This window comes from Burkholderia sp. Ap-955, assembly GCF_011753045.1.
Lineage (GTDB): Bacteria > Pseudomonadota > Gammaproteobacteria > Burkholderiales > Burkholderiaceae > Burkholderia > Burkholderia lata_D.
In genome coordinates, this window is record NZ_VWWH01000016.1 from 1 (window position 1) to 55,640 (window position 55,640).

At 66.0% G+C, this 55,640-nt stretch carries 52 protein-coding genes and 3 pseudogenes (1 of these 55 running past the window's edge); 22 read left to right on the forward strand and 33 right to left on the reverse strand.

Going from position 1 to position 55,640, the window contains the following annotated elements; all coding sequences use genetic code 11:
• Positions 1-949, forward strand: a pseudogene (locus tag F3J15_RS11865) (RND transporter); the annotation flags it as partial.
• Complete coding sequence (locus F3J15_RS11870) at positions 942-1,916, forward strand: VacJ family lipoprotein (protein ID WP_166891076.1); 975 nt, start codon at positions 942-944, stop codon at positions 1,914-1,916. The pseudogene F3J15_RS11865 and the gene F3J15_RS11870, both read left to right, overlap by 8 nt.
• Before the next feature lie 114 nt (positions 1,917-2,030).
• Here the strand turns inward: F3J15_RS11870 and F3J15_RS11875 are convergent, their stop codons facing one another.
• From F3J15_RS11875 to F3J15_RS11895, 5 genes are all read right to left on the reverse strand, one after another.
• Positions 2,031-2,687 carry a phosphorylase gene (locus tag F3J15_RS11875; protein WP_205190787.1) on the reverse strand — a complete coding sequence of 219 codons (657 nt, stop codon included), beginning with the start codon at positions 2,685-2,687 and terminating at the stop codon, positions 2,031-2,033.
• A gap of 51 nt (positions 2,688-2,738) precedes the next feature.
• A complete protein-coding gene (gene shc, locus F3J15_RS11880; RefSeq protein ID WP_069252799.1) occupies positions 2,739-4,712 on the reverse strand; it encodes a squalene--hopene cyclase in 1,974 nt (657 codons plus the stop codon).
• 15 nt (positions 4,713-4,727) lie between these two features.
• Complete coding sequence (hpnE, locus tag F3J15_RS11885; protein ID WP_166891079.1) at positions 4,728-5,981, reverse strand: hydroxysqualene dehydroxylase HpnE; 1,254 nt, start codon at positions 5,979-5,981, stop codon at positions 4,728-4,730.
• Positions 5,982-5,994: 13 nt separating this feature from the next.
• The gene (hpnD, locus tag F3J15_RS11890) at positions 5,995-6,843 is read right to left on the reverse strand and encodes a presqualene diphosphate synthase HpnD (RefSeq protein WP_166891082.1); all 849 of its coding nucleotides are present in this window, start codon (positions 6,841-6,843) and stop codon (positions 5,995-5,997) included.
• Between the two features lie 246 nt (positions 6,844-7,089).
• On the reverse strand, positions 7,090-7,422 hold the full coding sequence (locus F3J15_RS11895; RefSeq protein ID WP_166891085.1) for a hypothetical protein: 333 nt from the start codon (positions 7,420-7,422) through the stop codon (positions 7,090-7,092).
• A 175-nt stretch (positions 7,423-7,597) separates the two neighbouring features.
• On the opposite strand from F3J15_RS11895, the gene F3J15_RS11900 reads away from it, so the two are divergent.
• Positions 7,598-8,482, forward strand: a complete 885-nt coding sequence (locus F3J15_RS11900) for an alpha/beta fold hydrolase (RefSeq protein ID WP_166891088.1) — start codon at positions 7,598-7,600, stop codon at positions 8,480-8,482.
• 54 nt (positions 8,483-8,536) lie between these two features.
• Here the strand turns inward: F3J15_RS11900 and F3J15_RS11905 are convergent, their stop codons facing one another.
• The 3 genes from F3J15_RS11905 to F3J15_RS11915 are packed head-to-tail and all read right to left on the reverse strand — an operon-like array spanning position 8,537 to position 10,459.
• A complete protein-coding gene (locus F3J15_RS11905; protein WP_166891091.1) occupies positions 8,537-9,475 on the reverse strand; it encodes a diguanylate cyclase in 939 nt (312 codons plus the stop codon).
• Positions 9,472-10,098 carry a chemotaxis protein CheC gene (locus F3J15_RS11910; protein WP_069252804.1) on the reverse strand — a complete coding sequence of 209 codons (627 nt, stop codon included), beginning with the start codon at positions 10,096-10,098 and terminating at the stop codon, positions 9,472-9,474. The genes F3J15_RS11905 and F3J15_RS11910 overlap by 4 nt, the downstream gene beginning before the upstream one ends.
• A complete protein-coding gene (locus F3J15_RS11915) occupies positions 10,091-10,459 on the reverse strand; it encodes a response regulator (protein ID WP_039344648.1) in 369 nt (122 codons plus the stop codon). Before F3J15_RS11915 ends, F3J15_RS11910 begins: the two co-directional genes overlap by 8 nt.
• Positions 10,460-10,479: 20 nt before the next feature.
• On the opposite strand from F3J15_RS11915, the gene F3J15_RS11920 reads away from it, so the two are divergent.
• Positions 10,480-10,821, forward strand: a complete 342-nt coding sequence (locus tag F3J15_RS11920) for a hypothetical protein (protein ID WP_083266192.1) — start codon at positions 10,480-10,482, stop codon at positions 10,819-10,821.
• 107 nt (positions 10,822-10,928) lie between these two features.
• Complete coding sequence (locus tag F3J15_RS11925; protein WP_166891094.1) at positions 10,929-13,187, forward strand: hybrid sensor histidine kinase/response regulator; 2,259 nt, start codon at positions 10,929-10,931, stop codon at positions 13,185-13,187.
• 52 nt (positions 13,188-13,239) lie between these two features.
• On the opposite strand, the gene F3J15_RS11930 is transcribed toward F3J15_RS11925, so the two are convergent.
• Positions 13,240-13,794 (reverse strand): NAD(P)H-dependent oxidoreductase, encoded by a 555-nt coding sequence (locus tag F3J15_RS11930; protein WP_069252806.1) that lies wholly within the window; start codon positions 13,792-13,794, stop codon positions 13,240-13,242.
• A gap of 368 nt (positions 13,795-14,162) precedes the next feature.
• On the opposite strand from F3J15_RS11930, the gene F3J15_RS11935 reads away from it, so the two are divergent.
• Together F3J15_RS11935 and F3J15_RS11940 are read left to right on the forward strand one after the other, a co-directional pair.
• Complete coding sequence (locus tag F3J15_RS11935) at positions 14,163-14,762, forward strand: RNA polymerase factor sigma-70 (RefSeq protein WP_069252807.1); 600 nt, start codon at positions 14,163-14,165, stop codon at positions 14,760-14,762.
• Positions 14,740-14,961: a zf-HC2 domain-containing protein gene (locus tag F3J15_RS11940; RefSeq protein WP_166891097.1), complete on the forward strand. Its 222-nt coding sequence runs from the start codon at positions 14,740-14,742 to the stop codon at positions 14,959-14,961. Before F3J15_RS11935 ends, F3J15_RS11940 begins: the two co-directional genes overlap by 23 nt.
• A 138-nt stretch (positions 14,962-15,099) precedes the next feature.
• Here F3J15_RS11940 and arsC read toward each other — a convergent pair whose 3' ends face one another.
• Positions 15,100-15,459 (reverse strand): arsenate reductase (glutaredoxin), encoded by a 360-nt coding sequence (gene arsC / locus F3J15_RS11945; protein WP_166891101.1) that lies wholly within the window; start codon positions 15,457-15,459, stop codon positions 15,100-15,102.
• 391 nt (positions 15,460-15,850) lie between these two features.
• On the opposite strand from arsC, the gene F3J15_RS11950 reads away from it, so the two are divergent.
• From F3J15_RS11950 to F3J15_RS11960, 3 genes are all read left to right on the forward strand, one after another.
• A complete protein-coding gene (locus F3J15_RS11950) occupies positions 15,851-16,585 on the forward strand; it encodes a hypothetical protein (protein WP_166891104.1) in 735 nt (244 codons plus the stop codon).
• 101 nt (positions 16,586-16,686) lie between these two features.
• Positions 16,687-17,349 (forward strand): ParA family partition ATPase, encoded by a 663-nt coding sequence (parA, locus tag F3J15_RS11955; RefSeq protein ID WP_011353621.1) that lies wholly within the window; start codon positions 16,687-16,689, stop codon positions 17,347-17,349.
• A gap of 23 nt (positions 17,350-17,372) precedes the next feature.
• A complete protein-coding gene (locus tag F3J15_RS11960; RefSeq protein WP_166891106.1) occupies positions 17,373-18,434 on the forward strand; it encodes a ParB/RepB/Spo0J family partition protein in 1,062 nt (353 codons plus the stop codon).
• Positions 18,435-18,524: 90 nt separating this feature from the next.
• On the opposite strand, the gene F3J15_RS11965 is transcribed toward F3J15_RS11960, so the two are convergent.
• Positions 18,525-19,892 (reverse strand): replication initiation protein, encoded by a 1,368-nt coding sequence (locus F3J15_RS11965; protein ID WP_011353619.1) that lies wholly within the window; start codon positions 19,890-19,892, stop codon positions 18,525-18,527.
• Positions 19,893-21,713: 1,821 nt separating this feature from the next.
• On the opposite strand from F3J15_RS11965, the gene F3J15_RS11970 reads away from it, so the two are divergent.
• Positions 21,714-22,895, forward strand: a complete 1,182-nt coding sequence (locus tag F3J15_RS11970; RefSeq protein ID WP_166891109.1) for a DNA-binding protein — start codon at positions 21,714-21,716, stop codon at positions 22,893-22,895.
• 136 nt (positions 22,896-23,031) lie between these two features.
• On the opposite strand, the gene F3J15_RS11975 is transcribed toward F3J15_RS11970, so the two are convergent.
• The 3 genes from F3J15_RS11975 to F3J15_RS11985 form a co-directional block, all read right to left on the reverse strand.
• Positions 23,032-24,051, reverse strand: a complete 1,020-nt coding sequence (locus F3J15_RS11975; protein WP_166891112.1) for a tyrosine-type recombinase/integrase — start codon at positions 24,049-24,051, stop codon at positions 23,032-23,034.
• 102 nt (positions 24,052-24,153) lie between these two features.
• A complete protein-coding gene (locus F3J15_RS11980) occupies positions 24,154-24,534 on the reverse strand; it encodes a DUF2471 family protein (protein WP_166891115.1) in 381 nt (126 codons plus the stop codon).
• Positions 24,535-24,674: 140 nt separating this feature from the next.
• Entirely contained in the window at positions 24,675-25,286 is a 612-nt protein-coding gene (locus F3J15_RS11985; protein ID WP_069250357.1) for an XRE family transcriptional regulator, read from the reverse strand.
• A 161-nt stretch (positions 25,287-25,447) separates the two neighbouring features.
• Between F3J15_RS11985 and F3J15_RS11990 the strand changes: the two genes are divergently transcribed.
• Positions 25,448-26,647: a glycine C-acetyltransferase gene (locus F3J15_RS11990; RefSeq protein WP_166891118.1), complete on the forward strand. Its 1,200-nt coding sequence runs from the start codon at positions 25,448-25,450 to the stop codon at positions 26,645-26,647.
• 13 nt (positions 26,648-26,660) lie between these two features.
• Positions 26,661-27,689 carry an L-threonine 3-dehydrogenase gene (gene tdh / locus F3J15_RS11995; RefSeq protein WP_063550911.1) on the forward strand — a complete coding sequence of 343 codons (1,029 nt, stop codon included), beginning with the start codon at positions 26,661-26,663 and terminating at the stop codon, positions 27,687-27,689.
• A 395-nt stretch (positions 27,690-28,084) separates the two neighbouring features.
• Here the strand turns inward: tdh and F3J15_RS12000 are convergent, their stop codons facing one another.
• Together F3J15_RS12000 and F3J15_RS12005 are read right to left on the reverse strand one after the other, a co-directional pair.
• Positions 28,085-28,501 carry a hypothetical protein gene (locus F3J15_RS12000; RefSeq protein ID WP_166891121.1) on the reverse strand — a complete coding sequence of 139 codons (417 nt, stop codon included), beginning with the start codon at positions 28,499-28,501 and terminating at the stop codon, positions 28,085-28,087.
• Positions 28,498-29,136, reverse strand: a complete 639-nt coding sequence (locus tag F3J15_RS12005) for a GNAT family N-acetyltransferase (protein WP_166891124.1) — start codon at positions 29,134-29,136, stop codon at positions 28,498-28,500. The genes F3J15_RS12000 and F3J15_RS12005 overlap by 4 nt, the downstream gene beginning before the upstream one ends.
• A 182-nt stretch (positions 29,137-29,318) precedes the next feature.
• On the opposite strand from F3J15_RS12005, the gene F3J15_RS12010 reads away from it, so the two are divergent.
• The gene (locus F3J15_RS12010) at positions 29,319-29,924 is read left to right on the forward strand and encodes a TetR/AcrR family transcriptional regulator (RefSeq protein WP_166891127.1); all 606 of its coding nucleotides are present in this window, start codon (positions 29,319-29,321) and stop codon (positions 29,922-29,924) included.
• Positions 29,925-29,987: 63 nt separating this feature from the next.
• Positions 29,988-30,467 carry a nuclear transport factor 2 family protein gene (locus F3J15_RS12015; protein WP_069250362.1) on the forward strand — a complete coding sequence of 160 codons (480 nt, stop codon included), beginning with the start codon at positions 29,988-29,990 and terminating at the stop codon, positions 30,465-30,467.
• 511 nt (positions 30,468-30,978) lie between these two features.
• Here F3J15_RS12015 and F3J15_RS12020 read toward each other — a convergent pair.
• Positions 30,979-32,064 (reverse strand): tartrate dehydrogenase, encoded by a 1,086-nt coding sequence (locus F3J15_RS12020; protein ID WP_166891128.1) that lies wholly within the window; start codon positions 32,062-32,064, stop codon positions 30,979-30,981.
• Between the two features lie 117 nt (positions 32,065-32,181).
• Between F3J15_RS12020 and F3J15_RS12025 the strand changes: the two genes are divergently transcribed.
• Positions 32,182-33,105 carry a LysR substrate-binding domain-containing protein gene (locus F3J15_RS12025; protein WP_046548825.1) on the forward strand — a complete coding sequence of 308 codons (924 nt, stop codon included), beginning with the start codon at positions 32,182-32,184 and terminating at the stop codon, positions 33,103-33,105.
• Between the two features lie 159 nt (positions 33,106-33,264).
• Here the strand turns inward: F3J15_RS12025 and argC are convergent, their stop codons facing one another.
• Positions 33,265-34,212: an N-acetyl-gamma-glutamyl-phosphate reductase gene (gene argC / locus F3J15_RS12030; protein WP_166891131.1), complete on the reverse strand. Its 948-nt coding sequence runs from the start codon at positions 34,210-34,212 to the stop codon at positions 33,265-33,267.
• Between the two features lie 120 nt (positions 34,213-34,332).
• On the opposite strand from argC, the gene F3J15_RS12035 reads away from it, so the two are divergent.
• The gene (locus F3J15_RS12035) at positions 34,333-35,217 is read left to right on the forward strand and encodes a LysR family transcriptional regulator (protein WP_089443708.1); all 885 of its coding nucleotides are present in this window, start codon (positions 34,333-34,335) and stop codon (positions 35,215-35,217) included.
• 70 nt (positions 35,218-35,287) lie between these two features.
• On the opposite strand, the gene F3J15_RS12040 is transcribed toward F3J15_RS12035, so the two are convergent.
• The 4 genes from F3J15_RS12040 to F3J15_RS12055 are packed head-to-tail and all read right to left on the reverse strand — an operon-like array spanning position 35,288 to position 38,605.
• Positions 35,288-35,752, reverse strand: coding sequence for a hypothetical protein (locus F3J15_RS12040; protein WP_166891133.1), 465 nt, complete (start codon positions 35,750-35,752; stop codon positions 35,288-35,290).
• Positions 35,753-35,812: 60 nt separating this feature from the next.
• Positions 35,813-37,030, reverse strand: a complete 1,218-nt coding sequence (locus F3J15_RS12045) for a patatin-like phospholipase family protein (protein ID WP_166891136.1) — start codon at positions 37,028-37,030, stop codon at positions 35,813-35,815.
• Positions 37,027-37,812, reverse strand: a complete 786-nt coding sequence (locus tag F3J15_RS12050) for a 3-hydroxybutyrate dehydrogenase (RefSeq protein ID WP_166891139.1) — start codon at positions 37,810-37,812, stop codon at positions 37,027-37,029. The genes F3J15_RS12045 and F3J15_RS12050 overlap by 4 nt, the downstream gene beginning before the upstream one ends.
• A 52-nt stretch (positions 37,813-37,864) precedes the next feature.
• A complete protein-coding gene (locus F3J15_RS12055; RefSeq protein WP_059238261.1) occupies positions 37,865-38,605 on the reverse strand; it encodes an acetoacetate decarboxylase in 741 nt (246 codons plus the stop codon).
• 443 nt (positions 38,606-39,048) lie between these two features.
• On the opposite strand from F3J15_RS12055, the gene F3J15_RS12060 reads away from it, so the two are divergent.
• A complete protein-coding gene (locus F3J15_RS12060; RefSeq protein ID WP_166891142.1) occupies positions 39,049-39,630 on the forward strand; it encodes an undecaprenyl-diphosphatase in 582 nt (193 codons plus the stop codon).
• Positions 39,631-39,656: 26 nt separating this feature from the next.
• Here the strand turns inward: F3J15_RS12060 and F3J15_RS12065 are convergent, their stop codons facing one another.
• From F3J15_RS12065 to F3J15_RS12075, 3 genes are all read right to left on the reverse strand, one after another.
• Positions 39,657-39,881: a hypothetical protein gene (locus F3J15_RS12065; protein WP_166891145.1), complete on the reverse strand. Its 225-nt coding sequence runs from the start codon at positions 39,879-39,881 to the stop codon at positions 39,657-39,659.
• 173 nt (positions 39,882-40,054) lie between these two features.
• A complete protein-coding gene (locus tag F3J15_RS12070; protein ID WP_166891148.1) occupies positions 40,055-40,876 on the reverse strand; it encodes a siderophore-interacting protein in 822 nt (273 codons plus the stop codon).
• A gap of 38 nt (positions 40,877-40,914) precedes the next feature.
• Positions 40,915-41,625, reverse strand: coding sequence for a PadR family transcriptional regulator (locus tag F3J15_RS12075; RefSeq protein WP_166891151.1), 711 nt, complete (start codon positions 41,623-41,625; stop codon positions 40,915-40,917).
• 807 nt (positions 41,626-42,432) lie between these two features.
• Here F3J15_RS12075 and F3J15_RS12080 point away from each other — a divergent pair.
• The gene (locus tag F3J15_RS12080; protein WP_166891154.1) at positions 42,433-43,434 is read left to right on the forward strand and encodes an FHA domain-containing protein; all 1,002 of its coding nucleotides are present in this window, start codon (positions 42,433-42,435) and stop codon (positions 43,432-43,434) included.
• A pseudogene (locus F3J15_RS12085) lies at positions 43,431-46,292 on the forward strand (TOMM system kinase/cyclase fusion protein); the annotation flags it as partial. The gene F3J15_RS12080 and the pseudogene F3J15_RS12085, both read left to right, overlap by 4 nt.
• A gap of 307 nt (positions 46,293-46,599) precedes the next feature.
• Here the strand turns inward: F3J15_RS12085 and F3J15_RS12090 are convergent.
• The 5 genes from F3J15_RS12090 to F3J15_RS12110 all read right to left on the reverse strand — a co-directional run bounded on the left by F3J15_RS12090 (position 46,600) and on the right by F3J15_RS12110 (position 51,556).
• The gene (locus tag F3J15_RS12090) at positions 46,600-47,691 is read right to left on the reverse strand and encodes a porin (RefSeq protein ID WP_166891157.1); all 1,092 of its coding nucleotides are present in this window, start codon (positions 47,689-47,691) and stop codon (positions 46,600-46,602) included.
• A 185-nt stretch (positions 47,692-47,876) separates the two neighbouring features.
• Positions 47,877-48,599: an SDR family oxidoreductase gene (locus F3J15_RS12095; protein WP_166891160.1), complete on the reverse strand. Its 723-nt coding sequence runs from the start codon at positions 48,597-48,599 to the stop codon at positions 47,877-47,879.
• Positions 48,577-49,698, reverse strand: a complete 1,122-nt coding sequence (locus tag F3J15_RS12100; protein ID WP_166891163.1) for a 2,3-butanediol dehydrogenase — start codon at positions 49,696-49,698, stop codon at positions 48,577-48,579. Before F3J15_RS12100 ends, F3J15_RS12095 begins: the two co-directional genes overlap by 23 nt.
• Before the next feature lies 1 nt (position 49,699).
• The gene (locus tag F3J15_RS12105; RefSeq protein WP_166891166.1) at positions 49,700-51,004 is read right to left on the reverse strand and encodes an MFS transporter; all 1,305 of its coding nucleotides are present in this window, start codon (positions 51,002-51,004) and stop codon (positions 49,700-49,702) included.
• An 18-nt stretch (positions 51,005-51,022) separates the two neighbouring features.
• Complete coding sequence (locus F3J15_RS12110; RefSeq protein WP_166891169.1) at positions 51,023-51,556, reverse strand: 2,4'-dihydroxyacetophenone dioxygenase family protein; 534 nt, start codon at positions 51,554-51,556, stop codon at positions 51,023-51,025.
• Positions 51,557-51,734: 178 nt separating this feature from the next.
• On the opposite strand from F3J15_RS12110, the gene F3J15_RS12115 reads away from it, so the two are divergent.
• Positions 51,735-52,715: a helix-turn-helix domain-containing protein gene (locus tag F3J15_RS12115; protein ID WP_166891172.1), complete on the forward strand. Its 981-nt coding sequence runs from the start codon at positions 51,735-51,737 to the stop codon at positions 52,713-52,715.
• An 82-nt stretch (positions 52,716-52,797) separates the two neighbouring features.
• Here F3J15_RS12115 and F3J15_RS12120 read toward each other — a convergent pair.
• From F3J15_RS12120 to F3J15_RS12130, 3 genes and pseudogenes are all read right to left on the reverse strand, one after another.
• Positions 52,798-52,914: pseudogene (locus tag F3J15_RS12120) on the reverse strand (GMC oxidoreductase); the annotation flags it as partial.
• A gap of 94 nt (positions 52,915-53,008) precedes the next feature.
• Positions 53,009-53,956, reverse strand: a complete 948-nt coding sequence (locus F3J15_RS12125) for an aldo/keto reductase (RefSeq protein WP_166891174.1) — start codon at positions 53,954-53,956, stop codon at positions 53,009-53,011.
• A 384-nt stretch (positions 53,957-54,340) separates the two neighbouring features.
• Positions 54,341-54,961, reverse strand: a complete 621-nt coding sequence (locus F3J15_RS12130) for a LysE/ArgO family amino acid transporter (protein WP_089428680.1) — start codon at positions 54,959-54,961, stop codon at positions 54,341-54,343.
• A 110-nt stretch (positions 54,962-55,071) separates the two neighbouring features.
• Between F3J15_RS12130 and F3J15_RS12135 the strand changes: the two genes are divergently transcribed.
• Positions 55,072-55,640: the 5' portion of a LysR family transcriptional regulator ArgP gene (locus F3J15_RS12135; protein WP_069250391.1), read on the forward strand. The gene runs 325 nt beyond the window's last position; 569 of the gene's 894 nt are visible here — the first part of the coding sequence; its start codon is at positions 55,072-55,074; the stop codon falls past the right edge of the window.

Here is a 55,640-nt window from a genome sequence, read left to right on the forward strand (position 1 = left end):
TGCGCTGACGCAGCCGCCCGCGCCGCCCGCGACCGATGTGCAGCGCGTCGCCGCGCTCAAGCGCGTGTCGGACCTGCTGAGCTACGCGGCCGAAGATCACCCGGGCCCGGGCGCGGCCGCCGCGCAGCACCTGTCGGCGTCGCTCGCGAAACTCGCCGCCGCGGATGCCGCGACGCGCGACCGCGCCGAACGCGCGTTCTCCGATACGCTGCGCATCGCGCTCAACCAGCTCGCGTCGCTGCTGCAGCCGCAGGACGTCACGCGCGAATCGCTGCCGCCGCAGCTCGTGCGCGACTGGGTCGCGCCGGACGGCCATGCGCTCGTGCAGATCTCGCCGAAGGTGCCGAAGGGCGTCGACCCGGGCGACGACACGATGCTGCGCCGCTTCGCGAAGGCCGTGAAAGCCGCGGAACCGGGCACGACCGGCGGGCCGATCTCGATCCTGCATTCGGCCGACACGATCATCAACGCGTTCCTGCATGCGGCGCTGTGGTCGATTATCTCGATCACGGTCCTGCTGTGGGTCACGCTGCGCCGCTTCGGCGACGTGCTGCGCACGCTGGTGCCGCTGCTCGTGTCGGGTATCGTGACGCTCGAGCTGTGCGTCGTGCTCGGCATGTCGCTCAACTTCGCGAACATCATCGCGCTGCCGCTGATGCTCGGCGTCGGCGTCGCGTTCAAGGTGTATTTCGTGATGGCGTGGCGCGCGGGGCAAACCGGGTTGCTGCACTCGAGCCTCACGCATGCCGTCCTGTTCAGCGCCGCGACGACGGCGACCGCATTCGGCAGCCTGTGGCTGTCGCACCACCCGGGCACGTCGAGCATGGGCAAGCTGCTCGCGCTGGCCCTGACCTGCACGCTGATCGGCGCCGTGGTGTTCCAGCCCGTCCTGATGGGCAAACCGCGCGTCAAACGCGCCAAGAACCAATCGCAAGGAATCAATGAATAAGGTGCGAATCATTGCGGCGACCGTTGCCGCCAGCGCAGCGCTGACCGGCTGCGCGACGGGACCGAACCGCAACCCCAACGACCCGCTCGAGCCGATGAACCGGGCGATGTACAAGTTCAACGACACCGTCGACACGAACATCGCCCAGCCGATCGCGAAGGGGTACCAGAAGGTCACGCCGACGCCCGTGCGCACCGCGATCAGCAACTTCTTCTCGAACCTCGGCGATCTCGGCAACATCGCGAACAATCTGCTGCAGCTCCGCATCACCGATGCCACCGAGGATCTGATGCGCGTGGCGATGAACTCGGTGTTCGGCGTCGCCGGCCTGATCGACATCGCGACGCCGGCCGGGCTGCCGAAGCATCACCAGGACTTCGGCCTGACGATGGCGCGCTGGGGCGTGCCGTCGGGCCCGTATCTCGTGCTGCCCGTGTTCGGGCCGAGCACGATCCGCGACGGCGTCGGCCGTGCGGTGGACGTGCGCTTCAACCTGCTGAACTACATCGAGCCGGCCGCGCGCAACCCGATGTACATCGCGCAGTTCATCAGCGCGCGTTCAGACCTGCTCGGCGCGACCGACCTGCTGAAGCAGGCCGCGCTCGATCCGTATTCGTTCGTGCGCGACGCGTACCTGCAGCAGCGCAAGTCGCTGACGTATCGCAGCCAGTCGTCGTCGGCCACGGTGCCGACCTACAACGAACCGGGTGAATCGGGCGCCGTGCCGGCCGGGACGCCGGCCGTGCCGGGGTTGCCGAACTATGAGGATCCGGGCGATGCGGGCGGCGCATCGGGCGCTACGCCGAACAACGCGCCGGCCGCGCCGGGATTACCGCAGTACGACGATCCGGGTGCGGACAATGCGATGCCGGCGAGTGCGCCTGCCGCTGCACCGGCGGCGGCACCGGCTGCGGCATCGGCGGTCGCACCGGCGACGCCTGCGAGCGCTCCGGCCGCGCAGCAGTAACGCTGCAACGGCCGTCGCCGCAAAGACAAAGAGCGCTGCAGATGCAGCGCTCTTTTTTTGTCCGCGAGAAACGGAAAACCGGGGGAGAAGGGCGAGACAGGCGGCGCGTGCCGCTCAGACGATCCGCATCGCGCCCGCACGCTCGAACGCGTGCCGCGCCTGGATCAGCGTCGTACGCGCCGCGCGCGCATCGCTCGCGACCTGCAGCAGCGGGCCGAGCTGCGACGGCTGCTTCAGCAGTTCGCGCAGGATCGGCAGGATTGCCGTGCTGCCGTCGTCGCGCAGGCCGGCCGTCGCCGCGCTCGGCAACGTGCGCCACGCCGGATCGACGATCGCGCGGCACACCGCGAACGGTACGCCGCGCGCCGCCGCGAAGGCCGCCGCGATATGCGACTCCATGTCGACGGCAAGCGCGTCCTTCGCGCGATACAGCGACGTCTTTTCCTGCTCGCTGATGACCGGTGCGCCGACGGCCGCGATCGTGCCGCGCGTGACGCGCGCCCAGACCGGCGTGTCGTGCAGCGCGGCGACGAGCCGTGCGCTCCAGCCCGCGTCGGTCTCGACGCGGCCGAACGGCCCGTCGATCGCGCTCGCGACCACGAGCGCGCCGGGTGCCAGGTCGGGCGCGAGCCCACCTGCCGTGCCGAAGCTCACGATGCCCGCGCAACCGCGTGCGGTCGCCTCGGTCAGCGCGCGTTCGAGCCGGTCGGCCCGTGCGGCAAAGACAGCTTCGACGCCGTCGCCGCGCGCGATGCGCGCCTCGAACGCCATCCCCGTCACGGCGATGACGGGCAACGAGCCGGTGGATTGCGTCGCCACGCGTTACAGCCCGACCGTCACGCGCGTCGTGTTGTCGCGCTTCAGGTTGCGATAGCGGGCAAGCGCCCACAGCGGGAAGAACTTGCGATAGCCGTGGTAGCGCAGATAGAACACGCGCGGGAAGCCCGTCGCCGTGAAGCGCGTCTCGTCCCACAAGCCTTCTTCATTCTGCTCGGCGATCAGATAGTCGATACCGCGCGCCACCGCCGGATTGTTCACCTCGCCGGCCGCCATCAGGCCGAGCAGCGCCCACGCGGTTTGCGACGCGGTGCTCGGCGCCTGCTCGAAACCGCGATAGTTGAGCTTGTAGCTGTCGCCGTCCTCGCCCCAGCCGCCGTCCTTGTTCTGGATCGACAGCAGCCACTGCGCGCCGCGCTTCATGCGCGGATCGTCTGGCGTCAGGCCGGCCGCGTTCAGCGAGCACAGTGCCGTCCACGTGCCGTACACGTAGTTCATCCCCCAGCGGCCATACCAGCTGCCGTCCGGTTCCTGCTCCTTGAGCATGTAGTCGAGTGCGCGACGCGCCGGCTCGCTGTTCAGCGGCGTCTCGCCGAGCTGCGACAGCATCGACAGGCAGCGGCCCGACACGTCGGCCGTCGGCGGATCGAGCAGCGCGCCGTGATCCGAGAACGGGATGTTGTTCAGGTAGTACTGCGTGTTTTCCGGTTCGAACGCGCCCCAGCCGCCGTCGCTGCTCTGCATCCCCACGACCCACTCGCGCGCCCGCGCGATCGAATCGCGATACGCGTCGTTCTGCTTGAGTTGCTGCGCGCGCTCCATCGCCACCGCGACCACCGCCGTATCGTCGACATCCGGGTAGTGCGCGTTCGCGTACTGGAACGCCCAGCCGCCGGGCCGCACGTGCGGTCGGCGCGAGATCCAGTCGCCGCGCACGTCGAGGATCTGCAGCGGGCGCAGCCATTCGAGGCCGCGGATCGCGGCATCCTCGGCGCGCGCGTCGCGCGTTTCGAGCAGCGCATGCGCGGCGAGCGACGTGTCCCACACCGGCGACAGGCACGGCTGGCAATACGCTTCGTCATCGTGCACGACGAGCAGCTTCTCGATCGACTTGCGCGCGATCGCGCGGTTCGGGTGATCTTCCGCGTAGCCGAGCGCGTCGTACATCATCACCGAGTTGGCCATCGCCGGATAGATCGCGCCGAGGCCGTCCTCGCCGTTCAGGCGCTCGTCGACGAACGACACGGCCTGGCGAATCGCGCGTTCGCGCGTGTAGTTCGGGAACAACCCGTCGACCGCGCGCAACGCATGGTCGACCACGCGGAAGAACGCGAACCAGCCGGCGCTCTGGTGGCCCTGGCGCGGCAGCAGCCCGGCGTTGACGGGCGGATCGATGAACAGCTCGTCGATGCGCACGCCGCGCGGGTTCTTCGCGAGCGGGCGCTTCGCGTTCAGCACGAGCAGCGGCACGATCACGGTGCGCGCCCAGTACGACACCTTCGACAGATGGAACGGGAACCACTGCGGCAGCAGCATGATCTCGACCGGCATCATCGGCACCGCGCGCCACGGAATCGCGCCGTACAGCGCGAGCTGGATGCGCGTGAATACGTTCGACATCTCGGCGCCGCCCATCGCGTGGATGGCGCGGCGCGCACGCTGCATGTGCTCGGCGTTCTCGTCGTCGCCGATCACCTTCAGCGCGAAATACGCCTTCACGCTCGCGCTGATGTTCGGCGCGCCGTCGGTGAACAGCGGCCAGCCGCCGTCGGCCTGCTGGATGCGGCGCAGATACTTGCCGATCTTCTGTTCGAGCTCGAGGTTCGGCGTCTCGCCGAGATAGTGGACGAGCAGCACGTATTCGGCGGGAATCGTCGAATCGGCTTCGAGTTCGTAGACCCAGTGGCCATCCGCGTTCTGCGCGGCCAGCAGCGCGTCGGTCGCACGCGCGACGGCCGTATCGACGCCGGCCGGCACGGCGCCGGCGGACAGGGTTGCCATTTCGGTGAGATCGTTCATCGGTCCCTCTTTTACTTACTGTGTCTGGAGCACGTCCGCGGCCAGCTGGCCGGAGCGGATCGCACCCTCGATCGTGGCGGGCAAGCCGGTGGCAATCCAGTCGCCCGCCAGCACAAGATTCGTCCAGCGCGTACGCACGGCCGGACGTTTCATTTCCTGCGACGGCACCGCCGCAAAGCCCGCGCGCGGCTCGACGACGAGCTGCCACGCGGGGATGGTTTCCGGGTTCGCGCCGGTCACGCGCGCGACGTCTTCCCAGATGCGTCGCGCGAGCGTGTCGCGCGGCGTGTCGAGCCAGCGGCCCGCGTCGCGGATCGTCGCCGCGAGCTGGCCGCCGCCGGTGCGCACCGTATCAACCACACCGTTGACCACGGACGTCTGCAACGGGTGACCGGCCAGCGCTTCAGCCGCGAAATACGCGGTCACGACCGCGCTGAACGTATCGGGCGCGGTGAGTTCGGGCACGAGCGGCTGCGCGACCTCGGGCGGCACGGCCAGCACGACGGCGTCGCCCGGCGCGAGATCGATCCGCTCGCCGCCGACCGAAACCGCATCGACCGCGTTGCCGTGCGCGCCGAATTCGAACGCGTCGAGCCGCGAGTTCAGCCGGATCTGCGCGCCGCCGTGCTGCAGCATCCGCAGCGCCGGTTCGACGAATGCGCTGCCGAGGCCGTGGCGCGCGACGAGCGGACGGCAGCCGGGGCCGCCCGCGTGAAACGTGCCGCACAGCGCCGCACGCGCGAGCTCGGCGCTCGCGTGACGCGGCTCGACGTTCAGCACACCGAGGAAATACGGCCGCAGCCAACGTTCCCACAACATGCCGTCGCATCGCATCGTCTGTGCGAGTGAGCGGCCCATGCGCGCGAACGCGAGCGGGGCGAGCGCGAGGTAGTCGAGCGGCGTCGTGTCCGGCGCGCGCGACGCGGCATCGAACAGCCACGACGGCCAGCGCCCGTTGCCGAAGCGCAGCGTCCAGCGCTGCTGCGACGCGACGTCGACGACCGGGAATTCAGGCAGTGCGGGCCCCACGAGCTGGTCGGCCGCGCCGATCGCACGCAGGTAGCGCTGTGTCGCCGGCTGTCCCGCGAATACCGTGTGCAGCCCGCTGTCGAGCGTCGTGTTCAGCGTCCCGTCGAACCATGAGCGGCAGCGGCCGCCCGCATGCGCGTGCGCGTCGTGCAGCACGATGCGTCGCCCGCGGCGTTGCAGCTCGACCGCGGCCGACAGGCCGGCAACGCCGGCGCCGATCACGTGGACGGTCCTGGGCATCGACTCGGTCGGCTCAGAACAGCGCGTAGCGCGCGGCGATCATCAGCATGCGCGCCTTCGGCTTGCGCAGCGGTGCGCGCGGGAAGGCAAAGCCGCGTGCGATCGCGGCTTCGAGAATGCAGCGATACGCGCCCGACATGATGCGCGGCGCCTTCACCTGCGCACGCGCGCAGGTGTCCATCACCGCGTCGGCCTGGCGGAAGTGCTCGAGCGCGCGCTCGACGAGCGTCGCGCACACGCGCGGCAGCGCCGGATCGCGCACGATCGTCGCCGGGTCGGTGATCGCGATGCCTTCGCGCGCGAGCAGCTCGCGCGGCAGGTAGCAACGGTTGATCGCCGCATCGTCGTCGATATCGCGCAGGATGTTCGTCAGTTGCAGCGCGCGGCCGAGGTGATGCGACAGCTTGATCCCTTCGGCTTCCGGCATCCCGAAAATCCTCACCGACAGCCGGCCGGCCGCGCTCGCCACGCGATCGCAGAAGAGGTCGAGCGTCGGTTCGTCGGGTGCGCAGATGTCTTCGACCGCATCCATCGCCATCCCGTCGATCATCGCGTGGAAGTCGTCGCGCTGCAGGTTGAATGCGCGGATCTCGCGGTCGAGCGCGGCCAGGTGGCGCGGCGGGCGGCCGGCGAAGCACGCGTCGATGTCCGCGCGCCAGCGGTCGAGGCCCGCGTTGCGCTCGGCGCGCGGCAGGTCGCTGTCGGCGATGTCGTCGACCGCGCGGCAAAACGCGTAGACCTGGAACATCGCATCGCGCTGCACGGCCGGCAGGATGCGCATCGCAAGATAGAAAGAACTGCCCGATGTGACGGCAGCGGCGTCGGTTTCTTGTTCGTCCACGACGGAATTGGAAACGGCCAAGACAAGCTCCACGGAGACACCCACGCGGGGCGATTGAAGAAGCCATGCCCGGCTGGGATGGTCAGGGTGTCAAATGCGTGCGAGATATGCGAACGATCGACGCAGACAGGCACAAATTACCGGCCGGAAGCCGGAATTGGGCGAAAGTATAGCAATCTTTGAAGTTCGATGGCGGACACGCGCCGCGTGCGGCGGCATGCCGGAAGCCGTTGGCCGGCCCGGGCAGGACCCGGCGCGGGCCGCGCGTCAGCCGTAAACGATGTCGCGTTGCAGGTCGAGCGCAATCAGCCCCATTTCGCGGGTGAGCTGCAGCATCGAGCGGCGTTCGAGGCGAGAGCCCATGAAGCTCGTCACGCGGCCGTCGGGCTCCGCGGTGAACTGGAATGTCGCGCCGCCCGTGCCGAACCACGCGCCCGGCACATCGGGCGATTCCTGCCAGTCGATCTGCGCGAACACGCGTGCGATGCCCGCACGCACCAGGTCGCCGGGACCGATCGGCGGCGCGATGTCGCCGAGGTCGTCGAGCGAATAGGGGCCGGGCTTGTCCGGCTTCCGGTAGAAGAGATAGTCGACGTTCATGGGGCGCAATCGCAGGCAAAGCAACAAAGTAGCGTGCTTCGCGATAAATTCAAATCAGATACGAACGAAATGTGGCCTGTACGAGACAAGAGGAACAGATCGAATCCGGCCCGTCTGGGCGCATACAGGTTCGTCTAAGATGACACCTTTCTCAAGATCTGAAGACCCGGACACCATGGAGACGAACGCAAGCGCCACCCCGCAGTCCGATCATCCCGTTTTCGTGCTCGTGCACGGCGCCTGGCACGGCGCGTGGTGCTACGCGCACGTCGCGGCCGCGCTGGCCGCGCGCGGCCACCTGTCGATCGCGCGTGACCTGCCCGCGCACGGCATCCATGCCCGCTTTCCCGCTTCCTACTTCGCACGCCCGCTCGACAAGGACGCGTTCGGCGCCGAGCCGTCGCCGGTCGCGAACACGACGCTCGACGATTACGCCACGCAGGTGATGCAGGCGGTCGACGACGCGTACGCGCTCGGCCACGGCAAGGTCGTGCTCGTCGGGCACAGCATGGGCGGCCTCGCGATCACGGCGGCCGCTGAACGCGCGCCGGACAAGATCGCGAAGATCGTCTATCTCGCGGCCTTCATGCCCGCGTCGGGCGTGCCGGGCCTCGATTACGTGCGCGCACCTGAAAACAAGGGTGAAATGCTCGGCCCGCTGATGCTGGCGAGCCCGCGCGTCGCCGGCGCGCTGCGCATCGATCCGCGCAGCGGCGACGCTGCGTATCGCGAACTCGCGAAGCGCGCGCTGTACGACGACGTGCCGCAGGCCGACTTCGAGGCCGTCGCGAACCTGATGAGCTGCGACGTGCCGGCCGCGCCGTTCGCGACCGCGATCCCGACGACGGCCGCACGCTGGGGCGCGCTCGACCGTCACTACATCAAGTGCCTGCAGGATCGCGTGATCCTGCCCGCGCTGCAGCAGCGCTTCATCGACGAAGCCGACGCGTTCGCGCCCGGCAACCCGACCCACGTGCACCAGCTCGACAGCAGCCATTCGCCGTTCATGTCGCAGCCGGCCGTGCTCGCCGGCGTACTGGCCGCCATCGCGAAAAGCTGAGCGCGGCACGCGCCCAGGGCATCCGCGCCACGCACCGCGGGGCGGATGCGCTACCTATGCGTACGCGACCGACCGATCGCGCCCGAGCCGCTTCGCGCGATAGAGCGCGGCGTCGGCCTCGTTGACGAGCACATCGCTGGTCAGCGCGCCCGCCTTCGCACACGCGCCGCCGACGCTCGCCGTCACCGGCACGCTGACCCCCTCGGCATCGACCGGCACGCTGCCGATCGCATCGCGCACCTTGTCGGCCACCAGCATCGCCTCGTCGAGATTCGTGCACGGCAGCAGCAGCGCGAATTCCTCGCCGCCGAAGCGGCCGAACGTATCCTGCGCGCGCACGATCGACGCGACGCGACGCGCGGTCTCGCGCAGCACGGCATCGCCGGCCGCATGCCCGAAACGGTCGTTGATCGTCTTGAAGTGGTCGAGATCGAACAGCAGCACCGACATGTCGCCGCCGTAGCGCTGCCAGCGCGCGAATTCGTCGCCGAGCCGCGCCTCGAAGAAGCGCCGGTTCGCGATGCCGGTCAGGCCATCGCGATTCGCGTGCTCGCGCAGCTTCGCGACCGCTTCCTCGCGCTCGCGCTGCATCACGCTCACATGCGTGACGTCCGAGATCGTCACGCACACGGCTTCGACGTCGCGGCCGCGCGTGAGCGGCATGAACGTGCAGTCCTGCTGCATGTAGTCGACGCCGCCCGTGATCGGCCGGTCGTGCTCGAAGCGGAACAGGTAGGGCCGCTGCTCCCACGAGCTGAACGCGAAGCTGCCGAGCTGGAACACGCTCTCGAGCTTGCGCGACAGCCACGCGCGCGGCAGGTCGGGAAAACAGTCGAACAGGTTGCGGCCGATCACGTCCGCGGCGGGGATGCCGCTGTGGTCCTGCATGAAGCGATTCCACATCAGCACGGTCATCGTGCGGTCGAGCACGAACAGGCCGAAGCCCACCCGCTCGATCACGAGGTCGCTCAGCGACGAGGTGGCGGCCGTCATAGCGCGGACAGCAACGCGTCGAGCGCGTCGCCCATCAGCCGGATCGAATCCTCGGCCATCAGCATCACGAAGTGGGCCCGGAACGCGTGGTCCTCGAGCCCGAAGTTCACTTCCAGCAGCAATGCCACGCTCCATGCCAGCTCGGTCGGCTGGAATACGTCGTCGAACGACACGTTTGCGCCGAGCAGCCCCGGCGGAAAGAACACGGGCTTGCGGCCGAGTTCGTCGAGGATCGACGCGACGCACGCGCCCATCAGCACGTTCGCGACGTCGAACACGACTTCGTCGGGTGTCGCCATCCCGCCGTACACGCCATCGCCGAACGTGCGGTCGACGACCGACATGAGCCGCGCGATGCTCGCGGTGCGGCACAACACGATCGCTTCGCCCTTGATGTCGGAACGAAAACCCTGACGCACGGCGGTCACGTTGTCGTGAATGCCCGTCATCTCGCGCAGCGCGTCACCCGCGTCGGTCGCTTTCACGACCCGCACGCGCGGCACCGACAGCTCGATGAAGTGCTCGAGCAACAACGCGAGCCGCGCGGCGGCGCGGCCCATTGCGAGGTTGGCGATCTCCTGCAACGCGTCGCGTTGCTCCGCCGTGAACACCGAGTCAGGCATACAACCCATACTCCTTGAGAATGGGCAGCAATGCCTCCGACGTCACGGGCTTGGCTACGAATGCGATCGCGCCCAATTCGCGCACGCGTGCTTGCGCCTGCGGCTGAATATCGGCGGATACCACGATCACGAACGTGTTCAGATCTTCGTGGCGCAGTGTCTCGAGAACCTGATATCCGCTCATGTCGGGCATCGTCAGGTCCAGAAACATCACGGAAGCTTTGCCGTCACGATAGAGCGCCAGAGCCTCTCGACCATTCGCGGCGTACGCGACTTCGACGTCCCAGCCTCCCGGCAGCGCCTTTGTCAGAAGTTTGCGAGCGAGCAGCGAATCGTCGGCAATTACAATCGGCAAAGGCATGGGGCGATGCGGTATACGGAATGGTCTCTCTCGCGTTAACGACCGCGCGGCGCACTTCTTTAGGCGCCATGCGTTCGGGTGCGGGCAACCGTCTGGCGGCCGCGCGCGGGCGCCGCGGCGCGGGTGCGCGCGACGCACCGCGCGGCGAACACCGGCGGGCGCATATATCTGTCATAGGGAAAGCAAGGCGCGATTCTCTGAGTAAACCGGAGGCGATGCAACTCGCCATTTTCACCATTTCGAACAGAATTGGTCCGAACACGCGCCATTCCGAAAACAGCCACGACCATTTTCGAGATAAGTACGCAAAATTTTTCCTTGTGTACGTTTGCGCTGCCGGATTCGTCGCGTTTTCAATCTGACAATTTCCCCTGTCGAAATCGACAGGATGGCTGACGTCCGGGGCCGTGCGGCGGGCCGTCGCAACTCGTTTATGATGGCAGACACTTCCGCTTCACCCGCTTCCTCGATGACGTCCGACCGGCCCGCCGATTCCCACGCTCCCGCCTCTCCGCCCGCCGACGACTGGCAGGACGACGGCACCTATGCGTCCGGTGCGCCCGAGCACGATTTCGCGGTGCGTCGCGTGACGCTGATCGTGCTGCTCGTCGCGGCGATCGTGCTGCCGTGCATCTACGTCGTGGTGATGGCGTACAACGACCTGAAGACGCGCGAGGCCGCTGCAAGCGACGTGACGATGCGCACGGTGCGGGTGGCCGAGGAGCACGCGCTCAAGGTGTTCGACCTGAGCGAGACGCTCGATGCGCGCATCGTCGATCTCGTGCAGGACATGGACGACGCGACCGTGCGCAACCGGGAGTCCGACATCCACGAAGCGCTGAACACGATCGGCGGCGGCTATCCGCAGGTGGCCGCCGTGTCGATCTTCGGCGCGAGCGGGATGCTGCTCGCGAACAGCCTCTACTATCCGGCGCCCTATGCGTCGATCGCGAACCGCGACGACTTCGCCGGCATCCGCGATGGCAAGGTCATCGAACACATCTCGCGGCTGATGATGGGGCCGCTCAAGCTCGAGAACATTCCCGTGTTCAACACGGGCGTCGCGCGGCGCCATAGCGACGGTTCGTTCGCCGGGATGGTGTCGATCGCGCTGAAGTCGTCGTATTTCAACGCGTTCTACCGCGACCTGCTCGGCGGAGCGAGCACGCCGATGACAATGGCGCTCGCGCGCTCGGACGGCGCGGTGATCGCGTCGTATCCGCCGCCGCCGGCACTCGCGCACACCGATCGCGCCATCACGTTCGGCGACGCGCGCAACGATCCGCGCGCCGGCGTCGTGCGCGTGCGCCACGACGGCGCGAGCAGCGAGATCGTCGCGTATCGCCAGGTCGGCAGCTATCCCGTCTACGTGACGTGCTCGTACCGCACATCGGCGATCTGGCATGAATGGTACGAACACCTGAGCGTGCTGTTCCTCTCGATGTTCGCGCCGTCGGTCGCGCTGTGGTCCGTGATCTGGCTGTCGCTCAAGCGACTGAAGGCGGAAGAGGAGGCGTGGGACCGCTGGCAGGCCGAAGCGTCGATGCGGCGCTCGATCGAATCGGCGTACCGGCAGTCGCGCAAGATGCAGGCGCTCGGCAACCTCGTCGGCAGCGTCGCGCACGACTTCAACAACCTGCTGATGATCATCTCGAGCAACGTGCAGATCGCGCGGCGGCGCGGGGTCCAGCATCTCGACAAGGAACTCGGCGCGATCGAACGCGCGCTGAAGAACGGGCAGTCGCTCACGCGCCAGCTCCTCGGTGTCGCGCGCAAGCAGCCGCTGCACAACGAAACGATCGACGTCGGACAATGGGTCGACACGTGCCGCGAATTGCTGAAGACATCGCTCGGTTCGAAATCGTCGCTGGTCGTCGCGATCGAGCCCGGTGTCTGGCCGATCCGCGTCGACGTCGCGGAGCTCGAGCTCGCGGTGATCAACCTCGCGGTCAACGCGCGCGACGCGATGACGACCGGCGGCCGCTTCACGGTCGGCGCGCGCAACGTGACGCTGCGTCGCGAGGACGGTTTTCCGCTCACCGGCGATTTCGTGCAGATCTCGCTCGACGATACGGGTTCGGGCATGGCGCCCGACGTGCTCGCGCGCGCGTTCGAGCCGCTGTTCACGACGAAGGTGCAGGGGATGGGGACGGGGCTCGGCCTGCCGCAGGTGTTCGCGTTCTGCGAACGCTCGGGCGGCCTCGCGACGATCGACAGCGCGGTCGGCGCCGGCACGTCGGTGCGACTCTACCTGCCGCGCGCACGCGTCGAGGATGTCGTCGCGCGGCCGCCGGCGGTCGTGCACGAAACGGGGGCGGGGGCGATCGCCGGGCTGCACGTGCTGCTCGTCGAGGACAACGGCGAAGTCGCGGCCGGCACCGAAGCGCTGCTGTCGCTGCTCGGGCACCGCGTGACCTACGCGCCCACCGCCGACGACGCGTTGCGCCTGATCGAAGGCGCGGCCGCGAACGACGCGTTCGATCTCGTGATTTCGGATATCCACATGCCGGGCCGCCTGAACGGCATCGACCTCGCCGAAGCGGTCGAACAGCGGCCGGAGAAACTGCCCGTGATACTCGTCACGGGTTACGCGGAGGAGCTCGACCGCACGCGCACCGTCAACGTCCGCGTGCTGTCGAAGCCGTTCGACATCGCGCTGCTCGACGAGATCCTGCTGGGCATCCGTGAAGCGCGCGATGCACGACACGCGCGGCACGCCAGCACGTGACCCGCTGCGTGCGGGCCAGCGCCGGTGCCGGCGGCATGATCGGGTGTGGCGCTCAGGCCGACTTCAGCAACCGCACCCAGCCCGTGTAGCGATCGACGAAGCCCTGCAGGAACTTGCGGGTGTCTTCGCTGACGATCTGCCCCTGGTCGTCGATGCGTGCCGGATCGTGCTTGATGAACATCTCGGGCTGCCCGAGCGTCTTCACGTCGAGATACGCGAGCACGTTGCGCAGGTGCTGCTGCGCGAGCGCGGTGCCCGTCGCACCCGGCGACGTGCCGAGCACGGCACCCGGCTTGCCCGACCACGAGTTGGAACCCCACGGGCGCGAGCCCCAGTCCAGCGCATTCTTCAGCACGCCCGGAATCGAGCGGTTGTACTCGGGCGTGACGAACAGCAGCGCGTCGGCGGCCTCGATCGACTGCTTGAAGCGCTTCGCGACTTCCGGGAAATCCGCGTCGTAGTCCTGGCTGTACAGCGGCAGCTCGCCGATCTCGACGAACTCGAACGAGAAATCGGCGGGGGCGAGCGAGATCACGGCGTGTGCGAGCGCGCGGTTCCACGAAGCGCGACGCAGGCTGCCGACGACCACAGCAATGCGATAGGACATGGCATTCTCCTTCCGGTGAGTGAGGAATCGGATCGATTGCTTCCGAACGGGCGACAAAGGTCTGTTTATAGGCAAGCCAGCCCGCGAACCGCCCCACGGGGCCGTCCGGCCGACTTTCCACAAGGTTTTCCACAGAAATTGTGGATAAGTCGGCCGTGATGTTCTGACGTTACAGATTGCCTACCGCGGGTCGTTGCCGACACGCGACACAGGGTTCGGCAAGCATAGCGCAGCGCGCCGGCCGGTTTCATGAATTCGTGTCGGAACATGCATTGCAGGCCGGCACCGCGCCCAGTAAGCTGCTCGCACTGCGATGCGCCTGCCCTGTGACGCACGCGCGATCGCCTCGAGACACTTGCAACCCACCCATGCCGTCCGCCTACGACGATCCCGTTTATCTCGCCCAACTGCGGCGCGACCTGCTGCGCTTCGCGCGGCTCCAGCTCCGTGATGCCGATGCGGCCGAAGACGCCGTGCAGGAAGCGCTCGCCGCCGCGTGGTCGCATGCGGGCGATTTCGCGGGGCTGTCGGCGCACAAGACCTGGGTGTTCGGCATCCTGCGCAACAAGCTGATCGACGTGCTGCGCGCGCGGCAGCGGACGGTGAGCTTGTCCGCGCTCGATGCCGAGCTGGACGGCGAGTCGGTGCTCGATCGCGAGCTGTTCAAGGAAAACGGGCACTGGGCCGCGCACGCGAAGCCGCGACCGTGGCCACGCCCCGAAACGCTGTTGCAGCAGCAGCAGTTCTGGACGCTGTTCGAGGCCTGCCTCGATCATCTGCCGGAGCAGATCGGGCGCGTGTTCATGATGCGCGAATTCCTCGACTTCGAAATGACGGACATCTGCAGCGAATTGACGCTGACGACGAATCATTGCAGCGTGCTGCTTTACCGGGCGCGCACGCGCCTGCGAACCTGCCTGAGCGAACAAGGACTGACGACCGAAGATGCTGCCGGGGAAATGTACTGACGTGACGCGATTGCTGTCGGATGCGCTCGATCGGCATCTGACCCTGCATGAGCGCCTGCAGGTGCGCATACACCTGCCGACCTGTAGTGGCTGCAGAGCCTATCGCGGGCAGATCGCGCTGCTGCGGACGGCCGCGAAAGCGGCGGCGGGGCGGGGGCCTGCCCCGGGTGATGACGGAGTGTCGTCCGGGGAAGGCTAGGCCCGGATCGCGTGACCGCGATCGTCAGGGCCGTGGTCGTGTATTGCCCGGTGATCGAGCGAGCGGGCTTCGATTGCCGATGCTCGCGCTAGTGCTTGCACCGGGCTGACGCAATCAGAAAAATACGACGGGCAAGAATTATTCGAACAGCGCCTGCACCGATTCGGGCGGCCGGCCGATGGCGGCCTTGCCGCGATAAACGACGATGGGTCGCTGCAGCAAAATCGGATGAGCGGCAATTGCCGCATAGGCTTCCGCATCGGTCAGATCGGCGCGGGCCAGATTCAGCGCCTTGTACGGCTCCTCACCGTCGCGAAGCATGTCGCGAACCGGGCGGCCAAGCTGCCGATGCAGCGCTTCCAGTTCCTCGACCGTCGGCGGCGTCTTCAGGTACTCGACGACATTCAACGGCGCACCGGTGGTATTCAGCGACTCGACCAACGCAAGCGTCTCGCGCGACTTCGAGCATCGGGGGTTGTGGTAGATCGTGGTCATCATTCAGGCCTGGAAGGTAGAGCCCTGTATTGTAGCCAGTCTGTATTGGGGGCTTGGTGGGGCAGGCGACGAGGAATCGGGAGATCGGGCGCGGATTCGCTGCTTCGTAACGCCACGTGGATGAGTCGGTGCGATGGATCGCGAGAGGGGAGTGTTGATCGGAATGCGCTTCAATGAATTGGTGAGTTTATGCGCATAAAGGCGAGCAGGACAGGACGCTATCGCGGGATGATGAATAAAGGTCTGCATGTGTGGCCAATACGGTGGGGTTCGGTCTGTAAAGGGCGTAGCCGGTGGCGCCGTAGGACGGCTGGTTTATGCGCATAAAGCGGGCGACTGCCGAGCACGGGGACCTCGCAATTCGCGGAGCGGTGAATGCAGGGGCGTCGGTGGGATGCTGCTCGGTGGGATGCTGCTCGGTGGGATGCTGCTCGGTGGGATGCTGCTCGGTGGGATGCTGCTCGGTGGGATGCTGCTCGGTGGGATGCTGCTCGGTGGGATGCTGCTCGGTGGGATCCTGCTCGGTGTGATCCTGCTCGGTGTGATCCTGCTCGGTGTGATCCTGCTCGGTGTGATCCTGCTCGGTGTGATCCTGCTCGGTGGGATCCTGCTCGGTGGGATCCTGCTCGGTGTGATCCTGCTCGGTGGGATCCTGCTCGGTGGGATTGCTGCGTCGGTATGCTGCCTCGCAAGTCGGTCGCCCGGCACTGGATTCCGGTGCGGTCGGGAGGCGACCTTCGTTACTCGCCGTCTATCGCTCGCGGTTTATGCGCATAAACGTAGCGCCTGGATAGCGCGTCGGGTCGACGTACGCAGGTCGAGTGGTATATCTCGATGCTGCATACCCAGCCAGGGTGTACCACTCACAAACTACGATCAGAAGCACCTGCCCTCCCGGCACGATCGCGCGCCACGGTTTCCGCGGAGAGTTTATGCGCACAAACTCTCCAGCTCTCAGCCGACGCGACTCCATCGAGCGATAGGGCAGTGCACGCGGCACGCGCGGCAACTCGCTACTCACACCGACGACACCACTTGGAACCCCACCGAGTCGCTCACCGACCTCTCAGGCATACGCTACACCATGCGATCGAGTCATCAGCCATCGTCGGTTCGTTTATGCGCATAAACCGATAGCCCAAATGGCCAATACGTAGTTGTTGAACGACAATTTCATTGAAATCCAAATATCGTCCTGTAGAATTCCAACGACCAAAATAGGAGTGAAAATTGGCCGCGGAAATCATTGCAGTCACTCAACAAAAAGGTGGCGTCGGCAAAAGCACGATTGCCATGCACCTCGGTGCCGCGTTCCATGAAAAAGGGAAGCGCGTCCTCGTCATCGACGCAGACCGTCAAAACACACTGGTTCACTGGTCGAGCGCATCCGGCGACAGCGACACCGGCATTCCGTTTCCGGTCGTCAACCTGGCCGAAGCCGATGGCCAGATCCATCGCGAGATCAAGAAGTTCATCAACGACTACGACATCATCGTCGTGGACTGCCCGCCGTCGATCACCGAGAAGGTATCGGGCGTGGTCCTGTTGGCCGCATCGATTGCCGTGATCCCGACGTCGTCGTCGCCGGCGGATTACTGGTCGAGCGTCGGGCTGGTCAAACTGATCCAGCAGGCGCAGGTCATGAACGAAGACCTCCGCGCCGTCTTCCTGCTGAACAAGACCGAAGAGAAGCGCATGCTGACCCGCGAGCTCAAGCGTGCGCTCGAGGAACTCGGCTTCCCGTTGCTGAAAACGCAGATCCCGACCCGGGAGGCGTACAAGCAGGCGATGGCGCTCGGTCAGACCGTGCTGCAGATGAACGATCGTGGCGGCAAGCTGGCCGCCGCAGAAATTCGCGCATGCGCCGACGAAATCGTCGCCATGCTGCCCTGACTTTATGCGCACAAAGGAGTCACATGAAACCCTCCCAATTTGCCAAAGGATTCCAAGCGCGCCCGGATATCACGACGAGCGAGAAGCGTACGGCGCTCGATCGACTCAATGCGATCGACGGCATCGTCAAGTCCGACACGCCCACTCCGGCACCGACCAAATCGGCGAAGAAAGACATCGCGCCGCCGCCCGCTCCTGAACTCACGCTCGATCCGTCGATCGATGAATCGGCGCAATATCGCGCGTGGCGTCTCGAGAACCGCTATGCGCCGGGACAGGTGATCGAGCTGCCGCTGAAGGCGATCAAGCATAGCCCGTTCAATCCGCGGCACTTCTATCTGAAGTCGTCGATCGCCGAACTCGCGGTCAACCTCGCAAAGCAAGGGCAGCAGCAGGCGATCCACGTGATTCCGGACTATGAGAACCCGGGCACGTATTTCGTCAGCGACGGCGGCCGCCGCGTGCGGGCACTGAAGGAAGCGAACAAGGAATCGGTCAAGGCGATCGTGATCGACGTGCCGATCGGCATCCAGAGCTACAAGCTCGGCTACGATCTCAACGTCCAGCGCGATTCACAAACGGTGTTCGACAACGCCGTCGTGTGGCGCCGCTTCCTCGACGACAAGCATTTCCAGAGCCAGAAGGAGCTCTCCGAGCACCTCGGCCTCGACGAATCGACGGTGGCCGTCGCACTGTCGATCGGCAAGCTGCCGGAAGCGATCATGCAGGAAATGGTCGCGCGCCCTGATCGCTTCGGTTCGAACATGGCGTATCAGGTCGGCCGATATCACAATGCGCGCGGCACCGAGGCGACGCTGCGGCTGATCAACAAGATCGTGTCCGACGATCTCAGCACGCGCCAGGTGTCGGACATCGTCAAGGGCCGCGTCGCGGCGCAGGAAACGCCGAAGGCCACGGGCCGTCAGCGCTATGCGCAGCGTCTCGAGATCAAGCTCGGCGGCAAGTCGGTCGGCGACCTGAAGTCGTATGGCGAAGATCGCATCGAATTGCGCCTGCGCGGTCTCCCGAAGGACAAGCGCGACGCGATCCTCGAGCAGCTCGAGCGGATGCTGTTGTCGGAGTGATGGAAACGGCCCGCAGGGCCTGGTGAGGACGCCGGGCCCGCCAATCGAGGGCGGGGCCGGCGGCGGCCCGTCAGCGGGCCTGAGGGGGCCTCAGGCGGCCCGCGACTGATTCAGCGTGAACGACAGCAGGTCGCCGTCCGTCGGCTCGCCCCAGGTCCTCTGGGCCAGCCAATCGAAAAAGGCCGTCTCCGCCAGCTTGGAATCGAGGCCGCGCTTGCGCCAGTCATCGCGCAGATGCGTGCCCATCGTCGGCAGCGCCTCCGATTCGAACGACTCGCGTGCCACTTCGCGCTCCGCGTCGCCCTGCTCTTCGTACAGCACCTTCGCTTCCTTGCGGCGGAACGCCGCGAACTCGCTCAGCAGGCGCGCCTTCAGATCGTCCGGCTGGGCCGCTGCAATCTTCGGGGACGGCGTGCCGGCAGGCAGCGCGTCGACCGACTCGACCGGCGGCGCATAACCCTTCTTCAGTGCATCCTTGAACAACGCCGGCGCGCTGCGCACCGGCGGCAGCGTGGTGCTGCGCATCCGCTGCTCGGTCATCTGCAGTGCGGCACGAATGCGGTTCTCCTCGCTGTCCGCATAGAGCGTCTGCGCTTCCTTCAACGGAATCCCGAGCTTCACCATCCGGTCGACCAGCGTGCTGTCGAACACATTCGGGTGTTCGTCGAGCGCGAGCATCGGCTGCTTGCGTTCGGTCACGCGGAACTGGATCTCCGCAACCCGGCGCCCTTCACGGTGCTCGATCAGTTCGACGAAGATGTTGGTGACCGCGTTGACTTCCGCGATCGCGGGACGCAGATAGTCGCGCTTGAAGTACTTGTACTCGCGCTTCGCCTCGTCGCCGGCTTCCGTGTCGGGCGTGCCCGACAGGATCGGCCGCCACCATTCCCACGGCTCGCGCATCGTCAGGTGGCTCGGGTTCGTCAGGTAGCGCACGCAGATTTCGTACAGCGCGAGACCGGCGCTGCTGCGCAGCTGGCTCTGGAACTGCAGGCTCAGACGCGCATACTGGACCGGGTCGAGCAGCTTCTTCTTGATCTTCGGCGCAAACGAGAATTCGACCCACACGCGACGGGTCGCCGGATCCTCGAGAATTTCCGCATCGGCGATCAGCGTCGAGATCCCCCACTTGCGGCCCGGCTTCTGGCTCGACGTCCCCGTGCTCCATTCGACCTGCACCGACACCATACGGCGCAGGTGTTCCTTCACCAGCGCGGTGTCGTTCGAATCAAAGGCGGAGTTGGCAACGATGTCCGACAGCAGCGCGCGATACGTATCGCCCGAGTCGTCGGCCTGCTGCGCCACGGCCAGCAGGACATTGAACAGCTTGCGAGTGAGGAGCGTGATCTTGCCGCTCTTCGGCTGAATTGCGATCGCCTCGACGGCCTTCCGCAATTCGGCTGAACTGGCACTCACCACATCCACATCGGTTTTCTTGGCGCGCTTCGTCGTGGCCATACGTCGGGTCGGAGGAGAAGTTTCCCGGAAGGATAGCGCCTGCGGTGAAGTGCGTCCAGAACGACATGCTCACCATAGCGGGTGAAGTGCGCGTGCAAAACGGCACTCACCCCAGGCGCTCCCGAAAACCCTCACCGCTCCGGATTTGCAGCGTTCCGGACTCGTCCAGACGTGCTGCGGGATGCGCCGATTCACAGAATTTCACCTGTGCTCGACACGTGCGGAATGAGCTCCCGTATCGGCTCACCTTACGATTTGTCGTAATTTTACGACTGCGCAGCTGTGCGTTCGGCACAGCGTTGCGATCCCACGTCGGCGCGCCTCCCGATCGCCCTCCATCGGCCTGTATGCATGTACAGGCGTGACTTACCGGGTGATCGGAATCGGATCCGACATCCCGAAAGACGCCTGCGAAACCGGCCCGCGCGACCCGATCAGGCGTCCTTTGCCGGCCCGGGCGCGCATTGTACAGCGCACAAACCGTATCGGGTCCCGAAAATACTCACCTCAAGCACAGTGCCTTCATTCGTCCGGATGTAGGCGAATGCCCGACACGCGCGGGATTCACTACCAGGGCCTCCCGAAAACGCTCACCTTACCTAAAAATCGCTGTGCCGCCCCAGACACGGGAATGACTCCCGAAAAACCTCACCGTAACCGCCTCGGTATCAAAAATCCCAATGCCTTCCGATACTTATGCACAGAAGGCATTTGGCTGTGCGTCGCCGGCATCCCCCGAAAAGCCTCACCTTTCGACCGAATTCCTTCATACGACAACCTCATGTCAGGCCCCGAAAAATCTCACCTGTGCCAAAAAGTGGCACAGCAAAAATGAGATTTCTTCCAGTCCTGGCGGGCTTTTCGACGAATCCAGCCGTTCACAGGTCCCGAAAAACCTCACCTTTGACCATTTTTCGGGCAAATTCCATTCCCGAAAAGCCTCACCTGTGACCGGAATCACAGCCTGTGATCGGGGTCCCGAAAAATCTCACCTCAAGGGGATCCGGGCAGGAAAACCCGGATTTCCCTCCCGAAAAGCCTCACCTTTAGGGCTTCACCGGCCCCCTCGAGCGCTTTTGCGGTGCAAAATGGCGGTCGTTTCCCGGAAATCCTCACACCAAACACCCGTGGAGTCCCGTGAAACCTCACCTTTCGGAAAAACTGCCTAAAAGATGGGCAGAATCGGGGCGCGAAGAAGGTCCCGCAAATTCTCACCTATGTCTGCACAGGCAGAAAACTGTGCAGTCAGGCACCGCGCGGGTTCTGTGGCTGTGAGGCCCCGAAAAACCTCACCTTTGGCAAATCTCGTGTTTCACTGTGATCCCGAATCCGCTCACGACCTTTCCCGCAACGGCTCACGCAGCTCCCTGAACCCAATCACGTCAGCTCCCGCAGAAGATCACCTTGGCTCCCGTAAAACTTCACCTTGTCGGCCGGAAAGCCTTGCAGCATAAGGCTGTGCCGTGGCGTTAACGTTTTTAACTAAGGATTCAAGGGTGTTTACTTCTAATACTCTCAAGACATCGGCTGACGAGTTTTCCACAGACACCCCAACCCCTGAACACCGACAGGCAATCGGATCCGCTGTCATGTGAAACAAATGCCGAAATTCGGGGTCTGCAGGAAAATGCTTGCGAGACAAGGACTTGGCTGACTTTCTTCGCTTTGTTTCACGGAATCCTGGACCACAGTCGTCCGGATTGGCTCACAGACCTGATTTCTGTGCAAAGCGACGTAAATTCACAACGGCAAGCCGAAAAAGGTATCGATAGATACGTATTTCGTTATGATTGCCACATTTCAATGTCTGTGAGCACAGCGATGACCCTGGACGACATACGCCAAGCCATTCGGGACGAACTGGAATCGCTGCGTGCGAACGGTGCACGACGGCAGGAACTGTCGCTGCACGCATGCAAGCGGTTGTTCTTCGATCTTGGCATCAGGCCGTCGGCTGCCAACGTCCGCGATCTCACCCAGACCGGCAGCGCCAGCGATATCCCGAAAGACATCGACCATTTCTGGGAGCGCATCCGTTCCGCCTCCAAAATCAGGCTCGATGGTGCTGCCATCCCGAAAGCCGTCGAGGAAAAGGCGGGGGCATTGCTCGGCGCACTCTATGAAGAAGCGTTGAAAGCCGCGCGGGACAGTCTCGATGGAGATCGCGAGCAGGTTCGCGCTGGCATTGCCGACGCCGAACAGCGGCTGCGCGACGCAACCGTCCGCCAGGAGACGCTCGAAGGCGCGCTCGCGCGTGGCGAAGCGAAAAACGAGCAGTTGCAGGCTCGTGTGACCGAACTCGAGATCCAGCTCGCGTCGCAAACGACACACGGTTCGGCCAGCGAAGCGACGCTGCTCGCCACAGTCGCCCGACTGGAGAAGGAACTGGCCGCGGCCGCCGGTCGCCTCGAAGCCGAGCAGACGCAAAATGCGACGCTGCGCGATCGCATCGATGCGCTGCAGGCAGAACTGCAGCAGCGCACCGAGCACTACGCGCAGCAAATCAAGGACGCAGTGGCCGAAGCCGAACGCCGCGTCAAGCCGATGCTGGTCGAGCTGGATTCGTTGCGCAGCATGGCGTCGACCTACCAGAGCGGTTTGCGCGACGTTCAACGCAAGGAATTCGATTTCCTGCAGCAACTGAGTTCGGCCAAGGCACGCGCCGACCGGCTCGAAGAACAGTTGCGCAGCCAGGGTGATGAACTGGAACGTGCGACGCGCGAAGTGAGTTCGTTGCGCGCGAGCCGCGGCATGAATCCGGAAATCGCCGCGCTGATCCGCCGCCTGGCCGATGCCGGGCAACTGGATGCGGAAGCGTTTGCCGCGATCGGCACCTCGCTGGATCAGGAGATTCCGGTGCCGGCCCATTGTCCGCATTGCGACGGTGAGCCGGAGCTGTCACACGGCGAAGAAGGTTTCGAAGTGGCCTGCCCCGAGTGCGAACATGCTTCGGGCGCATGGCCGTCCCGATTCGAAGCGGTCGCGCGATTCGCGCACACATGACGACAGCATAGGCCGCGCCACACAGGTGAGACGATCCGGGAAGCTTGAGGTGAGGTTTTTCGGGAGCTGTGAAACGGTGAGGCTGCGCCACACAAGGCTGCTCACGGATCGCTTCGCGTGAGCAGCCAATTAGTGATCAGTGAGTTTCGTCGCTATCGGACGCGTCACCATTGCCGTCGGCCAGCCCGTCACGCCAGTTCTTCCATGCACGATGCAAGCGGTTCGACGAGATTGGCCGCATGAAGCCCAGCCACTTGCCGACCCGTTCGGGCGGCACGTCGTGTTCGAACAGTTCAGCCGCATAGGTATTGCGCAGTGTTTGCGGGCTCGCGCGCGCGGTGCGCGACGACGTTAGCCCGGCGGATTCGACGATTGAGTCGATCGCGCGCAGCATCGTCGCCTTGTGCATCGGCCGCCCGGCATGGGATGCCGGGAACACGAGCTCCCCCGGAATGTCCTGGCGCTTGCGCTCGGTGAGCCAGGCTTCCAGCAGGGCGATAGCGAACGATGCCAGGTGGGTTTCGCGTGCGAAATCCGGATGTGTCGACTCGATCTGCAGTGACGTTCCACTCGTATTGATGCAACTAATCGTGAGCGCACGCGCTTCGCCGGTTTTGATGCCGGCGCCGAGAAAGGCCGCAACGAGCGCGCGGTCGCGCCGCTCTTTCCAGTACGCGGAACCGGATACGCCGATCGGCGAAAACAGGTACGCGAGCAACGTCGCGCGCTCGGCCGGCGTGAGGAAACCGGTCGGTTCGTTGTCGCGCGCCTTGCGCCAGTTCGCTTCGCCATCCTGAGCAATGAATCGGGCCGGGTTGGTCGACGCGTATTCGGCGCGCCGGATGTGGTCGAGCACGCGCTCGATCAGCCGCAAATAGCGCATTCGCTGGGTTTTCCGGATCGGAAGTTCGCCGACGAAATTTGCGATGGTTGCGGTATCGACCGTGGCCAGATTCTTCTGGTGTGCGCGCATCCATGTGAGAAACGCGCCCCATTGCGCGCGATAGACGTCGGCTGACGAGCGGCGATAGTCCTGCATCGCGAGCCAGGCATCGAATGCGGCTTCTGGCGAGACGATCCAGTCGGAAGCGCCGCGGTCGAACAGATCTGTTTCTTCCGGGCGTGCCGGGGTGTCGGGAGAGGCGGGAAGAGACATGTGGTTTATTCCGTTAGTTGCGTATATGGTAGCCCTTTCCGCAACGTCTCGGGCAGCAAGAGGCTGGACAAGGCCGCCATACGCAGCGGCCCGGGCTGGGAGTCAGTCACCCCACGCCTTGGACGAGCGATGAACGCGCGCGTGCGGCGCCGTGTCGTTCGACGCAGTTGACGCTGCTTCATAGGCGAGAACCGCGAACGAAAATACGGCGGGCAGCGCATTCGAGCGCCCGAAGTCGATCGGATCGTCCGTTTCGGGAAACGTCATGTCCAACTGGCGTTCGAACAATTGACGCATGCCGGGCTCGTGCCGGCTGGCAAAGCCGAGATCGGCAAGTGCCTCGGCCTCGATGGCGTGCAGCAGCCGCCACGTCAGCGGGACGCGCTGGTGGATGTAGCGCCCGGCGATATGCCGGACGATCAGCTCGAGGTCGTGCGCGGCAGCCTTGAAGCTGAGCGCGGCCAAATCTTGTTCTTCTGTCATTGCAGGCTCCTGTCGACCGGGCAGGCGCCTCGGTGCGCCGGCTCCGGCCCATGCATGGCGGAATGTCCGTATACTGTACAAACATACAGTACTTTCCGCAACTGGCCTGCAATTGGCCGTTTGGCCAGCTATTCGCGCCGTCAGCGATGGATCACGATCAGCAATGCCCGCGCCTCGGTCTTGCCGGGATTGCGGATTGCGTGCGGCTCATCGGCCGGGTAGCGCGCGGTGTCGCCTACCTTCAGGCGCCGGCTGGCTGCCGCCGCTTCGATTTCCATCGCGCCCTGCAGCACGGTGAGGTGCTCGCGCGTGCCGGGCTCGTGGGCGTTCGATATCAGTGCGCCGCCGCCCGGCAGCGTCAGCTCGTACCACTCGAACTTGCCGGCGAGGTCGATCGGGCCCCATACGCGCAACTGGTAGCGGCCGTCATGGCCGGCGAGCGTCGGGATGTCGTGCGGGCCGTCTACGCGGATCGTCTCGGCTGCCTTCGGCTGCGAGAACAGTTCGTCGAGCGTGATGCCGAGCGCGTTCGTCAACCGCCACGCAACGGCGATCGTCGGGTTGGCCTTGTCGCGTTCGATCTCGGAGAGCATCGATTTCGATACGCCGGCCGCGCGCGACAGGTCGTCGAGCGTCAGCTTGCGTTCGTTGCGCAGCCGCTGGATCTGCTCGCCGACACGCGGCGGCGTTGCGGCCGGCGGTTGCGGTGCGGCGCTGGCAGGCGTGCGCCGCGAACCGGAGGAACTTGCCATTTGGATTCCGTTCGCTTAGAGTTGTTCGATATTTCGAATTCTAGTTCGGAATATCGGATAAATGCGGTCAACCGAACGACCGACTATAACAGTAGCAGGCCGTTGCGCCGCCGCCACGAGTGGCGCGTTGCGGAATGCGAAACCCTGTCAGGAGCTTTGCGATGCGTGATGCCTTTCTCGCCCAGGTGCGCGGGACGCTGGACCAGATCCGCGCGGACGGTTTTTACAAGACCGAGCGCGAGATCGCGAGTCCCCAAGCGGCGGACGTGCGGCTCGCCGGCGGTGCCGGTGTGCTCAATTTCTGCGCGAACAACTATCTGGGTCTGGCGAACGATTCGCGCCTGATCGATGCGGCGAAGGCCGGCCTCGACCAGGACGGCTTCGGCATGGCATCGGTACGCTTCATCTGCGGCACGCAAACCGTGCACAAGCAACTGGAAAGCGCGCTGGCCGCGTTTCTCGGCACCGAGGACACCATCCTCTATTCGAGCTGCTTCGACGCGAACGGCGGGCTGTTCGAGACGCTGCTCGACGAGAACGACGCGGTGATCAGCGACGAGCTGAACCACGCGAGCATCATCGACGGCGTTCGCCTCTGCAAGGCGAAGCGCTTCCGCTACAAGAACAACGACCTGGCCGACCTCGAGGCAAAGCTCAAGGAAGCCGACGCGGCGGGCGCGCGCCACAAGCTGATCGCGACCGACGGCGTATTCTCGATGGACGGCATCATCGCCGATCTCAAAGGCATCTGCGATCTCGCCGATCGTTACGGCGCGATCGTGATGGTCGACGATTCGCACGCGGTCGGCTTCATCGGCACGCACGGCCGCGGCACGCCCGAGCACTGCGGCGTCGAAGGCCGCGTCGACATCATCACGGGCACGCTCGGCAAGGCGCTCGGCGGTGCATCGGGCGGCTATGTCGCCGCGCGTCGCGAGGTCATCGAACTCCTGCGCCAGCGCTCGCGCCCGTACCTGTTCTCGAACACGCTCACGCCGAGCATCGCCGCGGCATCGCTGAAGGTGCTGGAGCTGCTTGGCAGCGACGAAGGCACGAAGCTGCGCGAGCGCGTGCGCGAAAACGGCGCGCGGTTCCGCAAGCAGATGACCGAAGCCGGCTTCACGCTCGTGCCGGGTGCGCATCCGATCATCCCGGTGATGCTCGGCGACGCGCAGCTGGCGACGAACATGGCCGACAAGCTGCTCGACGAAGGGGTCTACGTGATCGGCTTCTCGTTCCCCGTCGTGCCGCGCGGCCGCGCGCGCATCCGGACGCAGATGAGCGCCGCGCATACGCCCGAGCAGATCGACCAGACGGTCGCCGCGTTCGTGCGCGTCGGCAAGTCGCTCGGCATCATCTGACGGAGGCGCGATCATGAAAGCACTGGCAAAGCTCGAGCGCGGCCCCGGCCTTACGCTCACGCGCGTGAAGCGCCCCGAAGTCGGCCACAACGACGTGCTGATCAAGATCCGCCGCACGGCGATCTGCGGCACCGACATCCATATCTGGAAGTGGGACGACTGGGCGCAGAAGACGATTCCCGTGCCGATGCATGTCGGTCACGAGTATGTCGGCGAGATCGTCGAGATGGGGCAGGAGGTGCGCGGCTTCGCGATCGGCGATCGCGTGTCCGGCGAAGGCCACATTACGTGCGGTTTCTGCCGCAACTGTCGCGCGGGGCGCCGGCATCTGTGCCGCAACACGGTCGGCGTCGGCGTGAACCGCGAAGGCGCGTTCGCCGAGTATCTGGCGATTCCTGCGTTCAACGCCTTCAAGATTCCGCCGGAGATCTCCGACGATCTCGCATCGATCTTCGATCCGTTCGGCAACGCGACGCACACGGCCCTGTCGTTCAACCTCGTCGGCGAAGACGTGCTGATCACCGGCGCGGGTCCGATCGGCATCATGGCCGTCGCGATCGCGAAGCACGTCGGCGCGCGCAACGTCGTCATCACCGACATCAACGACTACCGGCTCGAACTCGCGCGCAAGATGGGCGCGACGCGTGCGGTCAACGTCGCGCGCGAGTCGCTGCGCGACGTGATGTCCGACCTGCACATGACCGAAGGCTTCGACGTCGGCCTCGAAATGTCGGGCGTGCCGAGCGCGTTCACGAGCATGCTCGAGGCGATGAACCACGGCGGCAAGGTCGCGCTGCTCGGCATTCCGCCCGCGCAGACGGCGATCGACTGGAACCAGGTGATCTTCAAGGGGCTCGAGATCAAGGGCATCTACGGTCGCGAGATGTTCGAGACCTGGTACAAGATGGTAGCGATGCTGCAGAGCGGCCTCGACCTGTCGCCGATCATCACGCACCGCTTTGCAGCCGACGATTACGAGAAAGGCTTCGCCGCGATGTTGTCTGGCGAAAGCGGCAAGGTGATTCTCGACTGGACGGTCTGAGTGTCGAAGGGGCGGTGCGGCGTGTTTGCCGCCTGCCCCGTCTTTGTTTTACGTCTGCGTTTTCGAGTCGAAACACGCGAAGCCGCGCTCAAGGTGAGATTATTCGGGAGCTGTGTTTGCGCGCCGAATCGCGGCACGATCGCACATCGGTGACCTGCAATCGCACGTTCACTTCACCTGTCGGCAGTCGTCCCGCTTCCCGCCATCACGCCGTTCGGCACTTGCTCCCCCTCTTCCGGGCACTTCCCTCGTGACTTGCCGCGTGATCGTTCGCTACGCACGCCATGCGGTGCCATGCCGAACCGCACCATCAACCGTGAGCCTTCACGTGTCGTTGCGACTCACTTATGCGCGAAGCGATCGACATCAATCGACATCGACCGGTGCGCAGGCCGCTACTTGATCCGTTCACCATTCAACCCTCGCGGGTCGAGCTGAAGACTCAACATGACGAGCCAGCGTTTCGGGCACTGCGGCGCGATGTCGGCCGGATCGCCGTGCGCGCCGGGAACGGTGACGAACCCGTGTTGTGCCGCGTATTGATAGGCGCGCAACGCGTCCGCCTGCAGCCAGAAGCTGACGAGCGCGCACGTGACGAAGCGGAACAGCAGCACCGTCGCGGCATCCGGCGCGAAGCCGGCCATCACCAGCAGGCTTTCGAACGCGAACGCCAGCGCTTGGGCGACCGCGATCGTGAGAATCGTCAGCTTCAACACACCGCGCAGCCGCCGCGCCGCACGCACCCGTGCCTGCCGGACGTCGAGCCGGGTGTGATCGTCGTCGCCCTCGCGCTTCGGCATATCTTGTTTCATGAAGCGGCTCCGACGTGCCGCGTGACGTCGAACTGCGCCGTATCGCCGGCAACGATGCGACCGCTCCCGACGCTGACGGATTTGCACAGGATCGTGCTGTCGTAGTTGTGTCCCGGAAAGCGCATCACGTCGACCGGTTGAAATCCTTCGCGGCGATAGAAATCGATGAGCCGGACTGCCGCGTACGGCGCGTCGAGTGCGAGGTGCGTCGCGCCGCGCGCGGCGGCCCGCCGTTGCGCGAACGCGAGCAGCGAACGGCCGATGCCGCGATCCTGCCAGACGGGATCGACGGCCAGTTGGCCGAGTGTCGCGACGTGCCGGCTGCGGTACGGATCGCAGCGGGAATCGGGATCGTGCGAACGCATCGTCATCGTCGCGACCAGGTGGGCATTGCCGAGCGCGACGAAGCACTCGCCGGTGAGCACGCGGTCGCGGGTCGCCGAGGCCGGCTGATCGACGCCCGGGCAGTTGAAGCCCAGTGCGCCGAGCGGTGCGAACGCGCGATGCAGCAGCGCGGTCAACGTGTCGTACGAATCGTTGCGCGGGTCGAAGCGCCGCACGACGACGCGGCCGTCGAGCCGCTTCGCATAAGCCGCATAGGCGCGCACGGGGCGCGCGGATTCCGGTCGCTGCATGATGTCCTTTCGCCCAGACAGGGTGACCGAAGTGTAGTGAGCGTCGCGCGTCCGCTTCAAGAAAAAATGTCGTAAACGAAGCGGCCCACGTCGCCCGTCCAGGCCGCGGTTCAGCCCTCTCGCCGACAGGGCTTTTGCATCCGGGTGTTGACGACGGAGAACGATCGTTCTACCGTAAACCCATGAACACACCTCACGACTCCTCCGCCGAACCGGGCGTTCGCGACCGGCTGCTCGATGCAGCCGAAGCGTTGATCTATTCGGGCGGTATCCATGCAACCGGCGTCGATGCGATCGTCAAGCGATCCGGCGCGGCCCGAAAGAGCTTTTATTCGCATTTCGAATCGAAAGAGGCGCTGGTCGTGGCCGCGCTCGAACGTCGCGACGAGCGCTGGATGCGCTGGTTCGTCGATGCAACGCTGGCGCGCGGCAAGGCGCCACGCATGCAGTTGCTCGGCATGTTCGACGTGCTGCGCGACTGGTTCGGGCAGCCCGACTTTCACGGCTGCGCGTTCCTGAACGCGTCGGGCGAGATTCCCGACGCGGATGACCCCGTGCGCGTCGTCGCACGCGAGCACAAGGCACGCCTGTTGGCATTCGTACGCGAGCGGTTCGATGCGTATGCCGACGAAACGGGCATCGAGCGCCGCGGGCTCGCGCGACTGGCGCGCCAATGGCTCGTGCTGATCGACGGTGCAATCGGCGTGGCACTCGTAACCGGCGATGCAAACGCTGCGCGCGACGCGCGCGCAACGGCCGAACTGCTGCTCGACGCGGTGTCCCGCTAGTCGAAGCAGCGAATCCGAACCGGCCGCGATTGTCCGCGGCCAGAACCTGAACAGGAGCAATCCATGTCCGCTTCCCCCGAAGTCCGTCCGCCCGTTCCGCCCTTCACGCTCGAAACGGCGCGCCAGAAGGTGCGCGCCGCCGAGGACGGGTGGAACACGCGCGACCCGCAGCGCGTGTCACTCGCCTATACGCCGCAAAGCCGATGGCGCAACCGTGCGGAATTCGTGACCGGCCGCGACGAGATCGTCGGGCTGCTGCAGCGCAAGTGGACGCGCGAGCTCGACTACCGGTTGATCAAGGAGCTGTGGGCGTTCGACGGCAATCGCATCGCGGTGCGCTTTGCCTACGAATGGCATGACGACGCCGGCAACTGGTTCCGTTCGTACGGCAACGAAAACTGGGAGTTCGACGAGAACGGCCTGATGGCGCATCGTCACGCGAGCATCAACGACTTGCCGATCCGCGAGCAGGATCGTCTCTATCACTGGCCGCTTGGTCGCCGTCCGGACGATCATCCGGGGCTGTCCGACCTCGGGCTGTGACGCGCACGTCGGCTCGACTCGACGGATCGACGAACGCATCACCGGGATGCAACGGTGAGGAAATCCGGGAGTCGGCGCGTCTAAGGTGAGATTTTTCGGGAGGAGGTGAAATGTCGCGTCGGACTGTGTGCAGCGAGCCGTTCGACGCGGCATCGCATCGGGCAAAGCGGATGTGCCGCACACGTTGGCATCGCGTGACGCACGTGTTTGCACGCAACGGTGTGCTTTACCTCGTGATGCATCTCACCGATCGCACAGAGCCGGCAGTGGATTGACGATCGGTGTGCACGCGCGCGATGTGCAACTCACCGATCGTGTCGACGTCGTCGGGTGGATAGCGAGAGCCGTGCGCGTTGCGGTGCGGCCTTGCTCACCACTCGACTTCACCGTGCAGGCGACGGAATTCGCACGAGTGCGCAAATGTGTTGCGTGTTGCTCACCGCACTTCGCTCACCGCTCACCGATTCACGCAGTTACTCCCCGGCGCGTGCGAACGCGCCGGGCATGATCGTCAGCCCGCGATCCGTGCGGCGATCGCCTCACCCACTTCCTGCGTCCCCGCGTTGCCGCCGAGATCGCGCGAATGCGGCCCCGTGCGCAGCACGTCCTCGATCGCGGCGACGATCGCGTCGTGCGCTTCGCGTTCGCGGCCCGCGCCGTTGCCGAGGAAGTCGAGCATCAACGCTGCCGACCAGATCATCGCGACCGGGTTCGCGACGTATTGCCCCGCGATGTCGGGCGCGGAGCCGTGAACGGGTTCGAACAGCGACGGAAACTTGCGGTCGGGATTCAGGTTCGCCGACGGCGCGATGCCGATCGTGCCCGTACAGGCCGGCCCGAGATCCGACAGGATGTCGCCGAACAGGTTCGACGCGACGACGACGTCGAAGCGGTCAGGCTGCAGTACGAAGCGCGCGCACAGGATGTCGATGTGCTGCTTGTCGACGGCGATGTCGGGATAGCGTTCGGCCATCTCGGCCGTGCGCGCGTCCCACCACGGCATGCTGATCGCGATGCCGTTGCTCTTCGTCGCGACGGTAAGGCGCTTCGCGCGCCGCTGTGCGAGGTCGAACGCGAATTTCAGCACGCGCTCGGTGCCGTGACGCGTGAAGATCGACTGCTGCATCACGATCTCGCGTTCGGTGCCTTCGAACATCGTGCCGCCGACCGACGAATATTCGCCCTCGGTGTTCTCGCGCACGATCATGAAGTCGATGTCGCCCGCGCGGCGGCCGGCGAGCGGTGACGGCACGCCGTCGAACAGGCGTGCGGGCCTCAGGTTGATGTACTGGTCGAACTCGCGGCGGAATTTCAGCAGCGAGCCCCACAGCGAAATATGATCGGGCACCGTCGCCGGCCAGCCGACCGCGCCGAACAGGATCGCGTCCATGTCCGACAGTTGCGCCTTCCAGTCGTCCGGCATCATCTTGCCGTGCTGCGCGTAGTAGTCGCAGCTCGCCCAGTCGATCTGGACGAAGTCGAAGCGGACGCCGAAGCGCGCGGTCACGGCGTCGAGTGCGCGCAGGCCCTCGGGCATCACTTCGCGGCCGATACCGTCACCGGGAATCACGGCAATCTTGTAAGTCCTGTCGGTCATGCAAATCTCCTTGGCTGGGCGGCCGGCTGCCTGGGACGGTAGCGGCGCGTTACACCATTCTATTTATTTCCATTCAGATTAAAATCGTGCGAAAGGTTAATCGACTTTCCACGAATCGTGAACAAATCGCCGAATCTGGACGACCTGCGCGTGTTCAGCCTGGTCGTCCGCCTGACCAGCTTCAGCGCGGCCGCCGAGCAGCTCGCGGTATCGCCCGCCTACGTCAGCAAGCGCATCGCGTTGCTCGAGGCGCAGCTCGGCACGCGTCTGCTGCATCGCTCGACGCGGCGCGTGACGGTCACGGAAGCCGGCGAACGCGTGTACGCGCGCGCCGAGAAGATCCTCGACGACGTCGATCATCTCGTCGAGGACGTGTCGACCACGCGCACGGTGCCGCGCGGCACGCTGCGCATTTCGAGCAGCTTCGGCTTCGGCCGGCACATCGTCGCGCCGGCGCTGCTCGACTTCACCGTGCGCTTTCCGCAGCTGAACGTGCGGCTCGATCTGTTCGACCGGCTCGTCGATGTCGCGGGCGAAGGCTACGACCTCGACGTGCGCATCGGCGACGAGATCGCCGATCACCTGATCGCGCGCCGCCTCGCCGCGAACTACCGCGTGCTGTGTGCATCGCCCGACTATCTCGCACGGCGCGGCACGCCCCGCTCGCTCGCGGATCTCGCGTCGCACGACTGTCTGGCCATCAAGGAGCGCGATCATCCGTTCGGCGTGTGGCGGCTGAACGTGCGCGGCGAAACGGCAACGGTGAAGGTCGGCGGCGCGCTGTCGACGAACCATGGCGAAGTGGCGGTGCAGTGGGCACTGGCCGGACGCGGAATCGTGTTGCGTTCGATCTGGGAAGCCGCGCCGCTGATCGAACGCGGCGCACTGTGTCGCGTGCTGCCGGACGCGATCCAGCCCGCGAACATCTGGGCCGTGTATCCGGAGCGCGTTGCGGCGTCGGCGAAAGTGCGCGTGTGCGTGGATTTTCTGGTGGAGACGCTGGCCGGCTTGAATGCCGCCGCGGGTGACGAGACGGCCTGAAACCGGCTAAAGGTGAGCTTTTACGGGGGCATGTGCGGAGCATCGACAGGCCCCCGTTTCCGGCTCGCAACCGCGTCGCGAGCCGGTAGCGTCCAACGGGCACTCACGCATCGCGGCCACGATGTACCGGGCCGGCTGACGATGGTGCCCGCACGCGACTCACGCCGCTTTCGCCACGTCTGCCGCACCGAGCATCAGGTCGAGATTCTGCACGGCCGCGCCGGATGCCCCTTTGCCGAGATTGTCGAACACGGCGGACAGCAGCACCTGGCCGTGATCGGCATTGACGAACACGCCGAGCCGCAGGTCATTGGTGCCGTTCAGCGCTTGCGGATCGAGATGCGTGATTGCTTGCGTTTCCGCGAGCGGCGTGACGTCGACGTGACGCGCGCCGGCGTAATGGTGCGCAAGACACGCATGCAGCTGCTCACCGGTCACGCCGGCAGGAAGCAGGCGCAGCTCGATCGGTACGGTGAGCACGATGCCTTGCCGATAGGCACCGTAGGCCGGCACGAACATCGGGCGATTCGTCAGACCGGCATGCAGCTGGATCTCCGGCACATGCTTGTGCGCGAGTGCGAGGCCGTAGACCTGTAGCGGTTTCGCTTGCGAAGCATCGCTCGACTCGAATGCGTCGACGGCAGCCCGTCCGCCGCCCGAGTACCCGGAGACGGCATGGATGCTCACCGGGTAGTCGCGCGGCAGCAGGCCGGCCTGTTGCAGGGGCCGCAGCAGCGCGATCGCGCCGGTCGGGTAGCAGCCCGGATTGGTCACACGTCGTGCGTACGCGATCGTCCGCGCGTGCCCGCTCGCCATCTCGGGAAAGCCGTAGACCCAATCCGGCTGCGTGCGATGGGCCGAACTCGCGTCGATCACGCGCACCGCCGGATTCCGGATGAAGCCGACCGCTTCGCGCGCGGCCGCGTCGGGCAGGCACAGGATCGCGATGTCGGCTGCGTTGATCGCTTCGGCGCGCCGCACGGGATCCTTGCGCTCGGCGTCCGGCAGCGTGACGAGCTGCAGGTCGGTACGCCCGCGCAGGCGTTCGTGGATCAGCAATCCGGTCGTGCCTTGATCGCCGTCGATGTAGACAATGGGCTGGCTCATGATGGTCGCGTTCCTTCGATTCGGTCGTCGGGAAAGCCGTATCGTCCGCCGAACACCTAGAATAGGAAAAGTTGAATTTGCTGACTGCGAAATTCAGTTTTCTTGAACGAGAGGTGAAGGATGCGAGAGATCAGCCTGGACCGCCTGCGCACGCTGGTCGCCATCGCGGACCACGGGTCCTTTGTCGCGGCGGCGCAATGGCTTCATCTCGCGCCACCGACCGTCAGCCTTCACATTGCCGAACTGGAAAGCCGGATCGGCGCGCCGTTGCTGTCCCGTACGCGTGGAAACGTGCGGCCTTCGCCCATCGGCGAAGTGCTGGTGGAACGGGCACGCCGCCTGCTGGCCGAAGTCGAATCCACGCTGGACGATGTGCAGCGGCAGGTGCAGGGGCTGTCCGGGCGCGTACGCCTCGGCGCATCGACCGGGGCGATCGCGCATTTGTTGCCGCAGGCGGTGGCCCGGTTGCGCGACGCGCATCCGGACATCGATGTCCAGATCGCGGTGCTCACGTCGCACGACACGCTGGCGCGCATTGCGCAGGGCACGCTCGATGTCGGACTGGTGGCGCTGCCGCAGACGGCGGTCGCGGGGCTGTCGATCCGCGCGTGGCGGCGCGATCCGGTGATGGCGTTTCTGCCGGCGGACTGGCCGCTTCCGGCGCGCGTCACGCCCGGCTATCTGGCTGCCCGCCCGCTGATACTCAACGATGCGACCACGCGCCTGTCGCGGCTCACGACGGAATGGTTCGCGCTCGGCGGCCACCGGCCGGAGCCGCGGATCGAACTCAACTACAACGATGCGATCAAGAGCCTGGTCGCGGCCGGTTACGGCGCGACGCTGCTGCCGCACGAGGCGGGTGCGCCGCTACCCGACGCACGCATCGTCATGCGGGCGTTGCGCCCGGCGTTGTGGCGGGAACTGGGTATCGCGCATCGGGCGGGGCCGGTCGAGCGGGCGACGCAGCACGTGCTCGATGCGTTGTGGGCGCTGAAGGCGCGCTAGCGCGTGGAATGCGCGACAGCCGGCGCGCCGGTTCGTGCCGGGCGCACGTGCGCATCGGCCGCGCGCCGTGTCAGAGCCGGTTGTCCTTCGTGAGCGTCAGCACGCGCGCCCAGCGTTGCGCATCGCGCTTGTCCATCATCGGCAGCTTCCATTCGCTGCGTACGGCGTCGCGCACGCGCACGACGAGATGCCAGCGGCCGCCGATCGGTGCGGCCTGGCAGCCGTCGAGCTGCGACAGCGTGTAGCGGCCGTCTGCGCCGTCGTGCGACAGCCACAGCAACCCCTGCGTCGCGGACACACGCAGCTCGCCCCACGCGCGGTGCACGACGTGGGTCCAGCCTTCTTCCTTCGTATTCGGTGCGATGTCGCGGCGGCGCTTGATCCACCAGGCGATCAGCGCGATCAGGATCGCGGCGGCGAGCACGGCGGCCGCGATCGCGACCGGCTGGCCGAACTGCGCGGCGATGACGTGAAACAGATGAACCGCGCCCCATCCGGCAGCGATGAGCGCGAACAGTGCAATGAAAATCGGCATGTCTGGTCGGAGAAGAGGACGGACCGGCGCATGCATCGCGCCGATCCGTCGCGCACGGCATTACCGCTTGCGGTGAATGTCGTGCGTCACGAAGCCCGCGTCGTTGTTGGGCAGCGCGAGGCCGTCCTTGACTGCGAGCGTCTTGCGGATGTCGTCGAGACCCGCGGACCAGTGGTCGCGCATCGTCGACAGACCGAACTGATAGTCCTTGTAGTGATGCTCGTACGCCTTCTGCTGGTAGATCAGGTGCTGGATGTTGTACTTCTTGCTGCACGACATCGCATCGGCCTCGACGCACCATGGATCCGCCTTGCGCTGCTCGTCCGGCACCTGGTCGAGCACGTGGCGCAGCACGTTGCGGTAGCGCTGTTCGCGCTGCAGCGTGTCGGTGACGAAACGCGTGCGGCTCGAATACTGCACGTCCTTCGTGCGCTCGGCGACGTCGGCCATCGTGCGCGGCAGCGGCCCGCGCGCGCTCCACAGATCGACCTGGAACGCGAGCGTGTCGCGGCGCGGCCGTGCGCGGAGCACTTCCATCAGCGGCGTATTCGACACCACCCCGCCGTCCCAGTAGTACTCGCCGTCGATCTCGACCGGCGGGAACGCGGGCGGCAGCGCGCCGGACGCCATGAAGTGCTCGGGCGCGAGACGGATGCGCGAGTTGTCGAAGTACACGAAGTTGCCGGTGCCGACGTTGACCGCGCCGACCGACACGCGCGTTTCGCCCGAATTGATCCGGTCGAAATCGCACAGCTTCAGCAGCGTCGCGCGCAGTTGCGACGTGTCGTACCAGCTGATCTTCTCCGGATGATCCGACACGCCCGGCAGCGGCGGCGGGAAGCGCGGCACGAAGAAGCCCTGCTGGCCCTGCATCATCGCGCTCGCGGCCTGCGACGCGGTGAAGAACGTGCGGACCTGGTCGATGCTGTTGAACAGCGCGAACTCGAATGCGGCCGGAATCGTCGGGAAGAACGCCGGCTTGCAGATCGTTTCCCAGAACTCGCGCAGCCGCTCGACTCGATGCTCGGGCGCATTGCCCGCGATCAGCGCCGTGTTGAGCGCGCCGATCGAGATGCCCGCGATCCAGTCGAGCGGGATGCCCGCCTCGTGCAGCCCTTCGAACACGCCGGCCTGGTACGCGCCGAGCGCGCCGCCGCCTTGCAGCACGAGCGCGATCGTCTCGTACGGCAGCGTGCGCGCGGCGGCCGGTGCGCCGGCCTCGTGATGCAGGTCCGCCGCATCGACGGCCTGCTTTTCGGTGCGGGCGTGCGGCTTCATTGCATGAACCAGCCGTGGCTGACGATGAACGACTGGCCCGTGAGCGCGGCGCTCGGGAAGGCCGACAGGAACAGCACCGTCTGCGCGACGTCCTGAACGGTCGTGAACACGCCGTCGACCGTATTGCCGAGCATCACCTTCTTCACCACTTCCTCTTCGCTGATCCCGAGCTCCTTCGCCTGCTCCGGAATCTGCTTGTCGACCAGCGGCGTGCGCACGAAGCCCGGACACACGACGTGCGAACGCACGTTGTGCTTCGCGCCTTCCTTCGCCAGCACGCGCGCCAGGCCGAGCAGGCCGTGCTTGGCCGTCACGTACGCCGACTTCAGCGGTGACGCTTCGTGCGAGTGCACCGAACCCATGTAGATCACGACACCGCCGCGATCGTCCTTGTACATGTGCTTGAGGGCGGCCTTGGTCGTCAGGAACGCGCCGTCGACGTGGATCGCCTGCATCTTCTTCCAGTCGGAGAACGCGTAGTTCTCGATCGGATTGACGATCTGGATGCCCGCGTTCGACACGAGGATGTCGACCGAGCCGAACGTTTCGGCCACCTTGTCGATACCGCTGTTCACGGCTTCCTCGTTCGTCACGTCCATCGCGACGCCGATCGCCTTGCCGCCCGCCTTGACGATCTCGTCGGCGACCGCGTTCGCGCCGTCCTGGTTCAGGTCGGCGATCGCGACCGCCGCGCCCGCTTTCGCGAGCTCGAGTGCGATTTCTTTGCCGATGCCGCTCGCGGCGCCCGTGACGACTGCGGTCTTGCCATTCAGGTTGCTCATGTTCGAATTCCCGTGGTGAAAGGATTGACAGGGAGAAAGGACTGCGGACGTGTTACTGAGCCAGGTAATCGTAGACGACTTCGCCGAGGCCCAGTGTCAAATCTGCGACCAGGTGGCGGGCCTCGACGATTTCGAGCACGGGCAGGTCGGCCACGGGCGCGAGCGCATGCGGCGCCAGCTCGAGCGATGCGGGACCCGTCCACGCGCCCTTCATCTTGATGTCCTGCATGTAGTAGCGCACCAGTTCGCAGACGCGCGCGGTGCCGTCGACGTGCGGGATGATCTTCAGCAGGAAATTGGGGCCGGCGAGACGCTTGGTCTGCTCGTCGATGTCGAGTTCCTTGTGCTTGTAGCCCATCGTGCCGGTGGCGACGCGCACCTTGCCGTAGTCGAGCGTGCCGAGGAGGTGGTCGGTGTTCACGTGCAGCGTGGGCGACGCGAGCTTCTTCGGGAAGCCCCACAGTTCGCGGCCGCCGGCGATCGGCGGGTGATCGTCGAGATACATCGCGAGCGTATAGCCGCCCGGCTGGCCGTTGTATTCGACGGGAATCACCTGACCGCTTTCGGTGTAGTCGCCGAAGCCGGTCGAATCGGCCATGCGGATGAATTCGTAATGCACGAGCGGCTCGGTGACCTGCAGCGGCTCGGGGACGATTTCGCGGAGACGGTCCGGATCGGTGCGGTACGTGATGATCAGGAACTCACGATCGACGAAACGGTAAGGGCCCATCGGGAAGGCGGGGCTGGTCAACGGCATCGCAAACGCTTTCGATCGGACATCGCTGGGTTTCATGCGGACTCCTTGTTGTTGATCGCTTCGTGGATGAGTGCTCGTAAGCTCGTAATCCTATGCCTGTGCGTTACCGTTGTGCGATGCCGCATTTGGAATTAATTGTTGCCGATTTCGCAGCATTCGCCGCGTAAATATTGAGATGAATGACGTAAACGGTCTGGATGGCACCCGGCGCCCCGATGTTTGCACACGTCGATGACGCCGCGATGTGAAAAAGGTGAGCCTTTACGGGATGCTGGGTGAGGCTTTCCGGGAGACGGTCGTGCGGGAATGTGACAATTGTGTGAACTTGTGTTGCAGGGCAGGCTCTAAGTGCGTTCGCCGCGACGGGCTTCGTCGAGCGCGTTCGTCTCATTAAGCATCGCTTAAGCGGGTGCGCCTTAGCATCGTTCGTATCAGGCCGGGCAACCGGCCGATTTTTTACGCCCCACGCAACCGGATTCATGCATACCCTCAATCTCACCCTCTTTTCCGCCATCAACGCCGGGGTTGCGCCGCAGCCGGGCGTTGCCCGCCTCGCCATCTTCGCCGCCGACTGGCTCGTCTATGCGTTGCCCGCGATGCTGCTGCTGACCTGGATCTTCGGCGCGCGTCCGACGCGGCGCCAGGCGATCGAAGCCGGCGTCGGCGTGTGCGTGGCGCTCGCGCTCGCGCAGGTCATCGGACATTTCTGGTTCTCGCCGCGCCCGTTCATGGCGGGCGTCGGCACGCAGCTGATTCCGCACGCGCCGGACAGCTCGTTTCCGAGCGATCACATGACGTTCGCGTGGAGCATGGCGGTCGGGTTGATGCTCGGCGGCACGACCCGCTTCACCGGGTTCGTGATGGTCGCGATGGCCGCGGCGATTGCATGGGGACGTATCTATGCGGGCGTGCACTGGCCGTTCGACATGGCAGGCGGCGTGCTGGTCGGCACGGCCGGCGCGCTGGCCGCGCACCTGTACGGGCAACGCGTGATCGCGCTGCTCGAACGGCTCGGCGATTCGGTGCATGCCGTCGTGATGGGCCGACGGCAAGCGCCGTAAGCGGCAGGAGAAAGGGCCGGACGTCGTCAGCCGGGTGTCTTGGCCGATTCGGCCGATGCGGACGGGCCATCGCCCGCATCGTGCAGTTCAGGGGTATCGGCCGGGTGTTGCGCGGCGTCGCGGTCGAGTGCGCTTTCCTTCAGGATCGCGCACATCGCGACGAACAGCGCGAGTACCACCGCGGCAAGGCCGCAATAGCCGGCGATCTTAAGGTTGCGAAGGAACGGCGAAGCGTGGCTTTCTTTTGTCATGACCGGGCGCTCCTGGGCGGGCTGCGGCGGCTGTCGCCCGACAGCGGCGTCGCACCCACAGATATATACCAGTCGCGATTGCGGTGCCAAGCCCGCTGGTGCGCCGACGCCACGATTGTGTCATCGGCCGGTCAATCTCGATCGGGTACCCGTTTGCCGGGCACCCCCATCCATCAGTCTTCCAGCGTTTCGTGCACGGCCGCCGCGCCGCGCTTCCAGTAGGCCGCCGCACGGATGCGCGACTTGTCGACGCCGCGCTCGCCGGTCAGGTGCTGGCGTACCGCGCGCATCGACAGCGCTTCGCCTGCCGCCCACACGTAGCCGTCGCCGGACGGCGGCAGCGGCAGGTCGCGCACGGCGTTCAACAGCGCGTCGCCGTCCGCCGCGTCGGCTTCGGCGCGGAAGCGCCAGATTTCATGCACGTCGGCGGGCGTGTCGAACGCGATCTGCGCGGTGCGATCCGCGACTTCCATCACGACGGCTACACGCGCGCCGGCCGGCAATTCCTCGAGACGCCGCGCGACCGCCGGCAGCGCCGTATCGTCGCCGATCAGCAGGTGCCAGTCGAAACCGGTCGGGACGACGAACGAACCGCGCGGGCCGCCGATGCCGAGCCATTGGCCGATACGTGCCTGGGCGGCCCACTGCGACGCGGGACCCGGGTGGTTCAGCACGAATTCCAGGTCGAGTTCGCCGGCGGCGCGGTCGAAGCGGCGCGGCGTGAAGTCGCGCGCGACCGGCTTAGGTTCGCCTTCCGGAAACTCGGGACCGTTGGCGCCGAGCGTCGGCAGCACGGGCCGTTCAGCGCCGGGCGGCGGGAAAAATACCTTCACGTGATCGTCGAACGACGCGGATTCGAAATCCGCGAGATCGGGGCCGCCGAGCGTGACGCGCAGCAGGTGCGGCGTCACGGCGTGCACGCGCAGGACTTGCAGCAAGCGGAACTTCAGGGTGTGGCGCACGCGGGTCACGGTGCGGTCGGATGTGTTCTGCATCAATCCGTTCTCCTTAGGGTTTGAAGGGGCGGCGCGGATTACGCGCCGGACCCGCCTTCGATTTCAGCCGTCGCGCGGCGCATGATGGCGGCGATGCGGCGCTGTTCGTCGGCGTCGGCGGCGCTCTTGTGCAGCAGCGCGCGCTTGAGGGCGAGGCGTGCCTCGACGAACTCCGGCAGCCAGCCTGCTTGCGCTTCGTCCGGCGTTTCGTTGCCCGCCGATTCTCCGGCGAACGCGCGGCGCATGAACTCCATCTTGCGCGCGAGGTGCGTGAGGCGTGCGAACAGCGTGTCGACGCGTTCGCGCTGCGCGTCGAGATGCGCGCGGCCGGCGTCGGTCAGCGCATAGCGCTTGCGGTTGCCTTCCGCCTGCGATGCGACGAAGCCGACTTCTTCGAGATACGTGAGCGCCGGATACACCATGCCGGGGCTCGGGCTGTAGAAGCCATTCGAACGCGTGTCGAGCGCCTTGATCAGCTCGTAGCCGTGGCTCGGTTGCTCGGCGACCAGCGCGAGCAACAGCAGCTGGAGATCGTCGGAGCTGAACTGGCGGCCGCGCGGCATGCCGTCGTCGCCGAAATCGCCAAAGCCGCCGCGCCCGCCACGGCCACCGAACGGGCCGCCACCGAACGGATCGTGGCCGCGACGATGGCGGCCGATCGCGTACCAGAGACCGGCGAACCAGTCAGGGCGGGCATGCGCACCATGTCCGTCGCATCGGGCATGGCCGCGGGAAGGGTTGTGTCGCATGATCGAGTCCTATATGTCGTAAAACATATCTAAAGATATATATCGAAAGATAGGTCGTCAAGGGGATTTATTGGGGGCTGGATGGTGGGGTGAGGAGGGCCGCTTGCGGCGGAGGTTGCCGTCGATGTGCGTCATCTGGCTCGCGGGCGAGTCGGCCACGATGATCGGACGGTCGATGCCTTGCCGGCTTCTGCAGCCTTCGCCAGCCGTTGATCGTGGTGCAGTGGCGTGCCGGCATGTATCCGCGTGCCGGCGACACCGCGAGACATTGGCTGCGACGGAGCTGAGCTTCGCAGTAATTCACGTAATGCGATCTACTAAAACACCGGTGGGCATTATTTAAATCGTTTGAACTATTTAATTTATTTTCTTTTGATCAAACAAAATTTCCGCGCCGGCAAAGGTGTTTAAATGCACCCCGTCATTCAATGTGTTTCTGCTTGACGCAAGCCTGTATTGGATCACGAGGCGATGAAGATTTTCGACCCTTTATATTTGAAGTGAGGCTTCGTTGAGAATGTAAAGCATTGCAATATCAAAGCGGGATTTGAGCATTTCGATTGCGACGCATGATTTTGTTTGGCAGGATTTTCATCAGGTTGCTCGGTTTTAAAACAACAAAATGACCGGCTATTCAATCAGTCGAAATAACACACGCCGGATGAGCAACGATTCGAAAGGAAGCTGACGGAGAAACTGGTAACGAGGCGGCGAACGGTCGACACCGTTCGCGATCATTGAATCAGTCGCTTTCCGGGCGTCGACGCGTTACTCGAGCGATCCGGGCGAAGCCGATACGGGGCAGTCATGGCGATACTCAAGAACGATTCTTCCGGGCAAGCGTGCCTGCTCCGCGCGTATCACGTGTTCGGCCGCGATGCCGCGCGCTGCGATACGGTCATCCGCGACGCGTCGGTGTCCCGGGTCCATGCCCATATCCGCTGGGTCGGCGGGCAATGGGAGCTCCACGATCACAGCAGCAACGGCACGTCGGTATCGGGCGTGCCGTTGCGCGACGGCGAGCACGCGGTGCTGCAGCGAGGCGACGTGATCCGGTTCGGCAGGGCGGGTGTCGCGCCCTGGCGCGTCGATGCGCTCGACGATCCGGCCGATACGCTGTGGCCGGTACGGGGCGCCGTGCATCCGATCGTGCTCACACCGCGCCAGATCCTGGCTGCCCACGCCGCGCAGCCGGTCACGATCGTCCGTTCGCCGGCCGGCGATTGGCTGTGCGACGACACGTTGCCGCCGCGCGCGCTCCATGACGGCGATGAAGTGTCGACGGGCGACGTCACGTGGCGCGTGGCGCTCGTGCGCCACGGCTCGACGATGACGCTGCGCGCGCCTGCCGATCCGGCCGCACCGGCCCGATTGCTCGAATTCCTCGTCAGCCGGGACGAAGAGCACGCGCGTGCGCTGCTGCATGTTCGCGGCGGCGTGGTCGATCTCGGCGAGCGCGCGCATCACTACAGTCTCGTCACGCTCGCCCGCGCCCGCTCGGCCGACATGCAGGCCGGCTATGACACGGCCACGCAAGGCTGGATCGAACTCGACCGGCTGGCGCGCATGCTCGGTATCGATACGTCCCATCTCAACGTGCAGATTCATCGCGCCCGGAGCCAGTTCGCGGCGCTGCCGGGGCTGGACGCGAGTCAACTGGTCGAGCGGCGGCGCGGCAGCGTCCGCTTCGGCGATTTCCCGTTCCGCGTCATGCGCGGCGAGCGACTCGAATGCCAGTCGGTGCCGGGCGTCGAGCCGCGCATCGGCATGCATCGTCCGGTGCCGGATCAGGTCGTCCATTGCTCGTGAACGCGCAAGAACGACAGTCCGGGTTGCCGACCGCGACACGCGCACGTGTCGTGCCTCATGCGCGAGAATCGCAGCGGCCCGCCGCGCCTTTCGCGACGTTGGCCGGCAAGCGGCATTACCGGCTCGGTGCGTTGCTCGGCGAAGGCGGCAGTGGCGTGGTGTTTCGCGCGACCTGCGGCGAGACGGGGCAAGACGTCGCGATCAAGCTGATGCGGGACGATGTCGCGCGGACCGAAGCCGAGCGCGACCGCCAGCGCATGTGCTTCCGGCACGAGACGAGCCTGTGCGAGGCGCTGCGGCACCCGAACATCGTGGCGCTGCTGGACAAGGGGGAAGCGCCCGACGGGCGGCTGTTCGCCGTATTCGAACGCGTGCAGGGCCAGACCCTGCACGACTGGCTTGCAACACAGGGGCCGCTGTCGGCCGTCGACACCGGACGGCTGATGACGGACGTGCTCGATGCGCTCGCGGCTGCACATCGCCGCGGCATCGTGCACCGGGACCTGAAGCCGCAAAACATCGTGCTCGCGATGGCCGAAGATGGGCCGCACGCGAAGCTCCTCGATTTCGGGATCGGCGCGCTGTTGCCCGGCGCGACCGATATCGCGCCCCAGGCGGCGACGCTCGCGGCCGACGTGATCGGCTCGCCGTCATACTGCGCGCCCGAGCAATTGCGCAACGAACCGCCGACGCCCGGAAGCGACCTGTATGCGTGGGGCCTGGTCGTGATCGAATGCCTGACGGGCGAAGTCGTGATGCAGGGCGCGAGCGTGGCCGACATTCTTTATCAGCAACTCAGCCCGGTGGATGTCGCGCTTCCCCCGTCGATCGCGTCGCATCCGCTCGGCTCGGTACTGCGGCACGCGTTGGGCAAGAATCCGGCGCAGCGTGCCGCCTCGGCCGACGAACTCGCGGCGCAGTTTCGCGCGCTCAATTTCGCCGCGCTCGTCGGCCCGTTCGATGCCGGCCGCGCAAGCCGGCGCACACGGCCGCATCCGTTCGCGCCGCGCAGCGATGCGGTCGCAACGGCGGGCGAATACCGGCAGGTCACCACGCTGTGCTGTTGCGTGACGATCGCCGGAGACGGCCGGCAACGCCATGCGGGAACCGATCACGGCGCCCTGCTCGACCGCTACGAGGCGCAATGGCTGACGAAGTGCGCCGATATCGCCGTCGGCTATGGCGCGCAGGTCGACGAGCGGCTCGGCGATACGCTGCTGTTCCATTTCGGCCTGCAAGGCGATCTCGACTGGCCCGCGCGCCGCGCGGCGCGTGCGGCACTCGACATGGTGCGGGTGGCCGGGCACGCGCGGTTGCCGGTACCGGCCGACGCCCGCGATGCCGTCGGCGGCGAAGGCTGGCATGTCGAAGTGGCCGCTGCGATTCACGTCGGGCAGGTTCTCGCGCATGCGGCGCAGAGGGCGGGCGGATCGACGCCGGCCGCCGCGTCACGGCTGTTGCGGCTGGCCGGGCCCGGGCAGATCCTGATCAGCGACGATGCGCGGTTCGCGCTCGAACGGCATGCCGACTTCCGGCCGACCGGGTTGCGGCTGGCGCGGGCAGGCCTCGCGCCGCAGCCGGTGCATGAACTGCTCGGCGAGCGTCGGTCCGACACACCATTCGATTCGCTCGACGGCGGCATGCGGGCGCCGATGATCGGCCGTACGCGTGAACTCGATGCGCTGCTGCGCGCGTGGCAGGCGACGCACGCACACCATCGTCGTGCGATACGCAGCGTGCCGAGGCTCGTCGTCGGCGATGCAGGAATCGGCAAGTCGCGCCTCGTACACGGGCTGTGCGAGGCAGTGCGGACACAGGGCCACGCGTTCGCGCATTGCGGGTGCCTGCCGGAGCGGGAGAATCATGCGCTGTTTCCGATCCTGCGGTTCATCGCCGCGCATTGGCAACTCGATGCCGACAGTCCGGCCGACATCACGCACGCGGCGATCGACGCGATGCTCGCGGCGCTCGAATGCGACCGTGCGGCGGCCCGTGTCGCGCTCGCGACCTGGCTGGGGCTGCCCTGCGATGCGAAGGCCGTGAGGTGGCCGAGCGCGCGCGAACTGGACGCGCTGTTCGATGTGCTCGAGCAATTGATCGTGTCGCTCGGCAATGGCGCGCCGGTGTTGCTCGTCGTCGAAGATGTCCAGTGGATCGACCGCTCGACCGAGGATTTTCTGGCGTACCTGCAGCGCTCGCCGCGCGCGGCGGCGCTCTGCATCGTGCTCACGTCGCGACCCGCCAGGCTCGCGCGCTGGCGTGGCGCCACCGAACGCCTGGTACTGCGCCGCCTGCCGCGCGACGACGCGCGGCGCCTGATGTCGGCGCACCTGGGCCAGGGCGCGCTCGATCCGGCCTGGCTCGACCTACTCGTCCATCGTACGGCGGGTATTCCGCTGTTCATCGAGGCCGTTGCACGCGAGCTGACGATGAGCGGCGCGGACGGCTCGCTCGCGGGGCTGCGGACGATGGACCCGTGCCCGCTTCCGCTCAGTCTCGGCGGAATGCTCGGTCACGCGCTCGACCGGATCGACGACGCGCGCGACACCGCGCAGCTCGCCGCGACGATCGGGCTCGAGGTGGATGCGCAACTGCTGGCCGCGGCCTCGCCGCATGATCGCGTCACGCTCGACGCGCACCTGCAGCTGTTGCTCGAAGAGCGGATCATGTACGCGCAACATCGGCGCGATCGCGTGTTTTATTCGTTCCGCCATGCGTTGATCCGCGACGCGGCGTACGCGTCGATGCCGCCGGCCGTGCGGCGCGCCAACCATGCGCGAGTCAACCGCGCGCTGGCCGCGCAAGCGGATCGCGGCGCTGGTGCGCAAGCGAACGGCGTCGACGGACACTTCGCGCGCACGTGCATGTGAATCCTGCATTCGATGCATGGATGTCCCAGCGGCGCCGCAACCCGCGTCCTGCAGTGGGCCAGATAGGCCGATCCGGCTTTCAGCGCCGGATCGGCCTTCAATAATCTGGAGACAACCCCGTGACAACCGAGTACGCCCTTCAACACCGGAGCTGGCGCATCGTTCACGCTTTTGCGCGCCTATTGCGCCGAGGGGGTTCCGGCTGCACGCATACATTCCGATCCGGTCGGTGGGCGGCCGACTCCGCGCCTGCGTCGTCCGGCGATCCGGACACAGGATCCGCTGAGGCCGCGGCCTAGAACCGCGTGCTGAACCCGATCCGCGCAATCGACTGCAGCGCGCCGCTCGACGCGCCGTTCGCATCCATCACGCCGTTGATCTGTGCGTTGCTGCCGTGGTTCGCGCGCTGATGCACGCCCGCCACGTACACCATCGTGCGTTTCGACAGCCAGTACTGGACGGCGGCCAGGAGCTGGTGCGCGTGCGCGTTGCCGAGCGTGTCGTTGCCCTTCATGTACGTGTAGCTCGAGCCGATCACCCACGCCGGCGACGGCCGCCATGCGGCGCCGGCTTCCGCCGACCATGCGCCCGCGCCGTTCTGCGCGTTGCGTACGGTCGTGAAGAGCGCTTTCCCCGTGACCGTGCCGAGCGTGTAGTGCACGCCCGCGCCCCAGTTGCGCACGCTGGTCGGCGGCAGCCCGTCCGTCGCGCCGTACTTCTGGTTCGTATAGGCCGCGCCCGCGCCGAACGGGCCGTTGTCGTAGCTCGCGCCGACGCTGACCGTGTTGTTCGCGCCGACCGACCCCGCGACGTTCCCGAAGCCGTACAGCGCGCCGAAGGTCAGGCCCGACAGCGACGGGCTCGTGTACTTGACCGAATTCGCGACGCGATTGCTGCCCGCGACGCGATCCCAGTCGAAGGCGCCGGTCGGGTTGTTCGGGAGCGCGAGCTTGTCGAACGGGCCGTTGCGAAAGCCGTACAGGCCGACGAGATCCTGCGCGATCTCGTTGCCGCTCGCGGCCAGCGCGTCGACCATGAACTCGTACTGGTTGCCGAGCGTCAGCGTGCCGTACCGGTCGTTCTGCAGCCCGACGTAGGCCGTGCGCGCGAACAGCCCGCCGCCGATGAGCGAGCCGTTGCCGAGCGAATACTGGTTGACGAGCCGGAAGATCGCGCGCGTGCCCGCGCCGAGATCCTCCTTGCCTTCGAAACCGAGCAGGTTCGGGAAGAAGATGTTGTCGTCGAACTTCGCGGCGCCGTGGCCGCCTTGATTGCTGACGTAGCTGATGCCGGCATCCATCAGCCCGAACATCGTCACGCTGCTCTGCGCGAACGACACGGCGGGAAGGGCGCATGCCGCGAGCGCCAGAAAGGTCTTTTTCGTCATCTCCAATGTGCTCCTCACATGTTTCCGATTGGGGCGGATATTTTTGATTGGACTACTGATTGATTTGAACAAGGTCGAACCGGATGAATCCCGGTTCAGTGGCAACCGAAGGAAGCCGGTTGGTGACGGGCATCGGCAGAAGTCGCGGCCTCGCCGATGCCAGCCGATGTCAGCCGAGCCGCGCGCTAGACCGTCGAATACCCGCCATCCACCGGCACGACCGCGCCGGTTACGAACGACGCGCCGGGCGAGCACAGGAACAGGATCACGTCCGCGACTTCGTCGGCCGTGCCCCAGCGCCCGAGCGGCGTGCGTTCGAGGATGCGCCGCGATGCGTGCATGTCGGCCATCAGGCCGCTGCTGAGCGGCGTGTCGATCCAGCCTGGCGCGACCGCGTTCACGCGAATGCCGCGCTCGGCCCACGCCTGCGCGAGCGAGCGCGTGAGCTGCGCGATGCCACCCTTGCTTGCGCTGTACGCGGGGCGGTCCTTGCTGCCGAAGTACGTGTACATCGACGCCACGTTGACGATGCTCCCGCCATGCGCCGACAGCGCCGGCCGCGCGGCGTCGGAGGCCCGCATCACCGACGTCAGGTTCACGTTCAGCACGAGCTCGAACTGGTCCATCCGGTATTCGTCCGCGTGCCGGCTGATGCCGACGCCGTTGACGAGCACGTCGAGCCGCGGCAGCGCCGCGATCGTGCGCGTCAGCGCATCGCTGTCGGTCACGTCGAGTTCCACGCAGCGAACGCCCAAATGCACGGGCGCATGCGGGCCGGCCGCATCGAGCCCGAGCGCGACGACCGACGCGCCGGCTTCCGCGAACCGCATCGCCGTGCGCGCACCGATGCCCGACGTGCCGCCCGTCACGACGACGGTCTTGCCTTCAAACGCCCACTGACGACTCATGCTCGACGCTCCCGATGGTGTGTGCGCGACGGGCTGGCCGTTGCGCGGGTGAAACGAGGATCTTGATTTGCGCGCGGTCGGCGAGCAGCGCGTCGAAGCCGTCGGCGACGGCGTCTTCGAGCGACACGGTGCGCGTGACGATCGACGTGAGGTCGAGCGCGCCCGACGCGACGATGCGCAGCAGGTCTTCGTACGCATGCCGGTAGCCGACGCTCGCCGTGAAGGTCAGCTCGTCGTTGACCGCGCGGAACGCGTCGAAGCCGGCATGCGGCATCAGGCCGACCATCACGACGCGGCCGCCCTTGCGCAGTGCCTGCATCGCGGATTCGAACGTGGCCGGCAGCCCGGCCGCTTCGAAACTCGCATCGACGCCGAGCCCGCCCGTGGCCGCGCGGATCGCGTCCTGCAGCGCGGTTGCACCGAGTGCGCGCGCGTCGAACGTATGCGTGGCGCCGAAGCGCGCGGCCGCCGCGAGCCGTTCGGGCGAGACGTCGACGGCCACGATCGTGGTCGCCCCCTGCAGCTTCGCGAGCATGATCAGCAGCAGGCCGATCGGCCCGAGCCCGAATACCGCGCAGGTCTCGCCGAGCCGCAGTTCGCCACGCCGCAACGCGTGCAGCGCGACAGCCGCCGGCTCCATCACCGCGGCCTGTTCGAGACTCACGTGATCAGGCAGGCGATGCAGCATGTACGCCGGCACGACCGCGAAGTCGGCCATGCCGCCGTCGCCCATCAACCCGGCGAAGCCCATCGACACGCACAGGTTGTATGACCCCGAGCGGCAATACGCGCACTGGCTGCAGCGATACTCGGGCTCGACCGCGACGCGATCGCCCGCGCGCAGCGCCGTCACACCGTCGCCGACTTCGACGACGGTGCCGCAGAACTCGTGGCCGAGCGTCAGCGGCGCGGTGCGGCGCGACAGCGGATGCGGCGTGTCGACCGGAATCGCGTGCGGGCCGTCCGCATATTCGTGCAGGTCGCTGCCGCAGATTCCGCAGTACGCGACCGCGATGCGCACGTCACCGGGGCCGACGCGCGGCGTGTCGATTTCGACGAGACGGACGTCGCGCGGGCCATGCCATTGAAGTGCCCGCATGTCAGTGGCCTCCGAGGTTTTGTGCATCGAGGCGGCTCGCGGCCGAGCCGGCGAGTGCGCGCTTGCGCAGCACGGCGGGCGCCGTCTCGACGAGGCCGAACGACAGCACGCACGCGAGGATCGCGCCGGCGGCCGACGTCCACATCGCGAACGGCAGGCCGTACTTGTCCGCGGCGAAGCCGGCGACGGTCGGTGCGACGAAGCCGCCGATCAGCTCGCCGGCGCCCATGATCAGGCCGAGCGCGCTGGCGATCGCGCGCGGCGGCACCGTTTCGGCCGGGATCGTCGCCATGAACAGCGTGAAGCAGCCGAGGCCCGTGTACGTGGCGAACACGAGCGCGCCGAGCGCCCACAGCGAGCCGGCATGGATCATCACGACCGGGCACACGGCCGCGATCAGCGCGAACGCGATCATCGTCGGCTTGCGGCCGATCCGGTCGGAGATCGCCGGCACCGCGAAGCCCCAGAACACCCACGCGGCGCCGAGGCAGGTCATCACGACGCCCATGTCGGAAGGCGACAGGTGGCGGCTTTCCACGAGGAACACCGGCGCGAACGAGATGATCACGATGAACCACGTCAGGAAGAAGCAGCTGATCAACATGCAGAGCAGGATGTTGCGCTCCTTCAGCAATGCCCAGCGGCTGACGGTCGCGCCGCTCGCGGCCGGTGCGCCGGCGGGTTCGGCCTGCGCGTGCCGCACGCCGCCGGGCGGCACTTCGCGCACCCAGCGCCAGATGCAGAACGCGATCAGGAAGCCCGGAATGCACGACACGTAGAACGCCTCGCGCCAGCCGTACGTGGTCGCGATGCCGATGACCACCGGCGGGCCGATCATCGCGCCGAGCAGGCCGGCGGCCGAGCCTTGCAGCAGGCCCATGTTCAGCCCGCGGCGGCTCGGCGTCGAGCTTTCGACCATCAGCGACTGCGACAGCGGCAGCACGGGGCCTTCGGCGATGCCCATCAGCGCGCGGAACGCGATCAGGCTCGCGAAGCCGCCGACGAGCCCCGACAGCGCCGAGCACACGGAAAAGCCGAGCACGGCCGCGATCAGCAGCGGCTTGCGCGTGCCGCGCGCATCGGACCACGCGCCCGTCGCCGCGCCGGACAATGCCCACGTGAGCGCGAGCGCGGACGACACCATGCCGAGCTGCGTGTTCGTCAGGTGCAGCTCGGCCGACATGAACGGGAACAGGAACGACAGCGCGAGGCGGTCGAAGAACACGAAGCCGAACGTCATGAACAGGATCAGCAGCAGCCTGTTCTCGTACGTCCACGCGGATCGGGAGGAGGAAGGGGATGTCATGGTGAGCCTCGCCGCGCGTCAGCGGAACAGCTTCTCGATCGCTTGCGTCCCGAGGCCGACCTTCTCGTAATGCGCCTTGCACATCGCGATGTACGAATGCACGTCGAAGTAGCCGTCGGGATTGCCTGCTTCGTCGAGCCAGATCAGCGGCCCCTTGACGATGAAGAACGCGCGCATCGGCTCCGGGTGATCGAACGCGACGAGCGTGTGGCCTTCGCCCGGTGTTTCGTACACGAAATCGCCGCGCGTCGCGGTCCATTCGTGCTCCAGATAACCCCACTTGCCCGACAGCGTGTAAGCGAACACCTCGTGCGGGTGATAGTGCCGGTTCACGAGCCCTGCTTCCTTGGCCATCAGGATGTCGCACCATTTGTTCTGCGACGGCGAGATCCACAGCGGCCGCGACGAAACTGTTTCGGTGAACGGAACGTAATAGCGCTCGTCGTCGGTGGCCGCGTTCGCGATGTACGCTTCGGGCAGTGCATCGGGCTTGAACGGATTGGCAATCGGCGGAATGTTTTGCCAGAATTCGGCTACGGCTTTGTCGACCACGGTTTGTCTCCTGGTATAGGGGGTGTCGTGGGCTCGACTTTAGCCAGCCGGTGCGCGCCGCTCTTGACTGGGCTGGACGCATTGCTTGATCGCGCCGGACATTGCATCGCAACAAATTCCGGACGAACCATCCCCCAATCCGTGCTGCTCCGCACGACAGGCGCCAGCAGGAGGCGACGTGACGAATACGACCGTTTTTTCCCGCACGCGAGGCTCGACGGCCGACGTGCCGGTGCGCGACAGGATGGCGTACTGGGATGCGTTCAATGCGGCGACGCTGGTCGGGCTGCGCTGTTCGTCGCTGTCGCCGGCCGGGCTCGAGGTCGAGAAGACCGATATCGCGCTGCCGGGCCTCGGCATCGCGGACATCAGCGGCCAGGATCACGTGATCGAGCGCAGCCCCGCGCTGGTGCGCCAGTTGCCGAAGGAGTCGCTGTTCGCGTGCCAGATCCTGAGCGGGCGCGCGTATTTCATCCAGCGGGACCGTTGCCTGCTCGCGGACGCCGGCGATGTCGTCGTCTACGACACGCGCGTCCCTTATCTGTTCGGATTCCTGACGCCGATGCGGCAGCTGCTGATCGATATTCCGATCACGACGTTCGACGACCGGCTCGATGCGGAACTGGCGGCGCTGCCGCTGCGGATCGCGCCGAAACCCGGCGCGGGCGCGATGCTCGGCGCGACCTTGCGCGCGAACGTCGAGCGCTTCATGAAGGATCCGGTCGAGCGTGACGCTGCGCGGTTCGCCGAACACACGCGCACGCTGATCGCGGAACTCATCGATGCGGAGGTGAACGGTGCAGGCACGTCGCGTGCGTCGCTGTCGTATCTGCTGACCGCGAAGCAGTACGTCGCGACGCATCTCGGCGACCCGGAGCTCGGGCCGCAGGCCGTCGCCGACGCGGTCGGACTGTCGCTGCGGCATCTGAGCCGGCTTTTCGCGGCCGAAGGCGAGTCGATCACGCAGCACATCTGGTCGGAGCGGCTGTCGCATGCGCATCGCGAGCTGACCGATGCGCGGCTGCGCAAGACGAGCGTTGGCGAGATCGCGTTTCGCTGGGGCTTTTCGAGCCAGGCCCACTTCAGCCGTGCGATTCGCGATCGCTATGGTGCGTCGCCGATGGCGCTGCGCGACGCGGCGCGGGCGGACGGGGGCTGATTCCGGCAGTTGATGTGGCGGCGCGTGTCTCACGCGCCGTTTTTTATTGTCGTGAACGAAAGCGCCTGCGTGCGGCGTTGCGTTACTCCGCCAGCATGAACTCCGCACAGCGCTCCGCGATCATGATCGTCGGCGCGTTCGTGTTGCCGGACACGATGCGCGGCATCACCGACGCATCGCAAATCCGCAATCCGTCGATGGGCGGCCGCTGCCGGTGTTGTCGACGAACGCGCCGGATTCGACGACGACGCACGGACTGCGCGATCCGATCGACCGGCCTGCTACCAGCGACTTCAGCTCGCGCTGGCTTCGTCTATCCGGCGAACGTCATCCTGATCGAGCTGAACGCGAATCGCATCGCCGAGCGATTCCAGCTGCGCCAGCGACGTCGCGCTCGCGATCGGCGCGGTGATCGTTGGCCGCGCGATCTGCCAGGCGAGCGCAATCGCGGCCGGCTGCGTGCCGTGCTTCTCGGCCACCGCATCGAGCGCGGCGAGGATACGCAGCCCGCGTTCATTGAGATACCCAGCGACGCGATCGCCGCGCACGCTCTTCTTCAGGTCGGCCTCGCTGCGGTACTTGCCCGACAGGAAGCCGCTCGCGAGCGCGTAATAGTTGACAACGCCGAGCTTCAGGTCGCGCACGACCGGTTCGAGATCGCGCTCGTAGTCGGCGCGGTCGAGCAGGTTGTACTCTGGCTGGATGACCTGGTACGCGGGCAGGCCGTCGCGCTTGCTGATGTCGGCCGCTTCGCGCAGCCGTGCGCCGCTGTAGTTCGATGCGCCGATGATGCGCACCTTGCCTGTGTCGATCAGCGTTTGATAGGCGCCGAGCGTTTCTTCGAGCGGGGCCGTATCGGCGAGATCGCTGTGCGAGAAATACAGGTCGATGTAGTCGGTCTGCAGGCGGCGCAGCGAATCGTCGGCGGCTTTCAGGATGTTGTCGCGGGTCAGCCCCGCGCGCGCGGCCAGCAGGCCGACCTTGGTCGAGATCACGACCTGTTCGCGCTTGCCGGAGCGCTTGAGCCACTTGCCGATGATCGTTTCCGATTCGCCGCCGCTGTTGCCGGGGGCCCAGGCCGAATAGACGTCGGCCGTGTCGATGAAGTTGATGCCGGTGTCGGCGAGCGCGTCGAGCAGCGCGAACGACGTGTTCTCGTCGACGGTCCAGCCGAAGACGTTGCCGCCGAACGCGAGCGGCGAAACCTGGATGGTCGACGTGCCGAGGGTGCGTAGTGCCATGTTCTGCTCCGATATCTGCGGGGTGACGGAATGGAACTTCGGGATGGGCCGCAACGATCACGGCGAGACGACGGGGTACGCGGTGCGGTCACGCCGTTGTCGCGGGACGCCGGACATTCTCGCCGATCGCTCCGATTCGTGCAGGCGGCGCGCCGTCGCGATGGCAGGCGGTTTGACGCAGTTGACGGACACCCCGGCCGTTGCGTGAGCGCTTCGCGTGGCTGCGTTCGATCGGGAACCGATTTTTGTTGCGGCTGGCGCGGCGGGGCGCGGAACCGCGCGTGGGCGGGAGCGGGTGGAAGGGCGGGAAGGGATGCTCCAGCGTGGCGCCGGAGCGGGCGGGACGATGGGCGGCGAGCGGCCGCCCGTGCGACGGTGAACCGGTCAGCGCAACTGCACCGCCGCGAGAAACAGCACCATGCTGCCGATCGCGCCATCCAGCACGCGCCACGCCATGGCCTTGCGGAACCACGGTGCCAGCAGCCGCGCACCGTAGCCGAGCCCGAGGAACCACACGACGCTGACCGACATCGCGCCGATCGCGAACGCGAGCCGCGCGCCTTCCGGCTCGCGTGCGCCGGCCGTGCCGATCAGCAGGAACGTGTCGAGATACACGTGCGGGTTGAGCCACGTGAACGCGAGCGTCATCAGCACGATCGCGAGGCCGCTCTGCGGCGGCGGCGCGACCGCGTCGCCGCGCACGTCGAGCGTTTCGTGGCCCGGCTTGAACGCGCGGCGCAGCGCGTTGATGCCGAACCACGCGAGATACGCGAGGCCGAGGTACAGCACCGCGTGGACGAAGGTCGGATAGCGTTCGACGAGCACCGATGCGCCGCCGACGCCCGCGCCGATCAGGATCATGTCGGACAGTGCGCACAGCAGCACGATCTTGCCGACGTGCGAGCGCATGATGCCCTGCCGCAGCACGAATGCGTTCTGCGCGCCGATGGTGACGATGAGCGATCCGCAGAGTACGGCGCCGTGGGAAAAAGCGAGCCAGTTCATGGTGGGTGACAACAGTGGAAGCAGTGGACGGATGAATCGGGTAGCGCTAGTCTGCGGTCAGCCTGAAAATAAGAGAAGCTAAATCACCTAATGCCGATTAAGGAAATCTAATGCTCGACTACGCGTTGCTCGATGCCCTCGCGGCCGTGATCCGGCACGGCTCGTTCGAGCGGGCGGCCAAGGAACTGAACGTCACGGCATCGGCCGTGTCGCAGCGCGTGAAACTGCTGGAGGAGCGGGTCGGCAGCGTGCTCGTCAAGCGCGGGCAGCCATGCGTTGCGACGACGTCGGGGGCGCTGCTGTGCCGGCATACCGAGCGCGTGCAACTGCTCGAGGCCGAGCTGGGGGGCCGGATGCCGGCGTTGCCGGGCCAGATCGCGAGCGCGTGGCCGACGTTGCGCGTGGCCGTCAACGACGACAGCGTCGCGACGTGGTTCATCGACGCGGTCGGGCCGTTCTGCACGGAGCGCGAGACGTTGCTCGACCTCGTGATCGACGACCAGGATTACACGGCGTCGCGCATTCGCGACGGCAGCGTGCAGGGCGCGGTGACCGCGCAGGCGGAGCCGATCCAGGGGTGTCGGTCGGAGCGGCTCGGGCGCATCCGCTATCGCGCGGTGTGCTCGCCGGCGTTTTACGAACGCTACTTCGACGCGGGCATCACGCGCGATGCGCTGCG

What these genes read in the sequence shown, in the direction of transcription:
- F3J15_RS11935 (WP_069252807.1), top strand. Translation starts at nt 14,163, where the DNA reads ATGCCGTCCGCCTACGACGATCCCGTTTATCTCGCCCAACTGCGGCGC.
- F3J15_RS11980 (WP_166891115.1), bottom strand. Translation starts at nt 24,534, where the DNA reads ATGACAGAAGAACAAGATTTGGCCGCGCTCAGCTTCAAGGCTGCCGCG.
- F3J15_RS11965 (WP_011353619.1), bottom strand. Translation starts at nt 19,892, where the DNA reads ATGGCCACGACGAAGCGCGCCAAGAAAACCGATGTGGATGTGGTGAGT.
- F3J15_RS11990 (WP_166891118.1), top strand. Translation starts at nt 25,448, where the DNA reads ATGCGTGATGCCTTTCTCGCCCAGGTGCGCGGGACGCTGGACCAGATC.
- F3J15_RS12040 (WP_166891133.1), bottom strand. Translation starts at nt 35,752, where the DNA reads ATGCCGATTTTCATTGCACTGTTCGCGCTCATCGCTGCCGGATGGGGC.
- F3J15_RS11975 (WP_166891112.1), bottom strand. Translation starts at nt 24,051, where the DNA reads ATGTCTCTTCCCGCCTCTCCCGACACCCCGGCACGCCCGGAAGAAACA.
- hpnE (WP_166891079.1), bottom strand. Translation starts at nt 5,981, where the DNA reads ATGCCCAGGACCGTCCACGTGATCGGCGCCGGCGTTGCCGGCCTGTCG.
- F3J15_RS11875 (WP_205190787.1), bottom strand. Translation starts at nt 2,687, where the DNA reads ATGGCGTTCGAGGCGCGCATCGCGCGCGGCGACGGCGTCGAAGCTGTC.
- F3J15_RS12090 (WP_166891157.1), bottom strand. Translation starts at nt 47,691, where the DNA reads ATGACGAAAAAGACCTTTCTGGCGCTCGCGGCATGCGCCCTTCCCGCC.
- F3J15_RS12100 (WP_166891163.1), bottom strand. Translation starts at nt 49,698, where the DNA reads ATGCGGGCACTTCAATGGCATGGCCCGCGCGACGTCCGTCTCGTCGAA.
- F3J15_RS12125 (WP_166891174.1), bottom strand. Translation starts at nt 53,956, where the DNA reads ATGGCACTACGCACCCTCGGCACGTCGACCATCCAGGTTTCGCCGCTC.
- F3J15_RS12035 (WP_089443708.1), top strand. Translation starts at nt 34,333, where the DNA reads ATGCGAGAGATCAGCCTGGACCGCCTGCGCACGCTGGTCGCCATCGCG.
- F3J15_RS12075 (WP_166891151.1), bottom strand. Translation starts at nt 41,625, where the DNA reads ATGCGACACAACCCTTCCCGCGGCCATGCCCGATGCGACGGACATGGT.
- F3J15_RS12095 (WP_166891160.1), bottom strand. Translation starts at nt 48,599, where the DNA reads ATGAGTCGTCAGTGGGCGTTTGAAGGCAAGACCGTCGTCGTGACGGGC.
- F3J15_RS11970 (WP_166891109.1), top strand. Translation starts at nt 21,714, where the DNA reads ATGACCCTGGACGACATACGCCAAGCCATTCGGGACGAACTGGAATCG.
- shc (WP_069252799.1), bottom strand. Translation starts at nt 4,712, where the DNA reads ATGAACGATCTCACCGAAATGGCAACCCTGTCCGCCGGCGCCGTGCCG.
- tdh (WP_063550911.1), top strand. Translation starts at nt 26,661, where the DNA reads ATGAAAGCACTGGCAAAGCTCGAGCGCGGCCCCGGCCTTACGCTCACG.
- F3J15_RS12045 (WP_166891136.1), bottom strand. Translation starts at nt 37,030, where the DNA reads ATGAAGCCGCACGCCCGCACCGAAAAGCAGGCCGTCGATGCGGCGGAC.
- F3J15_RS11985 (WP_069250357.1), bottom strand. Translation starts at nt 25,286, where the DNA reads ATGGCAAGTTCCTCCGGTTCGCGGCGCACGCCTGCCAGCGCCGCACCG.
- F3J15_RS11930 (WP_069252806.1), bottom strand. Translation starts at nt 13,794, where the DNA reads ATGTCCTATCGCATTGCTGTGGTCGTCGGCAGCCTGCGTCGCGCTTCG.
- F3J15_RS12060 (WP_166891142.1), top strand. Translation starts at nt 39,049, where the DNA reads ATGCATACCCTCAATCTCACCCTCTTTTCCGCCATCAACGCCGGGGTT.
- F3J15_RS12130 (WP_089428680.1), bottom strand. Translation starts at nt 54,961, where the DNA reads ATGAACTGGCTCGCTTTTTCCCACGGCGCCGTACTCTGCGGATCGCTC.
- F3J15_RS12070 (WP_166891148.1), bottom strand. Translation starts at nt 40,876, where the DNA reads ATGCAGAACACATCCGACCGCACCGTGACCCGCGTGCGCCACACCCTG.
- F3J15_RS11950 (WP_166891104.1), top strand. Translation starts at nt 15,851, where the DNA reads ATGCTGCTCGGTGGGATGCTGCTCGGTGGGATGCTGCTCGGTGGGATG.
- F3J15_RS12105 (WP_166891166.1), bottom strand. Translation starts at nt 51,004, where the DNA reads ATGACATCCCCTTCCTCCTCCCGATCCGCGTGGACGTACGAGAACAGG.
- F3J15_RS12055 (WP_059238261.1), bottom strand. Translation starts at nt 38,605, where the DNA reads ATGAAACCCAGCGATGTCCGATCGAAAGCGTTTGCGATGCCGTTGACC.
- F3J15_RS11920 (WP_083266192.1), top strand. Translation starts at nt 10,480, where the DNA reads ATGGTCTCTCTCGCGTTAACGACCGCGCGGCGCACTTCTTTAGGCGCC.
- F3J15_RS11895 (WP_166891085.1), bottom strand. Translation starts at nt 7,422, where the DNA reads ATGAACGTCGACTATCTCTTCTACCGGAAGCCGGACAAGCCCGGCCCC.
- F3J15_RS11870 (WP_166891076.1), top strand. Translation starts at nt 942, where the DNA reads ATGAATAAGGTGCGAATCATTGCGGCGACCGTTGCCGCCAGCGCAGCG.
- F3J15_RS11900 (WP_166891088.1), top strand. Translation starts at nt 7,598, where the DNA reads ATGGAGACGAACGCAAGCGCCACCCCGCAGTCCGATCATCCCGTTTTC.
- F3J15_RS11940 (WP_166891097.1), top strand. Translation starts at nt 14,740, where the DNA reads ATGCTGCCGGGGAAATGTACTGACGTGACGCGATTGCTGTCGGATGCG.
- F3J15_RS11910 (WP_069252804.1), bottom strand. Translation starts at nt 10,098, where the DNA reads ATGCCTGACTCGGTGTTCACGGCGGAGCAACGCGACGCGTTGCAGGAG.
- F3J15_RS12010 (WP_166891127.1), top strand. Translation starts at nt 29,319, where the DNA reads ATGAACACACCTCACGACTCCTCCGCCGAACCGGGCGTTCGCGACCGG.
- F3J15_RS12005 (WP_166891124.1), bottom strand. Translation starts at nt 29,136, where the DNA reads ATGCAGCGACCGGAATCCGCGCGCCCCGTGCGCGCCTATGCGGCTTAT.
- F3J15_RS12065 (WP_166891145.1), bottom strand. Translation starts at nt 39,881, where the DNA reads ATGACAAAAGAAAGCCACGCTTCGCCGTTCCTTCGCAACCTTAAGATC.
- arsC (WP_166891101.1), bottom strand. Translation starts at nt 15,459, where the DNA reads ATGATGACCACGATCTACCACAACCCCCGATGCTCGAAGTCGCGCGAG.
- F3J15_RS11925 (WP_166891094.1), top strand. Translation starts at nt 10,929, where the DNA reads ATGACGTCCGACCGGCCCGCCGATTCCCACGCTCCCGCCTCTCCGCCC.
- F3J15_RS12015 (WP_069250362.1), top strand. Translation starts at nt 29,988, where the DNA reads ATGTCCGCTTCCCCCGAAGTCCGTCCGCCCGTTCCGCCCTTCACGCTC.
- F3J15_RS12080 (WP_166891154.1), top strand. Translation starts at nt 42,433, where the DNA reads ATGGCGATACTCAAGAACGATTCTTCCGGGCAAGCGTGCCTGCTCCGC.
- F3J15_RS11905 (WP_166891091.1), bottom strand. Translation starts at nt 9,475, where the DNA reads ATGACGGCCGCCACCTCGTCGCTGAGCGACCTCGTGATCGAGCGGGTG.
- F3J15_RS12050 (WP_166891139.1), bottom strand. Translation starts at nt 37,812, where the DNA reads ATGAGCAACCTGAATGGCAAGACCGCAGTCGTCACGGGCGCCGCGAGC.
- F3J15_RS12000 (WP_166891121.1), bottom strand. Translation starts at nt 28,501, where the DNA reads ATGAAACAAGATATGCCGAAGCGCGAGGGCGACGACGATCACACCCGG.
- F3J15_RS11915 (WP_039344648.1), bottom strand. Translation starts at nt 10,459, where the DNA reads ATGCCTTTGCCGATTGTAATTGCCGACGATTCGCTGCTCGCTCGCAAA.
- argC (WP_166891131.1), bottom strand. Translation starts at nt 34,212, where the DNA reads ATGAGCCAGCCCATTGTCTACATCGACGGCGATCAAGGCACGACCGGA.
- F3J15_RS11960 (WP_166891106.1), top strand. Translation starts at nt 17,373, where the DNA reads ATGAAACCCTCCCAATTTGCCAAAGGATTCCAAGCGCGCCCGGATATC.
- F3J15_RS12020 (WP_166891128.1), bottom strand. Translation starts at nt 32,064, where the DNA reads ATGACCGACAGGACTTACAAGATTGCCGTGATTCCCGGTGACGGTATC.